Annotated in this window: 54 protein-coding genes and 2 tRNA genes (2 of these 56 only partly in view); 41 read left to right on the top strand and 15 right to left on the bottom strand. The window is 73.7% G+C overall.

Annotation, left to right across the window (positions count from 1 at the left end):
• The 8 genes from WFH32_RS17065 to WFH32_RS17030 all read left to right on the top strand — a co-directional run.
• On the top strand, positions 1-260 hold the 3' end of the coding sequence (locus WFH32_RS17065; RefSeq protein ID WP_336708506.1) for a nitrate reductase subunit alpha. 3,508 nt of this gene lie to the left of the window's left edge; 260 of the gene's 3,768 nt are visible here — the last part of the coding sequence; its start codon lies off the left edge, out of view; the stop codon is at positions 258-260.
• A 1-nt stretch (position 261) separates the two neighbouring features.
• Complete coding sequence (gene narH / locus WFH32_RS17060) at positions 262-1,788, top strand: nitrate reductase subunit beta (protein ID WP_191796044.1); 1,527 nt, start codon at positions 262-264, stop codon at positions 1,786-1,788.
• Positions 1,785-2,543 (top strand): nitrate reductase molybdenum cofactor assembly chaperone, encoded by a 759-nt coding sequence (gene narJ, locus WFH32_RS17055; protein ID WP_336708504.1) that lies wholly within the window; start codon positions 1,785-1,787, stop codon positions 2,541-2,543. Before narH ends, narJ begins: the two co-directional genes overlap by 4 nt.
• Before the next feature lie 3 nt (positions 2,544-2,546).
• Positions 2,547-3,254, top strand: a complete 708-nt coding sequence (narI, locus tag WFH32_RS17050) for a respiratory nitrate reductase subunit gamma (RefSeq protein ID WP_336708503.1) — start codon at positions 2,547-2,549, stop codon at positions 3,252-3,254.
• Complete coding sequence (locus tag WFH32_RS17045; protein WP_318244073.1) at positions 3,251-3,703, top strand: molybdenum cofactor biosynthesis protein MoaE; 453 nt, start codon at positions 3,251-3,253, stop codon at positions 3,701-3,703. Before narI ends, WFH32_RS17045 begins: the two co-directional genes overlap by 4 nt.
• A 119-nt stretch (positions 3,704-3,822) precedes the next feature.
• Positions 3,823-4,851, top strand: coding sequence for a GTP 3',8-cyclase MoaA (gene moaA / locus WFH32_RS17040; protein ID WP_336708551.1), 1,029 nt, complete (start codon positions 3,823-3,825; stop codon positions 4,849-4,851).
• Positions 4,852-4,897: 46 nt separating this feature from the next.
• Positions 4,898-5,152 carry a MoaD/ThiS family protein gene (locus tag WFH32_RS17035; RefSeq protein WP_336708501.1) on the top strand — a complete coding sequence of 85 codons (255 nt, stop codon included), beginning with the start codon at positions 4,898-4,900 and terminating at the stop codon, positions 5,150-5,152.
• Between the two features lie 5 nt (positions 5,153-5,157).
• Positions 5,158-5,595: a hypothetical protein gene (locus WFH32_RS17030; RefSeq protein ID WP_336708499.1), complete on the top strand. Its 438-nt coding sequence runs from the start codon at positions 5,158-5,160 to the stop codon at positions 5,593-5,595.
• A 62-nt stretch (positions 5,596-5,657) separates the two neighbouring features.
• Here the strand turns inward: WFH32_RS17030 and WFH32_RS17025 are convergent, their stop codons facing one another.
• Positions 5,658-6,581, bottom strand: a complete 924-nt coding sequence (locus WFH32_RS17025; RefSeq protein ID WP_336708497.1) for a ketopantoate reductase family protein — start codon at positions 6,579-6,581, stop codon at positions 5,658-5,660.
• Positions 6,582-6,827: 246 nt separating this feature from the next.
• Between WFH32_RS17025 and WFH32_RS17020 the strand changes: the two genes are divergently transcribed.
• Positions 6,828-7,379 (top strand): hypothetical protein, encoded by a 552-nt coding sequence (locus WFH32_RS17020; RefSeq protein ID WP_191796038.1) that lies wholly within the window; start codon positions 6,828-6,830, stop codon positions 7,377-7,379.
• Positions 7,380-7,593: 214 nt separating this feature from the next.
• Here the strand turns inward: WFH32_RS17020 and WFH32_RS17015 are convergent, their stop codons facing one another.
• On the bottom strand, positions 7,594-7,848 hold the full coding sequence (locus WFH32_RS17015) for a hypothetical protein (RefSeq protein WP_336708496.1): 255 nt from the start codon (positions 7,846-7,848) through the stop codon (positions 7,594-7,596).
• Between the two features lie 25 nt (positions 7,849-7,873).
• Here WFH32_RS17015 and WFH32_RS17010 point away from each other — a divergent pair, with 25 nt between their 5' ends.
• Positions 7,874-8,758 carry a glycosyltransferase family 2 protein gene (locus WFH32_RS17010; protein WP_336708495.1) on the top strand — a complete coding sequence of 295 codons (885 nt, stop codon included), beginning with the start codon at positions 7,874-7,876 and terminating at the stop codon, positions 8,756-8,758.
• 1 nt (position 8,759) lies between these two features.
• On the opposite strand, the gene WFH32_RS17005 is transcribed toward WFH32_RS17010, so the two are convergent.
• A complete protein-coding gene (locus WFH32_RS17005; RefSeq protein WP_336708494.1) occupies positions 8,760-10,379 on the bottom strand; it encodes an ABC-F family ATP-binding cassette domain-containing protein in 1,620 nt (539 codons plus the stop codon).
• Positions 10,380-10,604: 225 nt separating this feature from the next.
• Between WFH32_RS17005 and WFH32_RS17000 the strand changes: the two genes are divergently transcribed.
• The 14 genes from WFH32_RS17000 to WFH32_RS16935 all read left to right on the top strand — a co-directional run bounded on the left by WFH32_RS17000 (position 10,605) and on the right by WFH32_RS16935 (position 28,578).
• Positions 10,605-12,890, top strand: a complete 2,286-nt coding sequence (locus tag WFH32_RS17000; protein WP_336708493.1) for a carbon starvation CstA family protein — start codon at positions 10,605-10,607, stop codon at positions 12,888-12,890.
• Positions 12,891-12,900: 10 nt separating this feature from the next.
• Positions 12,901-13,098 (top strand): YbdD/YjiX family protein, encoded by a 198-nt coding sequence (locus WFH32_RS16995; protein ID WP_369800645.1) that lies wholly within the window; start codon positions 12,901-12,903, stop codon positions 13,096-13,098.
• Positions 13,099-13,235: 137 nt separating this feature from the next.
• Positions 13,236-14,426 carry a sensor histidine kinase gene (locus tag WFH32_RS16990; RefSeq protein ID WP_191796033.1) on the top strand — a complete coding sequence of 397 codons (1,191 nt, stop codon included), beginning with the start codon at positions 13,236-13,238 and terminating at the stop codon, positions 14,424-14,426.
• Positions 14,427-14,515: 89 nt separating this feature from the next.
• The gene (locus WFH32_RS16985; protein ID WP_336708548.1) at positions 14,516-15,304 is read left to right on the top strand and encodes a LytR/AlgR family response regulator transcription factor; all 789 of its coding nucleotides are present in this window, start codon (positions 14,516-14,518) and stop codon (positions 15,302-15,304) included.
• Positions 15,301-15,738: a heavy metal transporter gene (locus WFH32_RS16980; protein ID WP_336708490.1), complete on the top strand. Its 438-nt coding sequence runs from the start codon at positions 15,301-15,303 to the stop codon at positions 15,736-15,738. Before WFH32_RS16985 ends, WFH32_RS16980 begins: the two co-directional genes overlap by 4 nt.
• Entirely contained in the window at positions 15,735-17,204 is a 1,470-nt protein-coding gene (locus WFH32_RS16975; protein ID WP_336708488.1) for a sodium/solute symporter, read from the top strand. The genes WFH32_RS16980 and WFH32_RS16975 overlap by 4 nt, the downstream gene beginning before the upstream one ends.
• 279 nt (positions 17,205-17,483) lie before the next feature.
• Positions 17,484-18,797 (top strand): aspartate--tRNA(Asn) ligase, encoded by a 1,314-nt coding sequence (gene aspS / locus WFH32_RS16970; protein WP_191796029.1) that lies wholly within the window; start codon positions 17,484-17,486, stop codon positions 18,795-18,797.
• 121 nt (positions 18,798-18,918) lie between these two features.
• Positions 18,919-19,707 carry an ABC transporter ATP-binding protein gene (locus tag WFH32_RS16965; protein ID WP_336708487.1) on the top strand — a complete coding sequence of 263 codons (789 nt, stop codon included), beginning with the start codon at positions 18,919-18,921 and terminating at the stop codon, positions 19,705-19,707.
• Positions 19,704-22,310, top strand: a complete 2,607-nt coding sequence (locus tag WFH32_RS16960; RefSeq protein WP_336708486.1) for an FtsX-like permease family protein — start codon at positions 19,704-19,706, stop codon at positions 22,308-22,310. Before WFH32_RS16965 ends, WFH32_RS16960 begins: the two co-directional genes overlap by 4 nt.
• A gap of 106 nt (positions 22,311-22,416) precedes the next feature.
• Entirely contained in the window at positions 22,417-23,286 is an 870-nt protein-coding gene (locus tag WFH32_RS16955; RefSeq protein WP_336708485.1) for a universal stress protein, read from the top strand.
• A gap of 100 nt (positions 23,287-23,386) precedes the next feature.
• Positions 23,387-24,253: an ABC transporter ATP-binding protein gene (locus tag WFH32_RS16950; protein ID WP_442946348.1), complete on the top strand. Its 867-nt coding sequence runs from the start codon at positions 23,387-23,389 to the stop codon at positions 24,251-24,253.
• Positions 24,254-24,354: 101 nt separating this feature from the next.
• On the top strand, positions 24,355-25,344 hold the full coding sequence (locus WFH32_RS16945; protein ID WP_191796025.1) for an ABC transporter substrate-binding protein: 990 nt from the start codon (positions 24,355-24,357) through the stop codon (positions 25,342-25,344).
• A complete protein-coding gene (locus WFH32_RS16940) occupies positions 25,341-27,503 on the top strand; it encodes an iron ABC transporter permease (protein ID WP_336708482.1) in 2,163 nt (720 codons plus the stop codon). The genes WFH32_RS16945 and WFH32_RS16940 overlap by 4 nt, the downstream gene beginning before the upstream one ends.
• A gap of 124 nt (positions 27,504-27,627) precedes the next feature.
• A complete protein-coding gene (locus tag WFH32_RS16935) occupies positions 27,628-28,578 on the top strand; it encodes a siderophore-interacting protein (RefSeq protein WP_191796059.1) in 951 nt (316 codons plus the stop codon).
• A gap of 71 nt (positions 28,579-28,649) precedes the next feature.
• Here WFH32_RS16935 and WFH32_RS16930 read toward each other — a convergent pair whose 3' ends face one another.
• Together WFH32_RS16930 and WFH32_RS16925 are read right to left on the bottom strand one after the other, a co-directional pair.
• Complete coding sequence (locus tag WFH32_RS16930) at positions 28,650-29,243, bottom strand: YbaK/EbsC family protein (protein ID WP_336708481.1); 594 nt, start codon at positions 29,241-29,243, stop codon at positions 28,650-28,652.
• The gene (locus WFH32_RS16925) at positions 29,240-29,785 is read right to left on the bottom strand and encodes a YbhB/YbcL family Raf kinase inhibitor-like protein (protein WP_336708479.1); all 546 of its coding nucleotides are present in this window, start codon (positions 29,783-29,785) and stop codon (positions 29,240-29,242) included. The genes WFH32_RS16930 and WFH32_RS16925 overlap by 4 nt, the downstream gene beginning before the upstream one ends.
• Positions 29,786-30,213: 428 nt before the next feature.
• Between WFH32_RS16925 and WFH32_RS16920 the strand changes: the two genes are divergently transcribed.
• From WFH32_RS16920 to WFH32_RS16905, 4 genes are read left to right on the top strand one after another with little or no spacing between them, the layout of a single operon-like run.
• On the top strand, positions 30,214-31,023 hold the full coding sequence (locus WFH32_RS16920) for a hypothetical protein (protein WP_336708477.1): 810 nt from the start codon (positions 30,214-30,216) through the stop codon (positions 31,021-31,023).
• The gene (locus WFH32_RS16915; RefSeq protein WP_336708475.1) at positions 31,020-32,702 is read left to right on the top strand and encodes a DNA polymerase Y family protein; all 1,683 of its coding nucleotides are present in this window, start codon (positions 31,020-31,022) and stop codon (positions 32,700-32,702) included. Before WFH32_RS16920 ends, WFH32_RS16915 begins: the two co-directional genes overlap by 4 nt.
• On the top strand, positions 32,695-36,315 hold the full coding sequence (locus tag WFH32_RS16910) for an error-prone DNA polymerase (RefSeq protein WP_336708474.1): 3,621 nt from the start codon (positions 32,695-32,697) through the stop codon (positions 36,313-36,315). Before WFH32_RS16915 ends, WFH32_RS16910 begins: the two co-directional genes overlap by 8 nt.
• 24 nt (positions 36,316-36,339) lie before the next feature.
• Entirely contained in the window at positions 36,340-36,813 is a 474-nt protein-coding gene (locus WFH32_RS16905; protein ID WP_336708473.1) for a hypothetical protein, read from the top strand.
• A gap of 150 nt (positions 36,814-36,963) precedes the next feature.
• Here WFH32_RS16905 and WFH32_RS16900 read toward each other — a convergent pair whose 3' ends face one another.
• The 3 genes from WFH32_RS16900 to WFH32_RS16890 form a co-directional block, all read right to left on the bottom strand.
• On the bottom strand, positions 36,964-37,434 hold the full coding sequence (locus WFH32_RS16900) for a hypothetical protein (RefSeq protein ID WP_191796017.1): 471 nt from the start codon (positions 37,432-37,434) through the stop codon (positions 36,964-36,966).
• An 88-nt stretch (positions 37,435-37,522) separates the two neighbouring features.
• Positions 37,523-37,987 carry a GNAT family N-acetyltransferase gene (locus tag WFH32_RS16895; protein ID WP_191796016.1) on the bottom strand — a complete coding sequence of 155 codons (465 nt, stop codon included), beginning with the start codon at positions 37,985-37,987 and terminating at the stop codon, positions 37,523-37,525.
• A 10-nt stretch (positions 37,988-37,997) separates the two neighbouring features.
• The gene (locus tag WFH32_RS16890) at positions 37,998-38,738 is read right to left on the bottom strand and encodes a TetR/AcrR family transcriptional regulator (RefSeq protein ID WP_336708472.1); all 741 of its coding nucleotides are present in this window, start codon (positions 38,736-38,738) and stop codon (positions 37,998-38,000) included.
• Positions 38,739-38,788: 50 nt separating this feature from the next.
• On the opposite strand from WFH32_RS16890, the gene WFH32_RS16885 reads away from it, so the two are divergent.
• Entirely contained in the window at positions 38,789-39,184 is a 396-nt protein-coding gene (locus tag WFH32_RS16885; RefSeq protein WP_191796014.1) for a DUF952 domain-containing protein, read from the top strand.
• 17 nt (positions 39,185-39,201) lie between these two features.
• Here WFH32_RS16885 and leuS read toward each other — a convergent pair whose 3' ends face one another.
• The 5 genes from leuS to WFH32_RS16860 form a co-directional block, all read right to left on the bottom strand.
• Positions 39,202-41,766, bottom strand: coding sequence for a leucine--tRNA ligase (leuS, locus tag WFH32_RS16880; RefSeq protein WP_191796013.1), 2,565 nt, complete (start codon positions 41,764-41,766; stop codon positions 39,202-39,204).
• A gap of 150 nt (positions 41,767-41,916) precedes the next feature.
• Positions 41,917-42,333 carry a hypothetical protein gene (locus WFH32_RS16875; protein WP_191796012.1) on the bottom strand — a complete coding sequence of 139 codons (417 nt, stop codon included), beginning with the start codon at positions 42,331-42,333 and terminating at the stop codon, positions 41,917-41,919.
• Positions 42,334-42,342: 9 nt separating this feature from the next.
• On the bottom strand, positions 42,343-43,257 hold the full coding sequence (locus WFH32_RS16870; RefSeq protein WP_191796011.1) for a Gfo/Idh/MocA family protein: 915 nt from the start codon (positions 43,255-43,257) through the stop codon (positions 42,343-42,345).
• Between the two features lie 27 nt (positions 43,258-43,284).
• Positions 43,285-44,196, bottom strand: coding sequence for a serine protein kinase RIO (locus tag WFH32_RS16865; protein ID WP_318244070.1), 912 nt, complete (start codon positions 44,194-44,196; stop codon positions 43,285-43,287).
• Between the two features lie 247 nt (positions 44,197-44,443).
• Positions 44,444-45,253: a metal-dependent hydrolase gene (locus WFH32_RS16860; RefSeq protein WP_191796010.1), complete on the bottom strand. Its 810-nt coding sequence runs from the start codon at positions 45,251-45,253 to the stop codon at positions 44,444-44,446.
• Between the two features lie 135 nt (positions 45,254-45,388).
• Here WFH32_RS16860 and WFH32_RS16855 point away from each other — a divergent pair, with 135 nt between their 5' ends.
• From WFH32_RS16855 to WFH32_RS16825, 7 genes are all read left to right on the top strand, one after another.
• Entirely contained in the window at positions 45,389-45,994 is a 606-nt protein-coding gene (locus tag WFH32_RS16855; protein WP_336708470.1) for a methylated-DNA--[protein]-cysteine S-methyltransferase, read from the top strand.
• A gap of 64 nt (positions 45,995-46,058) precedes the next feature.
• Positions 46,059-46,601, top strand: a complete 543-nt coding sequence (locus tag WFH32_RS16850) for an RNA polymerase sigma factor (RefSeq protein ID WP_191796008.1) — start codon at positions 46,059-46,061, stop codon at positions 46,599-46,601.
• A complete protein-coding gene (locus WFH32_RS16845; protein WP_336708468.1) occupies positions 46,598-47,224 on the top strand; it encodes a methylated-DNA--[protein]-cysteine S-methyltransferase in 627 nt (208 codons plus the stop codon). The genes WFH32_RS16850 and WFH32_RS16845 overlap by 4 nt, the downstream gene beginning before the upstream one ends.
• Positions 47,221-48,159, top strand: a complete 939-nt coding sequence (locus WFH32_RS16840; protein ID WP_336708467.1) for a DNA-3-methyladenine glycosylase family protein — start codon at positions 47,221-47,223, stop codon at positions 48,157-48,159. Before WFH32_RS16845 ends, WFH32_RS16840 begins: the two co-directional genes overlap by 4 nt.
• A gap of 58 nt (positions 48,160-48,217) precedes the next feature.
• Positions 48,218-48,439 (top strand): hypothetical protein, encoded by a 222-nt coding sequence (locus tag WFH32_RS16835; RefSeq protein ID WP_336708465.1) that lies wholly within the window; start codon positions 48,218-48,220, stop codon positions 48,437-48,439.
• A gap of 90 nt (positions 48,440-48,529) precedes the next feature.
• The gene (locus tag WFH32_RS16830) at positions 48,530-50,005 is read left to right on the top strand and encodes an LssY C-terminal domain-containing protein (protein ID WP_336708464.1); all 1,476 of its coding nucleotides are present in this window, start codon (positions 48,530-48,532) and stop codon (positions 50,003-50,005) included.
• 139 nt (positions 50,006-50,144) lie between these two features.
• The gene (locus WFH32_RS16825) at positions 50,145-50,705 is read left to right on the top strand and encodes a M15 family metallopeptidase (protein ID WP_191796005.1); all 561 of its coding nucleotides are present in this window, start codon (positions 50,145-50,147) and stop codon (positions 50,703-50,705) included.
• 104 nt (positions 50,706-50,809) lie between these two features.
• Here the strand turns inward: WFH32_RS16825 and WFH32_RS16820 are convergent.
• Positions 50,810-50,894: transfer RNA gene (locus tag WFH32_RS16820), tRNA-Leu, on the bottom strand.
• Between the two features lie 88 nt (positions 50,895-50,982).
• Positions 50,983-51,067 (bottom strand) — tRNA-Leu (locus WFH32_RS16815).
• A 277-nt stretch (positions 51,068-51,344) separates the two neighbouring features.
• Between WFH32_RS16815 and WFH32_RS16810 the strand changes: the two genes are divergently transcribed.
• The 5 genes from WFH32_RS16810 to WFH32_RS16790 form a co-directional block, all read left to right on the top strand.
• On the top strand, positions 51,345-52,556 hold the full coding sequence (locus WFH32_RS16810; RefSeq protein WP_225228014.1) for an AI-2E family transporter: 1,212 nt from the start codon (positions 51,345-51,347) through the stop codon (positions 52,554-52,556).
• Between the two features lie 169 nt (positions 52,557-52,725).
• A complete protein-coding gene (locus tag WFH32_RS16805; RefSeq protein ID WP_336708463.1) occupies positions 52,726-53,931 on the top strand; it encodes an RtcB family protein in 1,206 nt (401 codons plus the stop codon).
• 174 nt (positions 53,932-54,105) lie between these two features.
• Positions 54,106-55,221, top strand: a complete 1,116-nt coding sequence (gene ald, locus WFH32_RS16800; protein ID WP_336708462.1) for an alanine dehydrogenase — start codon at positions 54,106-54,108, stop codon at positions 55,219-55,221.
• Positions 55,222-55,280: 59 nt separating this feature from the next.
• Positions 55,281-55,904, top strand: a complete 624-nt coding sequence (locus WFH32_RS16795) for a GNAT family N-acetyltransferase (protein ID WP_336708460.1) — start codon at positions 55,281-55,283, stop codon at positions 55,902-55,904.
• A 54-nt stretch (positions 55,905-55,958) separates the two neighbouring features.
• Positions 55,959-56,557, top strand: partial view of a M3 family metallopeptidase gene (locus tag WFH32_RS16790; RefSeq protein WP_336708458.1) — the 5' end (the start) only. 1,489 nt of this gene lie beyond the right edge of the window; 599 of the gene's 2,088 nt are visible here — the first part of the coding sequence; the start codon lies at positions 55,959-55,961; the stop codon falls past the right edge of the window.

Here is a 56,557-nt window from a genome sequence, read left to right as displayed (position 1 = left end):
CCGTGGTCTCGCACCGCATGCCCACGGGCACGGTCTACATGTACCACTCGAAGGACCGCAACATCGACGTGCCCAAGGCCGAGGCGTCGGGCAAGCGAGGGGGCATCCACAACGCGCTGACGATGATCATGATGAAGCCCACGCACCTCCTGGGCGGGTACGGCCAGCTCACCTACGCCTTCAACTACTACGGGCCGACCGGCAACCAGCGCGACGAGTACACGGTCATCCGTCGGCGCAACCAGGAAGTGGAGTACTGAGATGCGGGTCATGTCGCAGGTGGCGATGGTCATGAACCTCGACAAGTGCATCGGGTGCCACACGTGCTCGGTGACGTGCAAGCAGACGTGGACGAACCGCGACGGCGTCGAGTACGTGTGGTTCAACAACGTCGAGACCAAGCCCGGGACGGGGTACCCGCGCGGGTACGAGGACCAGGACCGCTGGCACGGCGGCTGGGAGCTCGACCGCAAGGGACGGCTCCGGCTCCGCTCGGGCGGGCGGCTGCGCCGCCTCGCGTCGATCTTCGCGAACCCTGACCTCCCGGGGCTCGACGACTACTACGAGCCCGCGACGTACGACTTCGACCAGCTGATCTCCGCGCCGGCGAACTCGCCGCAGATCCCGGTCGCACGCCCCAAGAGCGCGATCACGGGCAAGGACATGAAGATCACGTGGGGTCCCAACTGGGACGACGACCTGGGCGGCTCGCCGCAGATCGCGTCGAAGGACCCCAACCTCGCGTCGATGGTCGACAAGGTCCAGCTCTCGTTCGAGCAGACGTTCATGTTCCACCTGCCCCGGATCTGCGAGCACTGCCTGAACCCCGCGTGCGTCTCGGCCTGCCCGTCGTCGGCCATGTACAAGCGCGTCGAGGACGGGATCGTGCTCGTCGACCAGGACGCGTGCCGCGGGTGGCGCATGTGCGTCTCGGCCTGCCCGTACAAGAAGGTCTACGTCAACCACCAGACGGGCAAGGCCGAGAAGTGCACGTTCTGCTTCCCGCGCATCGAGGCGGGGCAGCCGACCGTGTGCGCCGAGACGTGCGTGGGCCGCCTGCGGTACATCGGCCTCGTGCTCTACGACGCCGACGCGGTCGAGGCCGCGGCGTCCGTCCAGGACCCGAAGGACCTGCTCGACGCCCAGCGCTCGGTCTTCCTCGACCCCACCGACCCCGAGGTCGTCGCGGCGGCCCGGGCAGCCGGGATCGCCGAGGACTGGATCGGCGCGGCCCAGCGATCGCCGATCTGGCAGCTCGTCCAGAAGTTCAAGGTCGCCCTGCCGCTGCACCCCGAGTACCGGACCATGCCCATGGTCTGGTACGTGCCACCGCTCTCGCCCGTCCTGGACGTCACGACCGAGCTCGGCAAGGACGACGCCGACGCCGACGACGTGTTCCACACCATCGCCTCGCTGCGCATCCCGCTCGAGTACCTCGCGAGCCTCTTCTCGGCCGGGGACGTCGACGTCGTCGCGGGGGTCCTCATGAAGCTCGCGGCCATGCGCAGCCACATGCGGCGGCGCACGCTGACCGGGGAGGTCGACCAGGACCTGCTCGACCAGGTCGGGTACTCGGCCGAGGACGTCGAGGAGCTCTACCGGCTCCTGGCCATCGCCAAGATGGAGGACCGCTACGTCATCCCCGCGGCGCACAAGGAGGACGCGGCCGAGATGGCGTCGTGGGCCTCGGGCTGCTCGCTCGACAACCCGGGCGGGCCCGGCATGAGCGCGGCCTCCACGCGCGGTGGGCCGGTCTCCGTCCCCCTGCAGGTCCGGAGGCCGTCATGACGACCCAGGCTCCGCCGTCGGGCAGGCGCGCGTTCGTCCCGCTCCTGCGGCGCTCGCGGCGCAGGGACCTCGTCGAGGTCCCCGCCCGGGCCGACGTGCTGGCCCTGGCCAGCATCCTGCTCGCCTACCCCGACGACGCCTGGTATGCCGACGCCGACGAGCTCGGCGCGGCCGTCGCGGCCCTGCCCGAGTCGGCCCCGGCTGCGCACCTGCGCGCGTTCTGGGACCAGCACGCGCGGACGGAGCCGCGCGCCGCGCGGGCCCACTACGTCGAGACGTTCGACCTGCGCCGCAAGTCGTCGCTGTTCCTCAGCTACTACCTGCACGGCGACACGCGCCAGCGCGGCATGGCGCTCCTCGCGCTCAAGCAGCGCTACCGCGCGTGCGGGTTCGCGCCCGACGACGCCGAGCTGCCCGACTACCTGCCCATGGTGCTCGAGTTCGCCTCGCGCGCCGGGACCGGGGCGGGCGAGGCACCGCTGCGGACCCACCGGGGCGGGATCGAGCTCATCCGCCGCTCGCTCGCCGACCGCGGCTCGCACTACCGCGAGATCCTCGAGGCCGTGAGCGACCTCCTGGGGCCCGTGTCCGAGCGCCAGCGCGGCGAGGTCGACCAGCTCGCGCTCACCGGACCGCCCACCGACGACGCGGGGCTCGAGATCGCCTCGATGCCCTACGGGGGAGCGAGCTGGACGGACACGCCCGGCGCGCCCTTCGGCCCCCCGGAATTCACCTGCGCCCCGGAAGGACGCTGACACATGTGGGACACCCTCCTCTTCGTGGTGCTGCCGTACGTCTGCCTCGCGATCTTCGTCGTCGGGCACGTCTGGAGGTACCGCAGCGACCAGTTCGGCTGGACGACCCGCACGAGCCAGGTGCTCGAGAAGCGGTGGCTCGCGTGGGGCTCGCCCCTGTTCCACTTCGGGGCGCTGTTCGCGATCCTCGGCCACGCCGCGGGGCTCCTGATCCCGACGTCGTGGACGCAGGCCCTCGGGATCTCCGACCACACGTACCACGTGGTCGCGGTCGCAGCCGGGACGGTCGCGGGCGTGCTGCTGTGCGCGGGCCTCGTGATCCTGCTGCTGCGCCGGTTCTACGTCTCCGACCGCATCCGCGTCGTCACGACCCCCATGGACCGGGTCCTGTACCTCCTGCTCACGGTCGAGATCGGGGTCGGCATGTGGCAGACCGTGGCGATCAACGTGTTCGGCTCGGGCTACGAGTACCGGGGGACCGTCTCGGTCTGGTTCCGCCAGCTCTTCGTCCTGCAGCCCGACCCGTCGCTCATCTCCTCGGCGCCCGCGGTCTACGGCTGGCACGCGGTGCTCGCGTGCCTGCTCCTCGCGATCTGGCCCTTCACGCGGCTCGTGCACGTCTGGTCGGTGCCCGTGGCGTACCTGGCCCGACCGTACGTGGTCTACCGGCAGCGCTCCGCGACGGCCGGGCGGGGCAAGGTGAGGGCATGAGCGCGGACCGAGCCGACGTCGCCATGCTCGCACGCGTCGTCCTCACAGGCGTGGGGGAGTCCGTCCTCGACGTGGCCGCGCACGAGCGCGCGGTGGCCTCGGCCCACGCCGGTGCCGTCGTGACCTTTGCGGGCGTCGTGCGCGACCACGACGGCGGCCGGTCCGTCGCCGCGCTCACGTACGAGGCGCACCCCGACGCGGACCGCGTCCTGGGCGAGATCGCGGCACGGGTCGCCGCCCGCTCGGGCGCCGTCCGGGTCGCGGTGTCCCACCGCGTGGGCGACCTGGCGATCGGCGACGTCGCGCTCGTCGCTGCCGTGTCCTCGGCGCACCGCGCCCAGGCCTTCGCGGCGTGCGGCGACCTGGTCGAGGAGGTCAAGGCGGCACTGCCCGTGTGGAAGCGCCAGGTCTTCGCCGACGGCACGCACGAGTGGGTCGGGGCGCTGTGAGCATCGCGCCCACGGTCGAGCGCACGGTCGGGGATCTCCTGCCCGACGGCGCCGCCCCCGCCGAGCACGTCGCGTCCGGTCGCGCGGACCCGGGGCGGGCGACGCCGTCGGGAGATCAGGTGCCTCGGCGCGCGACGCCGTCGGGCACGGACCGACGGGACGCCCCCGGCCTCGTCGACCGGTTCGGACGGCGCCACCGCGACCTGCGCATCTCCCTGACCGACCGCTGCTCCCTGCGGTGCACCTACTGCATGCCGGCCGAGGGGATGCCCTGGCTGCCCTCCGACGAGCTGCTCACGGTCGCCGAGACGACCCGCGTCGCGGCCGTCGCGGTCCGGCACGGCATCGAGGAGATCCGCCTCACGGGCGGCGAACCGCTGCTGCGCCCCGACATCGTCGAGATCGTGGCGGGCCTGGCCGCGCTCCCCGGCGCCCCCGAGGTGTCGATGACCACCAACGGGCTGCGGCTGCCGGCGCTCGCAGGCCCGCTGCGCGCCGCGGGGCTGAGCCGGCTCAACATGTCGCTCGACACCCTGCGGCGCGACCGGTACGCGCAGCTGACGCGGCGCGACCGCCTGGACCAGGCGCTCGACGGGCTCGCGGCCGCCGACCGGGCAGGGTTCACCGGAACCAAGCTCAACGCCGTCCTCGTGCGGGGCGTCAACGACGACGAGACGGTCGACCTGCTGCGGTTCGCGCTCGACCGCGGCTACGAGCTGCGGTTCATCGAGCAGATGCCGCTCGACGCGGGCCGGAGCTGGACCCGCGAGGGCATGGTCACGGCCGACGAGGTGCTCGCGTCGCTCGACCGGTCGTTCGAGCTGGTCCCCGTGCCGGCGCGCGGCGCGGCCCCGGCCGAGCGGTGGACGGTCGACGGCACCGACGCGGTCGTCGGGATCGTGGCGTCCGTGACGCGCCCCTTCTGCGGCGCGTGCGACCGGATCCGCCTCACGTCCGACGGCCAGCTCCGCAGCTGCCTGTTCGCGCGCGAGGAGACCGACCTACGGACGCTCCTGCGTGCAGGAGCCGACGACGACCGGATCGCGGCAGCGCTCGGCCTCGCGGTCCGCACCAAGGCCGCCGGGCACGCCATCGGCAGCGCCGGCTTCCGCCAGCCCGAGCGCGGCATGTCCGCGATCGGGGGATAGCTCCCACCCGAGACCGCACCGACCCCGTACGACAAGGAGTGACGAGATGCCCGCCATCACCCTGCGCTACTACGCCGCGGCCCGCGCCGCGGCGAACGGCCTCGACGAGGAGGTGATCGAGACCGAGAGCCCGGCCGCCGCGCTCCGCGTCAGCGCGCGTCGGCACGGCGAGCCGATGCGACGCGTGCAGGTCGTCTGCTCGTACCTCCAGGACGGCCGCGCGCTGCGCCCCGAGGCGGCGGCCGCCGCCGTCGCCGGTCCGGTGACGATCGACGTCCTCCCACCCTTCGCCGGCGGGTGAGCGACATGGCGAGGTCCTCGGCGAGCGCGGTCGACGTGCCAGAGATCTACCCGCCCCTGGACGCGCACGAGTCGACCCTCGTCCCGTGCCGGCACCGGGCCGGACTGCACGGGCCACTGACCAGCGGGTGGCTGCTCGCCGCGAGCGTGAGCCAGCTCGGCGCCGTCATCGTCGTCCTGTGGTGCGGGCTGCAGGCACACCCGGTCGTCTCGCTGCCCGTGGCCGCGCTGCTGCTCGCGGCCATGCTCGCGGCCCACTGGCTGGTCTCGATCACCGTGTTCGCACTCGGTCGAGCGCGGTTCCGTAGCCTCGAACGGCGGTACGTCGCCTGGCTCGACGGTCTGACCGCCGAGCAGCGTGCACAGCACTGCCACCGTGCCCAGCGCAGGCTCCTGGAGCACGAGAGAGCACCCCGGCACTGGGTCGTGCCCGCCGACTGGTAGCGCGTGCGGCGCGGGCGCCGTCCTGCGCGTCAGCGTGCGGGACCGCGCCGTCCGGGACCGTGTCAGGAGAGCTCGGCGACGAGCCGGACCGTGCGCGGCGCCGCGACGCCGTGGCGAGCGGCGGCACGTGCGACGGCGCCACCGATCGCGTCGACCTCGAGCGGTCGGCCCGCCTCGGCGTCGCGCTCCATCGAGGAACGGGCGCCGGCGGGGAACCGGTCGTAGAGGGCCAACGACGCGGCGGGGTCCGACGGGGCGCCCGACGCCGTCGCGACCGCCGCGACCTCGGCGACCAGAGCCTCGAGCTCGTCCCGGTGGGCCGTGCGCACCTCGCCGATCGTCGCGCGGTGGCGTGTCGTGAGCAGGGCCAGCGGCGCCAGGAAAGACAGCTTGGCCCACACGAGCGCGGCCTCGTCGGGCCGCACCCGTACCGTGACCCCGGCGCGCGCGAGGAGGTCGCGCACGGTGTCGACCGCGTCCGCCGGTGCGTCGCCCGGGGCGAGATCGATCTCCACGAACGGGCTGCCGTGCACGATCTCTCCCGGCGCGACGCGCGTCGCCTCGACCCGGATCACCGCAGGGACGACCCGCTCGGAGCCGTACCGGCTGCGCAGCACGTCCAGGTGCTCGACGCCGTTGAGCAGCGGCACGACGACCGCGCCCGCGAGCGCCTCGGGGGCGACGCGGTCGAGGGCGTCCGTCAGTCCGGTCGCCTTGACCGCGACGAGCAGCACGTCGACCGGTTCGGTGAGCTGCGCCGTCGCCCGGGCGGCGACCTCGACGTCACCGAGCTGCCCGCTGCGGACGTGCAGTCCGTGTTCGCGCAGGGAGGCCGCCGTCTCGTCACGCGCCACGAACGTCACCGCCGCGTCACCGGCGCGGGCGAGCAGCGCCCCGACGAGGCCGCCGACCCCGCCGGCGCCGAGCACGGCGACCTCCCGCATGCTGCCGTGCACCGTCGTGGTCTTCGTCGTCCAGTCGCTCATCGCCCCAGGAGACCACACGTGAGGCCGGTGTCGGACACGGACGTGCGTCCCGCGACCGTGAGGGTGGTCACGGGGCCTTGGGGGCCGGCGCGTGGTGCGCCTCGGGCGGTGGGCAGAGGGTGGAACGAACCGGACAGGTGCCTCGTTGGTGATTCACGACAGCCCGTGAGCACGGCACCGGCGAAGCAGGCCGGTGGATGTCCGGGACGAACGAGCGTGCGCACGACGCACAGCAGGGACGAAGCGATGCCGGTGCAGCAGACCGAGACCACCCGCCCATGGACGTTCGACGCACGCGCCGGTGCGGTCTACGGGCTCATGACGGCGGCCTGGTACACCGTGCCCGACCTCGTCGAACGGCGCGGGACCCGGGCGCTCCTCAAGACGGCCTGCGGGGTCGCCGGCGCTGTGGTGCTCCTCCGGACCGGCGAGGGCCGTCAGGCGATCGACGGCGTCCGCAAGGTCCGCGACGCCCTGCGGGACACCGAGGGCACCGACGCCGCCGCAGGCACGACGGCGCTCTGGGAGCAGGCGTCCGACGACGCCCCGGACAACACGCTGCACTCCCTCACGCCGGTCGAGATCACCCCGGGCGGGAAGGTCGCGATCGTCGTCGGGGCCGCCGCCGTCCTCGGGGCCACGACGGCGTTCGCCGTCGTCGGCGAGAAGGGGGCGTACCGCTGGGGCGAGCGCATGCGCGCCCGCGGGGTGCGTGCCCCGCACCTGCGTGTGGGACTCGTCCTGGGCGCCGCCGCGGCGGCCCTCGGAGGCCTGGTCCCGGCGTCCGAGGACGACTGACGAGGTCTCGCGGGGACGAGCCCGGACCTGCGGGGGTGGTCGAAGCACGGTTGGCTGCCGGATCACCGCTCCCGCGAGATCGGGCTGGTTGTCGCTTCCGGAGCGGCTGAGGCGACAACGAGCCCGATCTCGAACGGAACCGGTCTCGCCAGGGCGGCCAGGTCTCGTGCATGGCACCGCCGACCGGACGGCGGCGGTGCCGGGGGAGCGCTGGTCAGGAGAAGAGCGCCGCGAGCCGGGGGAGCCGACGGCGGTTCTCGTCCTCGTCGTCGAAGTCCCAGCTCTCACCGGCCGGGCGGGTCGAGGCACCGACCGGCGTCCCACCGCCGTCGGTGTCCGGTTCCGCGGCGGGTGGCGCGGCGGTCTCCCGCGCCTCGTAGTAGTCCTCGTCGTCACGCCCCGTGGCTCGGGTCCAGGCGTCGCCCACGAGCCGACAGTGCACCGTCACGTGCGTGCCGGGACGTCGCATCCCGCGAGGTCGCTAGCATCTTTGCGTGCGAGCAACCGTGGGCGTGGTCGTGACCGGGTTCGACCAGGGAGACCTGGTGCGTGAGGCCGTCGAGTCGGTGCTGCGGCAGACGCGCGCACCCGACGAGGTCGTCGTGGTCGACGACGGGTCGACGGACGCCCGGTCCCTCGCGGTCCTCGACGCGCTCGCCGGTCACGAGGCGGTGCGCGTCCTGCGCCAGGAGAACGCGGGCGTGAGCGCGGCGCGCAACGCCGGGTTGTCGCGGCTGACGACCGAGCTCGCGGTCGTCCTGGACGGCGACGACCGCCTCGCCGAGACTTTCGTGGCGCGGACCGCGGCGCTCCTCGAGGAGGACCCCGACGTCGTCGGGTCCTCGTCCTGGCTGCGCATGCACGGCGTCGCCCACGCGGTCGCCCGCCCGGCCGGGGGAGCGGCCGTCGACTTCCTCCACCGCAACGCCTCGCCGGCCACCGTGATGCTGCGCCGCGACCGCTGGCTCGCGGCCGGAGGCTACGACGAGCGCATGCGCGCCGGGTTCGAGGACTGGGACTTCTTCCTCTCGCTGCTCTCGGCGGGTGGGCGGATCGAGATCGTGCCCGAACCGCTGATCGAGTACCGCACGTCGCCGACCTCGGCCAACGTGCGGAGCATGGACAAGCGGCTCGAGCTCTACGGTCACCTGGTCGACCGGCACCGCCCGCTGTTCGAGGAGCACCTGCGCGCGGTGCTCCTGGCTAAGGAGGCGGCGTCGACCGCGCGGCTCGACACCTGGGAGCGACTGGTCCTCGACCACCCGGAGGTCCCGGTCGAGGACGCCACCTACGGCGACGGCGGCATGGCCGCGGTCGTACGGATCGCGACCGCCCGGGCGGAGAGGGCTCGGGCGGTCGGGCCGGTCCTGCAGCCCTGAGTCAGAGCGCGCCGCTCGCGGCCGTCTCGACGACGCCGCCCGCGCCGTCGAACGTCAGCAGACGGTCGGCGACCTTGTCGATGAAGTAGCGGTCGTGGCTCACGACGACCACGGCACCCGGGAAGTGCGCGAGCGCGCGCTCCATGACCTGCGCGCTCGTGAGGTCGAGGTGGTTCGTCGGCTCGTCGAGCACGATCACCGAGGCACCCGACAGCAGGCACTGCGCGATCGCGACGCGGGCACGCTGCCCGCCCGAGAGCGTGCCGATCTTCTGCTTGAGCTCCATCTCGGAGAACTGGAGCATCGTCAGGAAGCGGTTGACGTTCTTCTTGGTCGCCGAGTACGCGAGGGTCCCGGGGGCGGCGCTCACCGCGTGCGCGACCGTGTCGTCCAGGTCGAGGTCGGCCACGACCTGGTTGTACGAGACGAACGTCGAGTTCTTCTTCCAGATGATCTGCCCGGCGTCGGGCGGCGTGACCTCCGTGAGCACGTCGAGGAGCGTCGACTTGCCGGACCCGTTCGCGCCGACGACGGCCACGCGGTCACCGCGGTGGAGCGAGAACGTGAGGTCGCTGAACAGCGGGTCGCCGCCGAAGCCCTTCGTGAGCCCCTCGACCTCGACCAGGCGCTCGCTCACGTGCAGGTCCGCGTAGATCGTCGTGATGATCTGGTCGACCGGGCGTGGCGCCTGACGCTTCTTGATGTCGGCGAGCTTGCGCTTGAGGCCACGGCTCTTGTCCTTCGCGGCCTGCTTGCGGGCGTCGCTGGCCTCGACCTCGTACGCGAGCAGCTCCTCCTCGTGCGCGAACTGGCGCTCGATCGTCTTGAGGCGCGACTGCTTGGCGTGCACGTAGTCGGAGTAGCCGCCCTCGTACTCGTGCAGGCGACGGTTCTCGATCTCGACGATCCGGTTGACCGCACCGTCGAGGAACTGGCGGTCGTGCGAGACCACGAGCACCGCGCCCGGGTAGGTCTGGAGCCAGTTCTCGATCCAGCGCACCCCGTCGAGGTCGAGGAAGTTCGTGGGCTCGTCGAGCAGCAGCACGTCGGGGCGCTGCACCAGGATCCGGGCGAGCGCCGCACGGTTGCGCCAGCCGCCCGAGAGCTGGTCGACCGGGAGCGCGCGACGTTCGGCGTCGAACCCCAGGCGCGTGAGGACCGTGTCGATCGTGTTCTCGTACGACCATCCGTCGAGCGCGTCCATGCGCTCGAACAGGTCGGCCTGCTCGGTGAGAAGCCTGGTCATCTCGTCATCGCCGTCGACAGCACCGCCGTCGTCCATGAGGTCCGGCTCGGCGAGTCGCTCGCCGATCGCGTCGAGGCGCGCCTGCGTCGAGTGGACGTCGGCGAACAGCTCGCTGAGCTCCTCGGCCGCGCTGCGGTGCCCCGCGAGCTCGGAGAACTGCGAGAAGTACCCGATGCTCACGCCGAGGTTGACGTCGACCGTCCCCGACGTGGGCTCCTTGCGGCCCAGGATGAGCTCGAGGAACGTCGTCTTGCCCGTGCCGTTGCGGCCCACGAGCCCGACGCGCTCACCCTCGCGGAGCTTGAGGAAGGCGTCGCGCAGCACGACCTTGTCGTCGAACTGCATGCTCACGGCGTTCAGGCGGATCAGGCTCACAGGGGTCCTCTCGGGCACCGTGCCGGACGTCGGCACGACCCCGAACACTACGCGGGCCGCCCGTCCGGACCGTTGCCGACCGCCGTTCGACGACCGTTCGTCGCACGTCGCCTACCGCTCGTCGCACACCTCGACCGTCCGTCGACGTGACCTGGATCACGGCCCGTCGTCGTCCCTAGCCTTTCCCGGTCGGACGCAACGACGCGACCTTGGGAGAGAGAACCGATGACGACAGACACCCGATCGACGGCGGAGACCGCCTCGGACGACGGGCGCTCGCCCGATCCGACGCTCCCGCCCACCGCGGTCCCGGAGGCCGCCCTCGCACCCCGCTGGACCTGGCAGAAGGTCGTGCTCTGGACGGGCATCGCCCTGCTCGGCGGCGTGGCCTGGGTCATGCTCGCGCTGGTGCGCGGCGAGACCGTCAACGCGATCTGGTTCGTGTTCGCCGCGGTCTGCAGCTACCTCATCGGATACCGCTTCTACTCCAAGGTCATCGAGCGATACATCACGCGCCCTGACGACCGCCGCGCGACCCCCGCCGAGGTGCGCTCGGACGGCAAGGACTACGTCCCGACCGACCGCCGCGTGCTGTTCGGGCACCACTTCGCCGCGATCGCGGGCGCCGGCCCGCTCGTCGGACCGGTCCTGGCCGCCCAGATGGGCTACCTGCCCGGCACGGTCTGGATCATCGTCGGCGTCATCTTCGCGGGTGCCGTGCAGGACTACGTCGTCCTGTTCTTCTCGATGCGTCGCGGCGGCCGCACGATCGGGCAGATGGCCCGCCAGGAGCTCGGCCGCATCGGCGGTACGGCCGCGATCGTCGCGTCCCTGCTCATCATGCTGATCATCGTCGCGATCCTCGCGCTCGTCGTCGTGAACTCCCTGGGCGAGAGCCCCTGGGGCGTCTTCAGCGTCGCGATGACCATCCCGATCGCCCTCTTCATGGGCGTCTACCTGCGCTACCTGCGTCCCGGGCGCATCACCGAGGTCTCGATCATCGGCTTCGTGCTGCTCATGGCCGCGATCGTCGGCGGCGGCTGGGTCGCGAACACCCCGTGGGGCGCGGACCTGTTCCACCTCGACCGCACGACCATTGCCATCGGCATCATCATCTACGGCTTCGTCGCGGCCGTCCTGCCCGTGTGGCTGCTCCTCGCCCCGCGCGACTACCTGTCGACGTTCATGAAGGTCGGCGTCATCGTGATGCTCGCGGGCGCGATCGTGATCGTGCGCCCCGAGATCTCGGTGCCCGCGGTCAGCGAGTTCGCGAGCGGCGAGACCGGGCCGGTGTTCTCCGGCTCGCTCTTCCCGTTCCTGTTCGTCACGATCGCGTGCGGCGCACTGTCCGGCTTCCACGCCCTCATCGCGTCGGGCACCACGCCCAAGCTGCTCGAGAAGGAGCGCCAGACGCGCTTCATCGGGTACGGCGGCATGCTCATGGAGTCGTTCGTCGCGATCATGGCGCTCGTCGCCGCGATCTCGCTCGACCGCGGCATCTACTTCGCGATGAACGCCTCGGCCGCCGCGACCGGCGGGACCATCGAGGGTGCGGTCGCGTTCGTCAACTCGCTCGGCCTGGCCGGCGTGAACCTCACGCCCGACATGCTGTCCTCGACCGCAGCGGCTGTCGGCGAGGAGTCGATCGTCTCGCGCACCGGTGGTGCGCCGACCCTGGCCCTGGGCCTCGCGCACATCATGCAGCAGCTCTTCGGCGGCGCCGCGATGATGGGCTTCTGGTACCACTTCGCGATCATGTTCGAGGCGCTGTTCATCCTCACGGCCGTCGACGCCGGGACGCGCGTCGCGCGCTTCATGCTCCAGGACTCGCTCGGCAACGTCGCGCCCAGGTTCCGGGACGTGACCTGGCGGCCCGGGGTGTGGTTCTGCACCCTGGTCATGGTCGCCGGGTGGGGGAGCATCCTCTATCTCGGCGTCACCGACCCCCTCGGCGGGATCAACACGTTCTTCCCGCTGTTCGGCATCGCCAACCAGCTCCTCGCGGCCATCGCGCTCGCGGTCGTGCTCGCGATCGTCGCCAAGCGTGGACGCTCCTTCTTCCGCTGGCTGTGGATCGTGGCCCTGCCGCTGGCCTTCACCGCGGTCGTGACGATCACGGCGTCGTTCGAGAAGATCTTCTCGCCCGTCCCCGCCGTCGGCTACTGGGCCAACCACAACGCGTTCAAGGAGGCGCTGGCCGCGGGGGAGACCTCGTTCGGCACCGCGACCTCGGTCGAGGCCATGGAGGCGGTCGTGCGCAACACGTTCGTCCAGGGCATGCTGTCGATCATCTTCGTGGTCCTCGCGATCGTCGTGATGGTCGCGGCCCTCGTGACGACCGTGAAGGCGCTGCGTGCGGGCGGGGGGGAGAACCACGAGGACGAGCCCGTGGCCTCGCGCCGGTTCGCGCCTGCGGGCCTCCTCACCACAGCGACCGAGAAGGAGATCGAGGCCGAGTGGGCCCAGCTCCCGCCCGAGAAGCAGCCCGTCTCCTCGGGCTCGGGGCACTGACGTGGGGCCCGTGCGCGACGCGCTCGCCCGCGCGGCAAGAGGTGCGGCCTGGTACGTCCGTCAGCTCATGGGCGACGACGCGTACCGGGTGTACGTGGAGCACCGCCGCGCAGCGCACGGGCCCGACGTCCCCGTCCTGACCGAGCGCCAGTTCTGGCGCCAGCGCATGGACGACCAGGACCGCAACCCGGGCGCCCGCTGCTGCTGACCCCGCCGAGGGTGACGCCTCCGCCCGCCGAGGGTGACACCGTCGGCGGCATCCCGTCACCCTCGGCACGCCAGCGCGTCACCCTCGGCGTCAGGTACGTCACCCTCGGCGTCATCTCTCCGGAATAGGATCGCGACATGTCCGGACCCGTGTTCACCGGGGCCGTCGTCGGCCTGGTCGTCGGCGTCCTGCTCACCGCCGCGCTGGTCCTCGCGTGGCGGCTGGCACGTGGCACGCGCGAGCTCGGCAGCGACTCCGAGCGCGCGACGTTCAGCACGCTCCACCTCGCCTCGCGCGCCGCCAAGCACCTGCGGGACGGTCTCGAGGGCGACGACGTCGGACGCGCGGCCCGCCACCTGCGCACCCTGCTCGGCTGCGAGGCGCTCGCGGTCGTGACGGCCGACGGCGTCGTGGCTCTCGACGGCCCGACCGCCCTCCGGGCCGAGGCGCAGCGCGTCGGCGCCCGGACGATCGAGACCGGGAGGCGACAGGTCTACGCGGGCGCCGAGCCGTCGTCGGGCGTCCCGGAGGCCGTGGGGGCGCCCGTGCTCGCGGGCGGTGTCGTGGCCGGGGCCGTCGTCGCGTTCGCGACGCGGGTGCGCCCGCCGCTCGTGCGGGCCACGGGCGAGGTCGCGCAGTGGTGCTCGGCGCAGCTCGAGCTGGGCGAGCTCGAGGCCTCGCGCACCGCGCTCGCGCAGGCCGAGCTGCGTGCCCTGCGCGCCCAGATCAGCCCGCACTTCATCTACAACTCGCTCGGTGCGATCGCGTCCTTCATCAGCACCGACCCCGAGCGGGCGCGCGACCTCGTGCTCGACTTCGCGGACTTCACGCGCTACTCCTTCCGGGGCCGTGGCGACTTCACGACGCTCGCCGACGAGCTGGGCAGCATCCACTCGTACGTCGAGCTCGAGCGCGCGCGGTTCGGCGACCGGCTGACCGTAACGCTCCAGATCGCGCCCGAGTCCCTGTCGACCGTCATCCCGTTCCTCAGCGTCCAGCCGCTCGTCGAGAACGCCGTCCGGCACGGCCTCGAGCCGCGCGAGGGGGGTGGGCGGATCGTCATCAGCGCGCGCGACGAGGGCACCCAGACCGAGATCACGGTCGAGGACGACGGCGTCGGGATGTCTCCCGAGACGCTGCGGACCCTGCTCGCGACGGGGTCGCGCGCGACGAACGTCGGGCTGCGCAACGTCGACACGCGCGTGCGCCAGCTCTACGGCGACCAGCACGCGCTCGAGATCGAGACGAACGAGGGCGCGGGTACCCTCGTGCGGATGCGCGTCCCGAAGTCCCAGCCCCAGCACGAGACCGAGGTGAGCAGGCCGTGACCGACCACCTCCCCCACCCCGCAGCGACCGCCGGCCCCGCCGCCTCCCCAGGGAGGGCGGTCGACCCGCGTCCCGGCGTCGACGTCCTCGTGGCCGACGACGAGCGCCCGGCCCTCGACGAGCTGACCGCGCTCCTGCGCCGCGACCCGCACGTGCGCTCGGTCCACGGCGTCGCCTCGGGCGCCGAGGCCCTGCGCTGGCTGTCCGAGCACCCTGTCCACGTCGCGTTCCTCGACATCCACATGCCGGGGCTCACGGGGCTCGACCTCGCCCGCGCGCTGTCGCGGTTCTCGGTCCGTCCCGCAGTGGTGTTCGTGACGGCCGACGAGGCCCGGGCCACCGAGGCGTTCGACGTCGAGGCCGTCGACTACGTGCTCAAGCCCGTGCGGCGCGAGCGGCTGGCCCGCGCGGTCGAGCGAGCCGTCGCGGTCCAGGCAGCCGCGTCCCGCGCGGTGGAGGGCGCGCCGTCCCGTGACACGGGAGGCGCCGTCGCCCACGACGCGGAGCGGCCCGCCCCGACGGCGCAGGTCCCCCCGGCCGACGAGACCATCGCAGTCACGGTCGGCACGACGACGCGCGTCGTGCTGCGCTCGGCCGTGCGGTGGGTCCAGGCGCAGGGAGACTACTCACGCCTGGTCACGGACACGGACGGCTACCTGGTGCGCGAGCCCATCTCCGACCTCGAGGAACGCTGGACCGCCGCGGGCTTCCTGCGCGTGCACCGCTCGTACCTCGTCGACCGTGCCGCCGTGACCGCGGTCCGCCTCGGCGGTGCGCACCCGGTCGTGGTCGTCGCCGGGCAGGAGGTCCCCGTGAGCCGGCGTATGGCCCCGGCCGTGCGCGACGCGCTCCTGGGCCGTCCCGGGAGCCGTCCGTGACCTCGCAGGAGCCGCCGCCGCGGGTCGTCGTCCGCTCGACCGACGTCCCGTCGCCCGCCCCGGCCGCCGCACGGGGCGCCGCGCCGGACGCGGGGGAGGAGGCGCCGTCGGGCGTGGTGCGCGAGGGACCCGGGGAGGCGCCCGGGCCCGACGGCGGGAGCGAACCCGCGGCCGTCTACGCCCGCAGCCTCGCGCGGACCCAGCTGCGGCTCGCGCTCGCGTGCGTCGTGTCGTTCCTGGCCGTGGTCACGCTGCTCACGGTCACGATGAGCGCGGTGCCGACGCTGGGCGACGTGCACGTGCTCGGCGTGCCGCTGCCGTGGCTGCTGCACGCGTACGGCTTCTACCCGGTCATCGGGGCGTTCGCGCTCGTCTTCGCCCTGGCCGCCGCCCGCAACGAGCGACGCTTCCGCGCGCTGGTGGACGACGAGTGAGCTCGGCCCTGCCGCTCGTCGCGGTCGGCCTGCTACTGCTCGCGACCGGGCTCATCGGCTTCTACGGGCTGCGGATCTCGCGGACCACGAGCGACTTCTTCGTCGCGTCCCGGACGGTGCAGCCCGTGTGGAACGCGTCGGCGATCAGCGGCGAGTACCTGTCGGCCGGGACGTTCCTGGGGCTGTCCGGGCTCGTGCTGCTCTCGGGGGCCGAGGCGTTCTGGTTCCCCGTCGGGTACGCCGCGGGCTACCTGCTCGTGCTGCTGTTCGTCGCCGGGCCGCTGCGCCGCAGCGGGGCCTACACGATCCCCGACTTCGTCCAGGCACGGCTCGACTCGCTCGCCGCCCGGCGCGTCACGAGCGTCCTGGTGCTCGTCATCGGGTGGCTGTACGTCGTGCCGCAGCTCCACGGCGCCGCGCTCGTCATCACGACCGTGGCCCCCGTGCCGCCGTGGGTCGGGTCGGTCGGGGTGGCCGCGGTCGTGAGCGCCGTGGTCGCCGCGGGCGGCATGCGCTCGGTCACGTTCGTCCAGGCGTTCCAGTTCTGGGTCAAGCTCACGGCGCTCGCGGTCCCCGTGGTCGTCCTGCTCGTCGTGCTCGGCGGGCAGGACCTGACGCTCGACCCGGCGCAGGTCTTCCCGCCCGAGGCCGGGCCGCGCTCGTACGACACCTACACGACCGCCTCGTTGCTGCTCGCGCTGCTGCTCGGCACGATCGGCCTGCCGCACGTCCTCGTGCGCTTCTACACGAGCCCCGACGGCGTCTCGGCCCGATGGACGACCGTGGTCGTGATCGGCATGATCAGCGTCTTCTACATGGTCTCGAGCACCATGGGACTGGTCGCCCGCGTCGTCGCCCCCGACCTCGCCGAGCCCGGCGTCGCGGACACCGTGGCGCTCGTGCTGCCGTCCCGGCTCGTGCCCGGTGTGGGCGGCGAGCTGCTCTCGGCGCTCGTGATCGCAGGGGCGTTCGCGGCGTTCCTCGGGACGTCCTCAGGACTCGTGGTCTCGCTCGCGGGCGTCGTGAGCCAGGACCTGTTCGGCGGCACGGTCCGCTCGTTCCGCTGGTCCGCGGTCGCGTGCACGATCGTGCCCCTCGCGTTCGCGCTCGTGACCATCCCGCAGGGGCTCGTGACGAGCGTCGGGACCGTGTTCGTGTTCGCGGCCTCGGCGCTGTCCCCGACGATCCTGCTGGGCGTGTGGTGGCGGCGGCTCACCGCGCGCGGGGCGATCGCGGGCATGGTCCTCGGCAGCGCGCTGTGCGCCGCGGCGCTCCTCGTGACCTCGGCGCTCGGACCCGGCGACGGGCTCGCGCGCAGCCTCCTGGCCCAGCCCGCGGCCTGGACGATCCCGCTCGCGACCGCCGCGACCGTCGTCGTGTCCCTGCGTGACCGGCGCGGGCCGCACCCCCGCACCGACCGCTTCCTGCGGCGGCTGCACGTGCCGGAACGCGCTCCCGAACGCTGAGCGGGTGATCGCGCCGCGACACGCCCGGCGAGTCGCAGCCGAACCACGCACTCGGCGAGAGGCCCCGGAAAATGTCCGCGACGTCCGCGGCGTGCGTGGGTATCGTCGGAGCCGGTGGACGTGAGGCGTGACGACCCTCGGCCCGGGCCTCGTGCCGGGCGCACGGCCCCCGCGCGTCCGGCGGACCGACGAGAGGCCGGGACCTCCCGGCGAAGGAGTGGTGGCACCGCGACCTAGCCCCCGCCCGCTCCTCCAGGGCCTTCGCCTGCTGGAGGAACCATGAGACCGCCGACCCCACCCACCGCCTCGACCGCACCCCGGACCCTCGCTGCGGACCTGCCCGCCCTCCCACCCGGCACGCCCGTCACGCTCCGTGGCTGGGTGCACCGGCGTCGCGCCCTCGCGACCGTCACCTTCCTCGTGCTGCGCGACCGGTCGGGCCTGGCCCAGGTCGTCGTGCGGGCGGGCGACGGGCAGGTCGTGCCGCCCGAGGAGACCGTGGTCGAGGTCACGGGCCTGACGACGGCGAACGCGCAGGCTCCGGGCGGGGTCGAGGTGACCTCGCCGACCGTCGTGCTCCTCACGGACCCGGCCTCGACCCCGCCCGTCGAGCTGTGGCGCCCCTCGCTCGACGTGGGGCTCTCCACGATGCTCGACCACGCCGCGGTCGCCTGGCGGCACCCCGCGCAGCGCGCACGCTGGGAGGTGGCGGCCGCGTCCCTGCGCGGGTTCCGTGAGGCCCTCGACGCGCGGGGCTTCACCGAGGTGCAGTCGCCCAAGATCGTCGGGTCGGCGACCGAGTCGGGTGCCGACGTGTTCACGCTCGACTACTTCGGCCGGCCCGCCTTCCTGGCGCAGAGCCCGCAGTTCTTCAAGCAGCAGCTCGTCGGGGTCTTCGAGCGCGTGTACGAGGTGGGACCGGTCTTCCGGGCCGAGCCGCACGACACCGTGCGCCACCTCGCCGAGTACGTCTCGCTCGACGTCGAGCTCGGTTTCGTCCGTGACCACCGCGACGTGCTGGCCGTCCTGCGTGACGTCCTGGCCGGCATGGTCGCCGCGGTCCACGAGCACGCCGGGTCCGCGGTCGCGGCCCACGGCTTCGCGGTGCCGGTCGTGCCCGACGAGATCCCCGTGATCCACTTCGCCGAGGCGCTGGCTCTCGTCGGGGCTCCCGCGGACGAGCCCGACCTGGCCCCCGAGCACGAGCGGGCGCTGGGGCGGTGGGCGCTCGCCGAGCACGGCAGCGACCTCCTCGCGGTCGAGGGCTACCCGATGGCCAGGCGTCCCTTCTACACGCACCCGCAGCCGGGGGACGCGCGGTGGAGCAACAGCTTCGACCTGCTCTTCCGAGGCGTCGAGCTCGTCACTGGCGGTCAGCGCCTGCACCGGTACGCGGACTACGTCGCGGCGATCACGGCCCGAGGCGAGGACCCGGCCGCGTACGCGACGTACCTCGAGGCGTTCGAGCACGGGATGCCCCCGCACGGCGGCTTCGCGATCGGCCTCGAACGGTGGACCGCGCGCCTGACGGGCGCGCCGAACGTCCGCGAGGTCACGCTCTTCCCGCGCGACCTGCACCGCCTCGCGCCCTAGCACCGGGGAACCTGGCCGCCCGGCACGGGGGACAACCCCACCCCGTTCGGGGGACGTCCCGGATGGTCCGGTTCGTCCCCCGCTCGCTACGTTCGAGACTCACGCCACGACAGGGGTTTCGATGAAGACGACCACGACCAGGCGGACCGCCGGGGCATCCACCAGGGATGCCCCGGCGGTCTCGCCGTACGCCCTGCAGGTCGCAGGGATCACCAAGACGTACTCCGCGGGCAAGCGGTCGGTGCACGCCCTGCGGGGCGTGTCCCTGGCGCTGCCGAGGGGCAGCTTCACGGCCGTGATGGGGCCGTCGGGCTCGGGCAAGAGCACGTTGCTGCACTGCGCCGCTGGCCTCGACCGACCGACGGGCGGCTCGGTCCACCTGGGCGGCGTGGACCTGTCCACGCTGACCGAGGACGAGCTCACGGCCCTGCGCCGGGGGCGCATCGGGTTCGTGTTCCAGGCCTACAACCTCATGGGGTCCTTGACGGTCGCGGAGAACGTCGGGCTGCCGCTGCGTCTCGCGGGCGAGCGGGCGGACCCGGCCTGGCTGCGCGAGATCGCGGCCCGGGTCGGGATCGAGGACCGTCTCGACCACCGCCCGAGCGAGCTCTCGGGCGGCCAGCAGCAGCGCGTGGCGATCGCGCGGGCCCTCGTGACGCGCCCCGACGTCGTCGTGGCGGACGAACCGACCGGGGCCCTCGACACGCGCACGAGCAAGCAGGTGCTCGAGCTGCTGCGGTTCCTGGTCGACGCGCTCGGCCAGAGCGTCTTCATGGTCACACACGACCCGGTCGCGGCCTCGTTCGCGGACCGCGTCGTGTTCCTGGCCGACGGGCAGGTCGCGGGCGAGCTCGTCCGACCGACCCCCGAGCAGGTCGCCGACCGCATGACGCACCTCGGGGAGTGGTGAGGGTGCTGGGTCTCGCGCTGAGCACGCTGCGCGCGCGCCGCAAGAGCTTCGTCGGCCCGTTCGTCGCGCTGTTCCTGAGCGCGATGCTCGTCGCGGCGTGCGGGCTGCTCATGGAGTCGGGCATCCGTCAGGGCATCGGCCCTGAGCGCTACGCGGGCGCCGACCTGGTCGTGACCGCGCAGCAGTCGCTCGCGGTCGACGTGGACTACGACGAGCCCTTCGGTGGCCGCGTCCGCCTGCCCGTGTCCGCGGTCGACGAGCTCGCCGCGATCCCCGGGGTCGAGAGCGCGGTCGGCGACGTCGAGGTGCGACTGGGTGCCGTCGGGCCGTCGGGCGACCTGGCCGGGGCGATCGACGGGCGCCCGCCGGTGGGCCACGGGTGGTCCTCGGCGACGCTCGGTCCGTTCGTCCTCGCACAGGGCGACGGCCCGACGGCGCCGGGCCAGGTCGTGCTCGACGGCGCACTGGCCGCGCGGCTCGCCGTGGGGGTGGGCGACGACGTCACCCTGGCCGTGGGCTCGACGCCGGGGGAGTACCGGGTGACCGGGACCGTCTCACCGCCCGAGGGAGCCGGGGCACTGCGGCAGGGCGTGGTGTTCTTCACCGACGAGCAGGTCGCGGACCTCGCGGCAGCAGGCCCGGGCACGAGCGGTCGACCCGGCGCGGCAGACGCCCGAGGCGAGGTCGACGCCGTCGGGATCCTGGCCGCCGACGGGACGGACGTGCGGGCGCTCGCCGCGGACGTGCGCGAGCGGACCGGGCTGACCGTGCGCACGGGCGACGCCCGTGGAGCGGTCGAGTTCGCCGACGCCTCGGGCTCGGCGACCACGCTGGTCGCGATCGCCGGCAGCTTCGGCGGGATCATGCTCGTCGTCGTCGTGTTCGTCGTCGCGAGCGCCCTGGGGCTCGTGGTGCAGCAGCGGCGCCGCGAGCTCGCGCTGCTCCGAGCGGTCGGTGCGACCCCGCGCCAGGTCCGCCGGATGATCTCCGCCGAGATGCTCGTGCTGTCCACGACGGCCGCGGTCCCCGGGGCGCTCCTGGGCATCCCCGCGGTCGGCGTGCTGCACGGCCTGTTCGTCCGGGCGGGGGTCGTCTCGGCGGACTACCCGGTCGCGGTGGGGCCGTTGCCGGTCGTGATCGCGGTGCTGCTCACGGTGGGAGTCGCGTGGATCGCGGGGCGGATGTCCGCTCGACGCGCCATCACGGTGAAGCCGGTCGAGGCGCTGGGCGAGGCCGCGGTCGAGACCCCGCGGCTGGGCGTCACGCGCACGGTGATCGGCGTGGTCATGGTCGTCGGCGGGGTGTTCCTGTCGCTGCTGCCCGCGTTCGTCGCGGGCGAGGACGCGCTCGCGGGGGCCGCGCTCTCCGGCGTGGTGCTCGTGATCGCGGTCGCGCTCCTGGGGCCGCGGATCGTGCACGCCCTCGTGCTGCTGGTCGAGCCGTTCCTGCGGCGCAGCCCGCACGCGAGCACCTACCTCGCGGGCCGCAGCACCCGTGCGAGCTCGCGACGGCTCGCGGGGGCTGTCGTGCCGCTCGTACTCGCGATCACCGTGACGGTCGTGCAGGTCTCGCTCGGGGCCGCGCAGGTGGCCGAGACCGAGCGTCAGGTGGCCGACGGGCTGCGCGCCGACCTCGTGCTCGCGAGCAGCGGCACGGGCCTCTCGCCCGACCTCGCGGGGCAGGTCGCGGGAGTCCCGGGCGTCGCCTCGGTGACCCCGACCGTGCGGAGCCAGGCCCTCGTGCGCTTCGCCGAGCCGGACGGCACGCTCACGGCGGAGGCCCTGAGCGTCCAGGGCGTCGACCCGACCGACCTCGGCGCCGCGATCGACCTGGACGTGCGCGAGGGCTCGACCGACGACCTGCACGGCGAGTCGGTCGCCCTCAGCGTCGCGGGAGCGAGCAAGGCGCGAGCCGGGCTCGGGGACACCGTCGAGCTCTACCTCGCGGACGGCACGCGGGTCGACGCCGTCGTCGTCGCGCTCTACGGGCGCGGCATGGGCTTCGGCGACGCCCTGCTCCCGCGCGACCTGGTCCTGCCGGCATCGGCGGACGGGCTGGACGGCTCGCTGCTCGTGGTGGCCCAGGAGGAGACCGACGTCGAGGCGCTCGCGGAGGACCTCGGCCGGACGACGACCCCGTACCCGGGCGTCGTGCTCGCCGACCGGGCATCCCTGGTCGCCGCCGAGAAGGCGGCGCTCGAGGCGAACACGTGGACCTCGATGATCCTGCTCGTGGTGCTGTTCGGGTACGTCGCGCTGAACGTGGCGAACGCCCTGGTCATGTCGACGGTCGACCGGCGGCGCGAGCTCGCGCTGCTGCGCCTGGTCGGGACGCGGGACCGTCAGGTACTGCGGATGATGCGGGTCGAGGCGGGCGTCGTGGTCGGCATCGCCGTGGTCGTCGCGACGGTGATCCTGCTGCCGCCGTTGACCGGCGTGAGCCTCGGGCTGAGCGAGGGGCAGCGGGCGGTGCCCGCGCTCTCCCCGGTCGCCTACCTCGCGACGGTCGCGGGCGCGGGCGCCGTCGGGTACCTCTCGATGCTCCTGCCGACCCGTGCCGCCCTGCGAGGCCGACCGGTCGAGAGCATCGGGCTGCGGGAGTGACGTGCGGGCGCGGCCCGGCCGCGAGACGCCATGGTTCGCGGCCGGACCACGCGCCCGGCGTGGCCCTGCCCTCGCGCCGGACCGCCCACGGGGTGACCATGGACGTATGTCCACCGTCGGACCGGTCGTCGTCGGCTACGACGGGTCGCCCTCCGCGACCTCCGCCGTGCGCTGGGCCGCGCGCGAGGCCCGACGGCGTGGCGCTCGTCTGGAGGTCGTCTTCGCCCGCGACGCGCACGACACCCACCTCGAACCCTCGCTGCCCGGTGGCGGCGAGAACGCGCAGGCCGGAGCGCGGGCGCTCGCCGACCGCGGCCGGGTCCAGGCCCTCGAGGTCGAGCCCGACGTCGAGGTCGAGGCGACCGTGGAGTACACGACCCCGGCCGCGACGCTCGTCGGCACGTCGCTCGACGCCGCGATGGTGGTCGTCGGGTCGGGGGACCACGGGCGGGTCCGCGGCGAGCTCGGCGGGTCGGTGGCGCTCGCGGTCGCCGCGCACGCGCACTGCCCGGTCGTCGTGGTCCACGGCGACGTCGAGGCGCTGCGCGACGTGAACCTGCCTGTGGTCGTGGGGGTCGACGGCTCGACGCACGCGACCGGCGCGCTCAGCCACGCGGCCGAGGTCGCGGCCTCGCGCGGTGCGTCGCTGCGGGTCGTGGTCGCGTGGTGGACGCGCGCCTCGGCGCACCTCGAGAGCTACATGGCCGCGGAGTTCCCGCGCGAGCGTGCCGAGAACGGGGCCGAGCGACTGCTCGCGGCCGCGCTCGCGCAGGTGCACGAGGAGTACCCGGACCTGGAGGTCGAGGGCTCGACCGTGGAGGCGCAGCCGGCTCCCGCGCTGGTCAGGGCCTCGGAGGGGGCCGAGCGGCTCGTGGTCGGGTCGCGCGGGCGGGGCGGTTTCGCGGCGCTCGTCCTGGGTTCGGTGAGCCACTCGCTCGTGCGTGAGGCGCACTGCCCCGTGACGATCGTGCGCTGAGCCTCGTTCCCGGTCGGAGACGTGATCCCGACCACATCTTCGGCCCTGCTGCGGGTCCTGGGCTTTCACCCGGTAGGGATGTTTGGTTAGGCTCACCTCTGTGAGCCACACCTTATCCGGCGACGACGACGCTCCCACCGCCCAGGACTCCTCCCGCCCGGCCCTCGCCGGGACCGGGCTGAGCCTCGGGTACGACGGGACCACCGTCGTGCACGACGCCTCCCTGCGCCTGCTCCCCGGACAGGTCACCGCGCTCATCGGCCCCAACGGGAGCGGCAAGTCGACGCTCCTGCGCTCGCTCGCCCGGCTCCACAAGCCCGTCCAGGGGACCGTGAGCCTGCCCGACGTCCCCGACGCGCTCGCGCTGCACCCCAAGGACTTCGCGCGGCGCGTCACCCTGCTCTCGCAGAGCCGGCCCACGCCCAACGGCGTGAGCGTGCGCGACGTCGTCGGGTACGGTCGCCACCCGCACCGGGCGCGCTTCCGCTCCACGGACCCCGACGGCGCACGCGCCATCACCTGGGCCATGGACGTCACCGGTGTCGCGGCGATGGCCGGCCGCGGCGTCGACGAGCTGTCCGGCGGCGAGCTCCAGCGCGTGTGGCTCGCGACCTGCCTCGCGCAGGACACGGGCGTGCTGCTGCTCGACGAGCCCACGACCTACCTGGACCTGCGCTACCAGGTCGAGATCCTCGACCTCATGCGCGACCTCGCCGACGACCACGGCGTGGCCGTGGGCGTCGTGCTGCACGACCTCAACCAGGCGGCCGCGGTCGCGGACCACGTGGTCCTGCTCCAGCGCGGCGTCGTCCGTGCCGCGGGCGAGGCCGCCGACGTCCTGACCGCCGACGCGCTCAGCGAGACCTACGGCATCCGGATCGAGGTCACGCACGACCCGCTGACCGGCACGGTGCAGACCGCACCTGTCGGGCGGCACACGACCCGCAGGCTCGTCGCCGTCCCCTGACGCCGCGATCCTCCCCACCGTGCTGCCGCGCACCCCGGCGCGGCAGCCCACCGAGCCCCGCCCACCGGCGCGGGCAGCACCCTCAAGGACACAGGACCCCCATGCGAACGACCTTCCGGACCGGCCTGCCCGCCGTCCTGCTCGTGACAGCGCTCACCCTCACCGCGTGCGGCACCACGGAGGAGGCCGACGCCGGCAGCGCGTCGAAGGCCCCCGCCTCCGACGCGGGCCCCGTCACCTTCACCGACGAGCGCGGAGAGCAGACGCTCGACGCCCCCGCGACCGAGGTCGTCTCGCTCGAGTGGGGCCTGACCGAGAACCTGCTGGCGCTCGGTGTGGACGTCGTGGGCCAGGCCGACGTCGAGGGCTACAACACGTGGGACACCTCGGTAGCGCTCGACGCGTCGACGCCCGACGTCGGGATGCGCGGAGAGCCCAGCCTCGACGCCATCTCCGCGCTCGAGCCCCAGCTCATCGCCGTCACCACGGACACGCCCGACAACGTGATCGACCAGCTCGCGGACATCGCGCCCGTCGTGACCCTGCGCGGCTCCGACGGCACCGACCCGATCGGGTACATGCGCCAGACCGTCGAGACCCTCGCGACCGCCACGGGCACCGAGGACAAGGGCACCGAGCTGCTCGAGGGCTTCGACGCCAAGGTCGTCGAGGGCAAGAAGGCCCTCGAGGAGGCCGGCGTCGCGGGCGCCTCGTTCGTCATGGCCGACGGCTGGGTCAACAACGGCACCGTCTCGGTGCGCATGTACACGCCCGGCTCGTTCTTCGGCGCGATCGGCGCCGAGCTGGGCCTGGCGAACGCGTGGACCGGCGAGGGCGACCCCGACTACGGGCTCGCGCAGACCGACGTCGAGGGCCTGACCGCGCTGAGCGACGTCCAGTTCGTCTACGCCGCGAGCGACTCCGAGGCAGACCCGTTCGCCGAGGGCCTGGCCGGCAACGCGATCTGGGAGCAGCTCCCGTTCGTCGTGGCCGGTGACGTGCACCGCATCCCCGACGGCATCTGGATGTTCGGCGGGCCCGCGTCCGCGAACGCGTACGTCGACGCGCTCGTCGCGGCCCTGACCCAGTGAGCACGAGCGCCCCGGGGGGACTCTCGACGGCCCGGCACGAGGTCCCGGACGACACCACCGGACTCCTCGCCCCGCCGGTCACGGCCGTCCCCCCGGGGCGCTCGCGCCTCCGGTTCCGTCTGACGGTCGCCTCGGCGTTCGTCGTCGGGATCCTCGCCGTCCTGGTGCTGGCCGCCGTCCACCTCACGCAGGGGACGGCCGACGTCGGGCTCGGCGACCTGCTGCGCCTCGTGACCGGCGGCGACGCCGACGCCGACCGGACCGCCGCGGCCGTCCTGGTCGCCTCGCGCGTCCCGCGTCTGCTCGCAGGCCTCCTCGTGGGTGTCTCGCTCGGCGCGGCGGGTGCCGCGCTGCAGTCCGTGGCGCGCAACCCGCTCGCCTCGCCCGACACGCTCGCGGTCAACGCGGGCGCCTACGTCGCGGTCGTGGGCGCGGCCGTGATCGGCGTGACCCTGCCGTTCTACCTCTCCGGGACGCTCGCGCTCGTCGGTGGGCTCGCGGCCTCGGGTCTCGTGCTCGTCCTGGCCCGTGGCGGCGCAGCCGGGCCGACCCGGCTCATCCTCGCGGGCTCGGCGATCACGCTCGCGCTGCACTCCCTGACGACCGTGCTGCTCGTGCTGTTCCAGCAGGAGACCATGGGGCTGTTCGCGTGGGGGAGCGGCTCGATCGTCCAGTCCGGCACGTCGCAGGTCGCGCTCGCGGCCCCGCTCGTGGTCGTCGGCCTCGGTGGCCTGATCCTCGTGGCCCACCGCCTGGACCTCCTGGCGCTCGGCGACGACACCGCGACGGTCCTCGGGATCGACGTGCGCGCGACGCGCGTCGTGACCATCCTGCTCGCGGTGCTGCTCTCGGCCACGGCCGTCACGGTCGCGGGCCCGGTCGGCTTCGTCGGCCTGTGCGCCCCCGTGGTCGTGCGCCTCGTGGCCCGCAAGGTCCCCGGGCTCAACCGTCATCGCGTGCTCATCCCGCTGGCGGGGATCGCGGGCGTGATCGTGGTCCTCGGCGCCGACGTCCTGCTGCGCCTCGTCCTGCCCGGCACGTACGGCGTGGCCGTCCCGACGGGCGTCATCACGACGGTGTTCGGGGCCGTGGTGCTCGTGTGGCTCGCGCGCCGGCTCAAGGACTCCGGTCCAGCCGCGGGGGCCCGCGCCGCGCACGTCCGGCCGCGCGGTGCCCGCCGTGCCCTGGTCGTGGTGACCGTCCTCATCGCGCTCCTCGTCGCGGCCACGGTCGCCGCGCTCCTGCTGGGCGACAGGCTGCTGCTCACGGGCGACGTCCTCAACTGGGCCGCCGACCGGGCGGGCAAGCAGGTGAGCTTCGTGCTCGACCAGCGCGTCCCGCGCGTGCTCGCCGCGATCCTCGCGGGGGCTGCGCTGGGCCTGGCCGGGACGGTCGTGCAGGCCGTGTGCCGCAACCCGCTGGCCGAGCCCGGCCTGCTCGGTGTGACGGCGGGCGCGGGGCTGGGCGCCGTCGGGGTCGTGCTGCTGGTTCCTGGCGTCGGCATCATGGGCATGTCCCTCGCCGCCGTCGTCGGTGCGCTCGGCACGTTCGCGATCGTGTACCGCCTCGCGTACCGGGGCGGCCTGAGCTCGGACCGGCTCGTGCTCATCGGCATCGGCATGAGCACGGGCGCCACGGCCCTGACGACGCTCGTGATCGTGGTCGTCGCGCCCTGGAACCTCAACGTCGCGCTCACCTGGCTGTCCGGGTCGACGTACGGGCGGACCTTCGACCACCTGGTCCCCGTCGTCCTCGCGCTGCTCGTGGTCGTGCCCGTCGCGGTGCTCCACCGGCGCGAGATGGACGTCCTGGCGCTCGACGAGGACACCCCGCGTGTCCTGGGCCTGCGCCTGGACCGCACGCGCCTGCTGCTCCTGGGGGCCAGCGCGTGCCTGACGGCTGCGGCGGTGTGCGCGGTCGGGGTCGTGGGCTTCGTGGGGCTCGTCGCCCCGCACGCGGCCCGCGCCCTCGTCGGTTCGCGCAACGGCCGGGTGATCCCGGTCGCGATGCTGCTCGGGGCCGTCCTGGTGAGCGTCGCCGACACCGTGGGGCGGACGGTCATCGCGCCCGCCCAGATCCCGGCGGGCCTGACGACCGCGCTCATCGGCGCGCCCTACTTCGTGTGGCTCCTGTGGCGCAGCCGCGGCCGCGAGGCGTGAGCCGTCGGAGTGATCCCGACCACACGTTCGGCTTCGGGGGTTCACCCGGCCCCAATGTTTGGTTAGGCTCGCCTACGTGACTCAGACCAGTGTCGTGACCGAGCAGGAGATCTCCCCGTTCCGCATGTTCGACGTGCAGGTACGACGGGTCGAGAAGCTCTCGCCGAGCTTTCTGCGCGTGACCTTCACGGGCCACGACCTCCACGAGTTCGCCGACAACGGCCTCGACCAGCGCATCAAGCTCGTCTTCCCCGCGCCCGACGGCGGCTACGAGCACCTCGTCCGCACGGGTGAGTGGTACTCCGCGTGGCGCGCGCAGCCCGAGGAGCGTCGCAACCCGCTGCGCACCTACACCGTGCGGGCCGTGCGTCCCGAGGCCTTCGAGGTCGACATCGACCTCGTCCTGCACGGCGACGCGGGTCCCGCGTCCCGGTGGGCGCTCGCCGCGCGCCCCGGCAGCGAGATCGTGCTGCTCGGCCCCAACGGCCTGTGGACGGGGGCGCACGGCGGCGTCGAGTTCTCCCGTCCCGTCCGCAGCCATGCGCTGCTCCTCGCGGGCGACGAGACCGCGGTCCCCGCGATCGCCTCGATCCTGGGCTCCCTGCCCGCCGACGAGGTCGGCGAGGTCTTCCTCGAGGTCCCGCACGAGGGCGACGTCCTGCCGGTCACGGCTCCGGCGGGCGTCAACGTCACGTGGCTCGCCCGCGAGGGCCGTGCGCACGGCGACCTGCTGGTCCCCGCGGTCCGCGAGGCCGCCGACCGCCTGCTCGAGCGCAACGTCTGCGGCGCGACGCACTCGCTCACGTGCGCGGCCCGCGGGCTCGTCCAGCGCCAGGGCGGGCTCGCCGAGGCGGCCGAGCTCGAGGACGTCGACATCGACACGGACATCCTCTGGGAGGTCCCCGTGGACGACGACGGCACGCCGCTCGTCGCGTGCGCCGAGCTCTACGCGTGGCTCGCGGGGGAGGCGTCGGTCATCAAGACCCTGCGCCGCTACCTCGTGTCGGAGCGCGGCGTCGACCGCCGCTCGGTCGCGTTCATGGGCTACTGGCGCGAGGGCCGCGCCGAGGGCTGACGGCCGCGAGGGCCGCGCCGAGGGCTGACGGCCGCGAGGGCCGCGCCGAGAGGGCCGACGGTCCCTCGCTCTCACCCCACCGGCACGCCCAGCCCCTCGATCGGCTCGATCCCGGGCAGCCGCGCGAGCAGCGCGCCCGGCAGCAGCAGCTTCGACCGGCGCAGCCCGCTCCCGATGAGCGCGGGCTCGCCGTCGGTCGCCACGCGCGCGTCGAGCAGCACGCGCCACCCTTCCGGGAGCCCGACCGGGGTGATCCCGCCGTACTCCATGCCGGACTCGGCGACCGCCCGGTCCGTGGGCAGGAACGAGGCCTTGCGCACGTCGAGCAGCGACCGCACGCGCGAGTTCACGTCGGCGCGGGTCGTGGCGCGCACGACGGCCGCCGCGATCCGTTCGTCGCCCCCGCGCCGTCCGGCGACCAGGACGCAGTTCGCCGAGGCGACCGGCGGCAGGTCGTGCGCCGCGTTGAGGGTCGCGGTGTCCGCGAGGTCGGGGTCGATCTCGACGACGGCGACCTGCTCGGCCACCCGCGGGTCCTGCGCGGCCCAGCGGGCGAGGGCCTGCGCGACGGGCGGCGCGAGCAGGTCGAGCCTGTCCGCGGCCGGGACCCAGGCGAGGTCGCCCAGGGTCGGGAGCGTCGCCGGCCCGTTCGTGCCCTGACTCATGCGGTGACCAGGATCTGGTAGGTCGGTGTGATGGTCGCGCGCGCGATCGTGTGGAACAGCGCGGCGATCGCGACGGCCGTCGGTGGCGTCGAGGGGGTCACGTCGAGCCTCTCGACGTCGAGCGCGTGCACCGCGAAGACGTACCGGTGCGGCCGGTCCCCGGGCGGAGGTGCGGCGCCCAGGTAGCCGGGGCCTCCGCCGTCGTGCCGGGTCTGGAACGCGCCCTGCGGGAGGTAGCCGCCGCCGGGGGATCCCGCCCCCTGCGCGAGGGTCACCGTGGCGACCGGGAGGTTGACCACGGTCCAGTGCCAGTACCCCGCGGGGGTCGGCGCGTCGGGGTCGAAGCAGTTGACCAGGAACGAGCGCGTGGCCGCGGGGAAGTGGTTCCAGGCGAGCTCGGGCGAGCGGTTGTCGCCCTCGGCCGCGTGGGTGCGCGACATGGGCTCACCCTGCACGACGTCGTCGCTCGTCACCGTGAAGAGCGGCACCGGGGGCAGCAGCGAGTAGGGGTCGGGGGCGATCGGACGGTCGGCGAGGTTCATCGGTCCATCGTGCCCGGTGGGTCCTGGAGGGGCCAGAGGAGACGGGTTCACATGCATGGAGCAAGGAGGGGGGGTGCAGGGGTGAGGCGAGGGTGTGGGGGTCCGGGCATGTGGGGCGCTCTCGAGCGATCGGCACGTGTTCTCGTGGCCTTCGTCGCCGGGTCGAGGGTTCGCACGCTGCCCCCGGCGACGGGTTCGAGGTCCAGAATCGTTGATATCTCGCCCTTTCTGGCTCGAGCCTGAGGTGTCGCCTGAGGCTTCCGGAATGCCTGCATCCGAGGTTGATGGTTGCGTGGTGGTGAAAGTCTCAAGCGGGGATCGACTCTTGGCGGCGACCGGGTGAGACGAGTTGACACCCCCTCGGGGAGCGCGTGTACTGGAAGTGTTCGAACATCTGTTCGAATGTCTTCGAGCGTGCAGGAGGTGTCATGACCCTGGTCGACGACGCCCTCCGGGAGGCCCTGGACGGCCCCGTGACCGCCGTCACCACCACCGCCGCGCGGGCGGCGATCGATCTCGCCGACCCGCTCGCGCCCGCCGAGCCCACGCACGCCCAGCGGGCGCTCCTGGCCCGGTCGGTGCTGCGCCGCGCGGAGCTCTCGGCCCGGCGCGCACCGGGGAGCACGGGGGAGGAGAAGCTCCTCCCCGTCCCCGACGAGCTGGCCGACCTGCTCCCGTTCGGCGGGCTCCAGCGCGGCACCGCCGTGGTGGTCGACGGCTCGACCTCGCTCCTGCTCGCTCTGCTGTCCGAGGCATCGCGCACGGGGGCCTGGACGGCGATGGTCGGCTTCCCGCGGCTCGGGGTCCTCGCGGCCGCCGAGGCCGGGATCGACCTCGCCCGTGTCGCCCTCGTCCCGTCCCCGGGCCCCGACGCCGCCGCGGCCGTCGCGGCCCTGCTCGACGGCATCGACGTCGTCGTGGTCGGGCCGCAGGCCGCGCTGACCGACGCCGACCGCCGACGCCTGACCTCCCGGGCCCGCGAGCGCGGGAACCTCCTCGTCGCGGCGCAGCCCTGGGCCGGGGCGCACGTGGTCCTCACGGTCCGCGAGGGCACGTGGTCCGGCACGGACCACGGCGCCGGGTACCTGCGCAGGCGCCGGCTCACGGTCCAGCGCAGCGGGCGGGCCGGCGCCTCGCGAGGCATCGAGCGCCAGGTCGAGCTGCCGCTGCGCGGGGGCGCCGTGAAGAACCCGCGGCAGGTCGAGAAGACCCCGCCCGGCCTCCGGCTCGTCGGATGAGCGCCGAGACCACCGCCACCCGCACGGCGGTCCTGTGGGTGCCGGACTGGCCGGTCGTCGCCGCGATGGGCACGGCCCAGGTCCCCGCGCACGTGCCCGCGGCCACGCACGACGGGCGCCGCGTCCTCGCGGTCTCGGCCACCGCGCGGGCGCAGGGCGTGCGCCGGGGGATGCGACGCCGTCGGGCGCAGGAGTGCTGCCCCGATCTCGCGCTGCTCGACGCCGACGACGCGCGCGACGCGCGCGAGTTCGAGCCCGTCGCGCTCGCCGCCGAGACCGTGGTCGCGGGCATCGAGGTCGCGCGCCCGGGCCTGCTGCTCCTGCCCTCGGGCGGCCCCGCGCGCTACCACGGCACCGAGGAGCGCCTCGCGCAGGTGCTCGTCGAACGGGTCGCGGCGGACACCGGCCACGAGAGCCAGGTCGGCGTCGCCGACGGGATCCTGGCCGCGGTGCTGGGCGCGCGGGCCTCGCTCGTCGTGCCCGCAGGGACCTCCCGGGCCTACCTGGCCCCGCGCCCGCTGGGCGAGCTCGCGCACGTCGTGGTGGGCGACGCCCAGCCCGTCGCGCAGCTCGTCGACCTCCTGGGCCGCCTCGGCGTGCGGACCTTCGCGGACCTCGCGGCGCTGCCCGCCGCGAGCGTCCTGTCCCGCTTCGGCGACCTGGGGGCCTGGGCGCAGCGCCTCGCGCAGGGCGAGGACCTGCGCCCGCCCGCGAGGCGCCGTATCGAGGCGGACGTCGCCGTCGAGTGCGAGCTCGACCCGCCCGCCGAGCGCGTCGACGTCGCGACCTTCGCGGCCCGTCGCCTCGCCGAGGACCTGCACGCCCAGCTCGTCGAGCGGTCCTCGTCGTGCGGGCGGCTGCGCATCACGGCCCGCACCGAGGACGGGCGCGAGCTCGAACGGACCTGGCGCTGCGACGACGGCGCCATGGGCGGGCTCACCGCGGCCCGCATCACCGACCGCGTGCGCTGGCAGCTCGAGGGGTGGCTCACGGCGTCGCGCGTCGCGCTGGGGCAGCGGCAGCGGCAGGGTCGGGGGACGCGCCGGGACCACCATGCACAGACCAGCCACGACGACCTGCCGGACCGGCCCGAGGACCGGCCCTCGCCGCTCGTGCGGCTCGCGATCACGGCGGAGGAGGTCGTGGCCGCGGGCGTCGAGCAGCCGCGGCTGTGGGGCGCGTCGAGCGGCGAGGACGCCCGCGCCCAGCGCGCCCTGGGGCGTGTCCAGGGCCTCCTGGGCGGAGACGGCGTCCTGAGCGTCGTCACGCAGGGCGGGCGCGACGTCCACGACCAGGTCCACCTCGCGCCCTGGGGGGACGCGGCCCCCGCGCCGCGGCGCGCGGACCTGCCGTGGCCGGGGCGCCTGCCCGAGCCCGCGCCCGCCCTCGTCCTGGACGTCCCGGAGGACGTCACCGTCCTGGACGACGCCGGAGCGCCCGTCCGCGTCGACGTGCGCCTCGCGATGAGCGCACCGCCCGTGACCGTGCGATGGCTCGCGCCACGCGCCGGGGCGAGCAGGCGGGTGCTCGGCTGGGCCGGGCCGTGGCCGCTCGCCGAACGCTGGTGGAGCGAGACGCCGAGCCGTCGGGCATACCTCCAGGTGCTGCTCGACGACGGGCGCGGCGTGCTGCTCGCGAGCGCCCAGGGACGGTGGACCGTGGAGGCCGTCTATGACTAGGGCCGCCCCGCCGGGAGCCGGGGCGCGCCCGACGCCACGCTACGCCGAGCTGCACGCGCACTCGGCCTTCAGCTTCCTCGACGGCGCGAGCCACCCCGAGGAGCTCGCGGCCGAGGCCGCACACCTGGGGCTGTCCGCGCTCGCGGTGACGGACCACGACGGCCTGTACGGGGTCGTGCGCTTCGCGACCGCCGCGCGCGCGGTGTCCCTGCCGACCGTGTTCGGCGCCGAGCTGCACCTGCCCGTCGCGCCCGCCCCCGGCGCCGCCCCCGTCCTGGACGCGCCCACGGGCGTGCCCGACCCGCGTGCGTCCCACCTGCTCGTCCTGGCCCGCGGCCCGGACGGGTACCGCAACCTGTCGAGCGCGATCGCGACCGCGCACCTCGCGACGGGCACCAAGGGTGCGGCCGACTATCGGCTCGAACGGCTCGGCGATCAGTCGGACGGCCAGTGGCTCGTCCTCACGGGCTGCCGCAAGGGTGCCGTGCGCTCCGCGCTTCTCACCGAGGGGCCGCGGGCCGCCCGGCGCGAGCTCGACCGGCTCGTGCAGGTCTTCGGTGCCGACAACGTGGCCGTGGAGATCACCGACGCGGGCGACCCCCGCGACAGCGACCTGTGCGACGCGCTCGCCGAGCTCGCCGCGGGCGCGCACCTGCCGCTCGTCGCGACCGGCAACGTGCACTACGCGCGCCCTCGCGACGCCGCCCTCGCGGGGGCGCTCGCGGCCGTGCGCGCCCGGTCGTCGCTCGACGACATGGACGGTTGGCTGCCCGGTGCCCCCACCGCGCACCTGCGCTCGGCGGCCGAGATGCTCGACCGGCACCGCCGCCACCCGCAGGCCGTGGCGACCGCGGCGGAGCTGGGCGCCGAGTGCCAGTTCGACCTGCGCCTCGTGGCCCCCGAGCTGCCGCCGTACCCGGTGCCCGCGGGGCACGACGAGAGGTCGTGGCTGCGCGTGCTCGTGGAGCGAGGGGGCACCGACCGCTACGGTCCCCGAGGGGCCGAGCACGAGCCCGGGGCGTGGCGGCAGATCGACCACGAGCTCGCGATCATCGAGCAGCTCGGCTTCCCGGGGTACTTCCTCATCGTGTACGACCTCGTCGAGTTCTGCCGCGCCCGCGGCATCCTCGCGCAGGGGCGCGGCTCGGCCGCGAACTCGGCCGTCTGCTACGCGCTGGGCATCACGGCCGTGGACGCCGTCAAGCACGGTCTGCTGTTCGAGCGCTTCCTCGCGCCCGAGCGCGACGGCCCCCCGGACATCGACGTCGACATCGAGTCGGTGCGCCGCGAGGAGGTCATCCAGTACGTGTACGAGCGGTTCGGGCGCACGCACGCGGCGCAGGTCGCCAACGTCATCTCCTACCGGCCGAAGTCCGCGGTGCGCGACGCCGCGCGGGCCCTCGGGCACGACGTCGGGCAGCAGGACGCGTGGAGCAAGTCGATCGAGCGCTGGGGGTCGCTGCGCGGGCCCGACCCGTCGAGCCCCGCGGCGGACCGGGCGGTCCGCGACCAGGCGATCGCGCGGCGCGGGGCGCACGGGTCGGCCCCTGGGGTCGCCGCCGCGCCCGCCGTCGTGACCCGCACCGCGGCGAAGGACGCCCGCACGGCCGAGGTCTGGGGGACCGGCGAACCCCGGCAGCGTGCGCAGCGGCGCCGCCCCGACCGCCCGCACGCAGGTCACGCCGACTGGACCCCCGACCTGTCGGGTCGCGTCGTCGACCCGCTCGCCCACGACGACAACGACAGGCGGGACGACCCCACGCTGCGCTCCGACGACCCGCACGACGTCGTGCCCGCGCGCCGTCCGCCGTCGGCAGCCGAGGAGGGCGAGATCCCGGGCCCGGTGCTGAGCCTCGCGGAGCGCCTCCTGAGACTCCCGAGGCACCTCGGGATCCACTCGGGCGGCATGGTCATGTGCGACCGCCCGGTGATCGAGGTGTGCCCGGTCGAGTGGGCGCGCATGGAAGGGCGCACGGTCCTGCAGTGGGACAAGGAGGACTGCGCGGACGCGGGGCTCGTGAAGTTCGACCTGCTGGGCCTGGGGATGCTCACGGCGATCCGGGTCGCGTTCGAGCTGATCGCCGAGCACGAGGGGCTCGCCCTCGAGCTGCACTCGCTGCCCGACGACGACCCCGCGGTGTACGACCTGCTGTGCGCGGCGGACACGGTCGGGGTGTTCCAGGTCGAGTCGCGCGCCCAGATGGCGACGCTGCCGCGCCTGCAGCCGCGCACGTTCTACGACATCGTGATCGAGGTCGCGCTCATCCGTCCCGGCCCCATCCAGGGCGGCTCGGTGCACCCGTACATCAACCGTGCGCGCGGCCGGGAGAAGGTCACGTTCCTGCACCCGCTGCTCGAGAAGTCGCTCGCGAAGACGCTGGGCGTGCCGCTCTTCCAGGAGCAGCTCATGCAGATGGCGATCGACGTCGCGGGCTTCAGCGCGGCCGAGGCGGACCAGCTGCGCCGCGCGATGGGCTCCAAGCGGTCGGTCGAGCGCATGGAGGCGCTGCACGGGCGGCTCCTGGACGGCATGGCGAGGAACGGGGTCGCCCCGGACGTCGCCGAGCAGATCTTCGACAAGCTCAAGGCGTTCGCGGACTTCGGGTTCCCCGAGTCGCACGCCTACTCGTTCGCGTACCTCGTGTACGCGAGCGCGTGGCTCAAGGTGCACCACCCGGCCGCGTTCTACGCGGGCCTGCTCGCGGCGCAGCCCATGGGGTTCTACTCGCCGCAGTCGCTCGTCGCGGACGCGCGCCGTCACGGGGTCACGGCGTTGCGCCCGGACGTCAACGCGTCGGGCGTCAAGGCGGGGGTCGAGCGGCTGCCCCGCGCGTCGGCGAGCCGGGCGGCGAAGGAGGGGTCGCCGTCGGGCAGGGACGTGCGGCCCGACGGCGCCGCGCACCCCGACCTGTCCCTCGCGGTGCGCATGGGGCTGGGCAGCGTGCGCGGGGTGGGGGACCCGGTTGCGGAGGCGGTCGTCGCGGCGCGGGCGGCCGGGCCGTTCACGGACCTGCGCGACCTGGTGCGGCGTGTCGACCTGACCACGACCCAGCTCGAGGCCCTCGCGACGGGCGGCGCGCTCGAGTCCTTGGGCGTGGCCCGGCGCGAGGCGCTGTGGGCCGCGGGGGCGCTCGCCCAGGAGGGGCCGGACACGCTGCCCGGGGTCTCGGTCGGGGTCGAGGCGCCCACGCTGCCGGGCATGAGCGAGGTCGAGACCGCCGTCGCGGACGTGTGGGCCACGGGCGTCTCGACCGACTCGTACCCGACCCGGTACGTGCGCCCCGGGCTGCGACGGGCCGGGGTCATCACGGTCGCGGAGGCCGTCGTGCACGAGGCCGGTCGGCGGGTCGCGGTCGGAGGAGTCGTGACCCACCGCCAGCGCCCCGGGACGGCGGGCGGCGTGACGTTCCTGTCGATCGAGGACGAGACGGGGCTGCTCAACGTCATCTGCACGCCCGGCCTGTGGCAACGGTTCCGGCGGGTCGCGCGGTCGTCGCCCGCGCTCGTGGTGCGGGGCCGTCTCGAACGGGCCGACGGCGCCACGAACCTCCTCGCGGAGCACCTCGCGCCGCTGTCGCTGCAGGTCGCGTCGCGGTCGCGGGACTTCCAGTAGGGCTCCGCTGGCATACTCGGGCCCATGACCGGACCTGCACGCGCCAGCCGTCGATCGATGCCCGCTCTCCTTGCCGGGGGTGCCGCTGCCGCCTTCGTCCTGCTGACCGGGTGCGGGGTGGACCCGGTCACGCCCGACGATCTCCTGGAGGCGCAGAGCGAGCTGACGTCGGGCGTCGCGTTCGTGTCCTCGAGCGGGCGCTCGGCGATCGATCTGACAGTCGAGCCCGGTGCGCTCCAGGTCGCGGACCGAGCGGACGCACCGAGCGCTGCGCCGCTCACCGTGGCGGTCACGTGCGAGGGCGACGGCGACGCGCACGTGGGGTTCGACGGGGCGGACCTCGGGACGGTCTCGTGCGGGTTCCGCCCCGGGGACACGGGGTACGTCGCGCTGACGACCGCCGACGAGGTGGACCTGGGCCTCAGCCATGCCGTCACCGTCGAGGCGGGCACGGGGGCGGGCGTCGCGGTGTCGGTGCTGGTCGCGCAGGAAGGCTGACCGGGGGCTTCGCCGCACACCGCGGCCGCGTACGACGGGCAGCGCCGGGCTCACGGTGCTGTGACGCGGGAGCGGGCCCGTCGAGATGAGGCCAGCTGGGGTCGTTTCGCCGGAGGAACCCCAGTTGGCCGCATCTCGACCGGTCGGCGCCTACCCCTGCTTGGCCCCGATCTCCAGGGCCCGGCCGTGGACACCGCCCAGGACGTCTGCCCCGGCAAAGCCCTCCCAGACGGAGGCCGACACCTCGAGCGACGTCGCGAGGCCGAGCACGTAGTCCACACCCCAGCTCTCGTCGACCACCTCGAAGCGCCACGGGCGCGGGCGAGGGCCCGGCCACGGCGGAAGCTGGGGGCGCCGCGGAGGAGTGGGGCACCAGTCGTCGACGTCGACGTCGAACCCGACGTGCAGGTGGTGCGCCGTGAACGCGAGCTGGACGAGCGCGGCGCCCGCGTGGAACCCGGTGCGCATCCCGTCCGGAGGTCCGGGCGGCAGCGGCTGCGGGTTGAGGAAGACCTCGGCCCCTCGGGAACTGGTGAAGGGGCCGTACGGGTTGCCCAGCAGGTCGAAGATCGCTGGGTGCCGTCGGCCGATGAGTGTCAGCGCGCTGGTCGTGAGTGCCATGGTGCCCCCTCCTTCGGTGGGCGGGCGCGGATGCACCCGCTACCTGGAAGGAGACCGCCCGGACCGACGGTGATGCACCGCGTGGCGGTCAGGCGAGCGGCTTGCGCATGCTGAAGTTGGTCAGCGAGACACCTCGGAGCACGGGCTGACGCTCCTCGACCACGACGAATCCGTGCTTCTCGAAGAAGGGACGTGCGGTGAGGCTCGCGTACGTCGTGAGCTCGACGGCTCCGTGCTCGCGGGCTGCGCGCGTCACGTGCTCGAGCAGCGCGGACGCGACGCCGCGTCGGGTCACCGCGGGATCGACGAACATCATGTCGACGTACCCGCGCTCGTCGACGTCGCTGAAGCCGAGGACCTCGTCGCCCTCGACGGCGACGACCGTGCCGGTCTGCAGGCGCTTGACCGCCCAGACGTCGAGCGGGATGTCGTCCGACCCCCAGGCCGCGATCTGCTCGGGCGAGTAGTCCTTGCTCGCCGTGACCCGCACGGCTCGGAGGAACACGCGGAGCGTCGCTTCCGCGTCGGACTCGTCGTAGGCACGCAGGATCATGCGGTCGAGCCTAGTCCGAGGTGGATGCGGCCCTGCGACGCCGCGGGTGCCGGAGCTCGTCGCCCGGGAGGTCGGGCAGGGGACGGCGCGGCCCGCAGACGGTCGTGACCGCGCGGTGGGCGTGCTCGCGCGCCTGCGCCACGGTCGGAGCGGGAGCCAGGCCGAGCAGGCGTCGCCGGTGCGCCTCGCCGAGGAGGAGCGTGTACAGGGCCTCGGCGAGCGAGCGGGTGGCATCGTCGACCGGGGCGCTCGGGGCGCTCGGGGCGCTCAGGGCGCTCGGGGCGCTCGGGGCGGCGCCGAGGTGCACGGCGAGGTGGTGGGCGAGCGCCTCGGTCGAGCTCGCGGGCCCGTGGGTGTAGAACGCCGCGGCCAGGTCGGGGAACTGCAGCGCCTCCGCGATGACGAGCCGGTGCAGGGTGACCGCCTGGTCGCCGTGCAGGGTGTGGACGATCCGGGTGGCGAGCGACTCGAGGTCCTCCCCGGTGATCGTGTGCTCGTGCGCGTGCTGGCTCTCGACCGCGGCGACGAAGAGCCCGGCCTTGTCCGTGAAGTGCTGGTAGATGGTGCGCTTGGTCACGCCTGCCTCGCTCGCGACGGCCTCGATCGTGGTCGCGCCGTACCCGCGCGCGCCGAAGATCTGGATCGCGACGTCGAGCAGCCCGGCCCGACGAGCCGCCCGCTCTGCCGTGCGTGGCCGCCCGGGGCGTCGCGCCGTCGCCGGGCCCGTCGATCCGTCCGCTGTCGTCGTCATGCATTAATGATACGGTCGCGTTTCATTTTCTGCGAACGAGGAGATCACCGGTGGGTGGACACAGAGTGCTGCACGTGGCCTTCAGCGACGACTGGGAGGCCTGCGAGCGCTTCGGCGAGTACAACGTCGCCACGCGCAACACGTTGTACGAGGTCGAGGGGTTCGTCCATGCGACGACCCTGGCGGGGTTGCCGTCGGTGCTCGACGGCCGCTACGCCGACGCCTCGATCCCGCTCGTCCTCGCCGTGATCGACGAGGACTCCCTCGCGGACGAGGGCATCGAGGTCGCCTGGGAGCCGCAGGACGGAGCCCCCGGTGGCCTGGTCCCACGGATCCTGGGCGCGTTCCCCATGGACGGGCGGACGGTCGCGGCGGTCGTCGAGCTCGACCGCGTCGCCGGCCGGTGGGTGGTCCCGGACCTGTCGGGGCTCTCGGTCCGCCCCTGACCGTACCTCCGACCGCCTCACCCCCGGGTGACGACGTTGACCACCCGCGGTGCCCGCACGACGACTCGGACCACCGCGCGCCCGGCCACGGCGCGCCGGACGGCCTCGCGCCCCAGCGCAGTCTCCTGGAGCTCGTCCTCGCCGACCGCCGCGTCCACCATGACCCGGTCCCGCACGCGGCCGTCGACCTGCACCACGGCCTCGACCGTCGACTCGGCCAGCAGGGCGGGATCGACCGGTGGCCATCCGGCCACCGCGACCGAGGGGGCGTGCCCGAGGGCTGCCCACATCTCCTCGGCCGTGTACGGGGCGAACAGGCTCAGCAGGATCGCGAGGGACTCGGCTGCCTCCCGCACGGCGGGGTCGGCAGGCCCCGGTCCGGCGTCGATCGCCCGCCGTGCCGCGTTCGTGAGCTCCATGACGCGCGCCACGGCCACGTTGAACCGGGACGTGTCGAGCGACCCGGTGACGTCGTGGACCGTCCGGTGCGTGACCCGGCGCAATGCGGCATCGCCGCCTGTCGCCGCGGGGCTGGCCGTCGACCATGCGCGGGCGACGGCCGGGCTCGTCACGTCCTGGGCCACGCGCAGCACCCGGCCCAGGAACCGCTGCATGCTCCCGGGGGACAGGGCCGCCCAGTCGACGTCGTCCTCGGGCGGCCCGGCGAAGACCATCGTGAGCCGCACCGCGTCGACCCCGTACGCGTCGAGCTGGGCCCCGAGGTCCACGCCGTTGCCGAGCGACTTGCTCATGGCCCGGCCCTGGTTGATCACCTGCCCCTGGTTGAGCAGGGTGGCGAACGGTTCGACGACGTCGACCAGGCCCATGTCGTGCAGCACCTTGGTCACGAAGCGGCTGTAGAGCAGGTGCAGGACGGCGTGCTCGACGCCCCCGACGTACTGCGCCACGGGCATCCATCGACGCACCGCCTCGGGGTCGAACGGCCCTTCCGTGTGTCCCGGGGAGCAGTAGCGCAGGAAGTACCAGGACGAGTCGACGAACGTGTCGAGCGTGTCCGTGTCCCGTCGGGCCTCGCGCCCGCAGCGCGGGCAGGTGGTGCGTACCCAGTCCTCGGCACCGGCCAGGGGAGAGACCCCGCGGGGGGCGAGGGCCTCGCCCCGCAGGTCGGGCAGGCGGACGGGCAGCTCGTCGTCGGGCACGGGGACCTCCCCGCACGCGGCGCAGTGCACGATCGGGACGGGGGCTCCCCAGAAGCGCTGGCGCGAGACCAGCCAGTCGCGCAGGCGGTGCACGACCTGCGGCCCGCCGCGCCCCTGGGCGGACAGCCACGTCGTGGCGCGCGCGGCGGCCTCGGCGGGGGACAGGCCGTCGAGCGTCAGCCCACCTCCGTCCGAGTGCACGACGACGTCGCGCGCCTGCGAGGTCCCGTCGCCCGGCGCGGTGGTCAGGACCGGGCGCACGGCCAGCCCGTGGCGTGCGGCGAAGGCCCGGTCGCGCTCGTCGTGCGCGGGGACTCCCATGACGACCCCCGACGCGTACCCGGGCAGCACGTGGTCGGCGGCCCACACGGGCAGTCGTTCGCCCGTCGCCGGGTGCTCCACCCAGGTCCCCAGGAAGAGACCGGTCCTCTCGTGCGAGGTGGCCTGGCGGTCGATGTCGCTCAGGGCCAGGCTCGCGGCGCGGTACGTCTCGAGCGCCTCGGCGTGCTCGGGTGCGCACAGCTCGCGGGCGACGTCGGCGTCGGGGGCCACGGCCAGGAACGTCACGCCGAACAGCGTCTCGGGCCGGGTGGTGAACGCCGACACGGTGCGCCGGCCCGCGTGCGGCGTCCGGGCACCGCGTGCGTCCACCCCGTCGACGAGCGCGAAGTCGACCCGCGCCCCTGCGCTGCGTCCGATCCAGTGGCGTTGCATGGCCAGGACCTTCTCGGGCCAGTGCCCGACGAGCGCGTCCATGTCGTCGACGAGCCGGTCGGCGTAGTCGGTGATGCGCAGGAACCACTGGGTCAGGTCGCGCCGGACGACCCGTGTGCCGCACCGTTCGCAGGCTCCGTCCACGACCTGCTCGTGCGCGAGCACGGTCCCGTCCTGCGGGCACCAGTTGACGGGGGCTGTGGCGCGGTACGCCAGCCCACGCTCGACCAGGCGCACGAACAGCCACTGCGTCCACCGCATGAACGCCGGGTCGGAGGTCTGCAGACGGCGTGACCAGTCGAACGACACCCCGTAGCGCCGGATCGAGCGGGCCTGGGTCGCGATGTTGGTCTCGGTGAAGACCTCGGGGTGCTCGTCCCGGCGGATCGCGGCGTTCTCGGCGGGCAGCCCGAACGAGTCCCACCCGATGGGGTTCAGCACGTCGTGCCCGAGCTGGCGCCAGTAGCGCGCGACGACGTCCTCGAGCGCGAACACCTCGGCGTGGCCCATGTGCAGGTCACCGGACGGGTACGGGAACATGGTCAGCAGGTAGCGGCGCTCGCGGGCCCCGTCGTCGCGGGCGCGGAACACCCCGAGCGTCTCCCAGGCCTCCTGCCAGTGGTCCTCGACCTCGGCGTGCCGGGCCCGGCCCGTGGTGGTCGGCGGGATGGGCGCTGTCGTCGCGGTGGTGTCCTGGTCCTGCGTCATGGCTTCTCCTCAGCGGTGCTCCGTCCTGTGCGTGGGCACAAAAAAGCCCCTCGGGGTACGAGGGGCTGCCGCGCTGATCGTGCCTCGTCAGCGCGGCGGTGTAAGGAGGAGCGAGGAACGCATGGCGGGGAGCCTAGCAGCCGGCCCGTCTCACGCCAACGGGTCGACGGGCACGACGACGCAGATCTGGAACGTGTCGCGCCCGCGCCGCAGCAGGTAGCGAAAGCTCTCGGTGTCGGCCTCGGCCGCGTACTCGTCGCGGTAGCTCCATCGCACGTCGGCCCACACGAGGCCAGCGCTCGTGGTCCCGAGCGACCGGATCTGCGCGACCGCCCCGACGAGCCCGCGCTCGCGGTAGCTCTCGGCCGCGCCCCGGAAGGACTCGCGCACGGTGTCGGGTTCGCTGATGAGCACCGAGGCCTCGTCGGTCACGACGAGCGCGGGGAACGCGTACGTCTCGGCGATCGTGTCGAGGTCGCCGGCGGCGAGCGCCACGCCGTAGGAGTTGAGGAACCTCTGGACGTCGTCGTGGTCGTAGGCGGTCGCGTCGGACGTGGGGGTCGTCATCCGTTCACGCTAGGCCGGGTGCGCCGAGCCCGCACGAGATGGCGCCCGAGCCGCCGCCTGCACCGCGGCCAGGAGCGCGACCGGGCCCACGAGCTGGGCGCGCGTGTCGGGTGCGGTGGTCCCGGCGACCTGGGCGAGGAAGTGTGCGAGCACGGGCTCGAGGTAGTCCTGCCCGACGTCCAGGTCGCCCTCGACGGTCCCGCCCGTCGTGGTCACGGACGCGTGGAACGGCTGGGTGGGATGCGCGGCGGGGTCCACGCACCGCACACGCACGACGACGTCGCGTCCGCCCGTCGTCGCGGTCACGGTCGCGGTCACGGCGTCGTCCTCGTGCCCGACGGCGGGTTCCTCCCACGTGAGGTCGGCGTCGCCCCCGAGGAGCGAGCGGGCGGCCTCGACGAGGTGGATGCCGAGGAAGTGCAGGCCGTCATGGGGCGAGCCCGGGTCGGCGGGACCGGACACGGTCAGCGTCGTGATCTCGCCGTGCGCGAGGGCAGCGGCCCGCAGCCGTGCGACGTCGGGCACGAAGCGCAACGCCGAGCACGAGGACAGCACGGCCCCGCTCGCGCGGGCCGCGGTCACGAGGTCCACGGCGTCGGCGACCGATGCGGTGAACGGCTTGTCGACCAGCACCGGCAGCCCGGCCCGCACGAAGGGCAGGGCCGCCGCGTGGTGGAGCCGGCCCGCGCGGTGGGCGACGACGACCGCGTCGACCGACGTGACGTCGTCGGGCCCGCCCGCCCGGACCGGGACGCCCGCCGCCGCGCTCCGCTCGGCGAGCTCCGCGACGCGCAGCGGGTCACCGTCCGCGAGGACCGTGACCCGCGCGCCCGGGAAGCGCTGCTCGACGTTCAGCAGGCGCACGTGCTGGTCGGCGTGCGAGGAGTCGAGCCCGACGAGCGCGAGGCGGAGGGTCTGGGTCATCCGGTCATTCTTCCTGACCGGACCAGCTCACCACGCCTGCGCGATGAGCTCGGCGAACAGCTCGCCCTCGTCGACGTCGAGCCCTCGGGAGCGGAACCACGCGCACATGGTCCGGCAGTCGCGCATCAGGAGGTCGGTGCCGTGCGGGTTCGCGACGAGGTCCAGGACCTGCGGCAGGTCGATGATCACGATGCGCTCGCCCTGGGCCAGCACGTTGTAGGGAGACAGGTCGCCGTGCGCGTACCCGTGCGCTGCCAGGACGCCCATGGCGTGCCGGAGCTGGTCCCAGTACGCCTCGACCGTGCCGCCGTCGGGCCGGACGCGGGCCAGGCGAGGGGCCGCGACGCGGCTCGCGGGCGACCCGTCGATCTCGCCGCTGCTCGCGTGCTCCCCGACGAACTCCATGAGGATCTCGGTCCCGTCGATCTGGACCGGGTACGGGACGGGTGCGCCCGCGGACCACAGCATGGTCAGTGCCGCGAACTCGGCGTTGGCCCACTGCGCGGCTGCGGCCTCGCGCCCGTACGAGGACTTGCGCTCGATCGCGCGCCGGTCGCGCGAGCGCCGGACCTGGCGCCCCTCGACGTACGCGGAGTCGCGGTGGAAGGCGCGGTGCTCGGAGCTGCGGTAGCGCTTGGCGGCGAGCAGCGAGAACTGGCCGGGGTCGTCGGGCACCGCGCGCTCGAGCAGGAAGACGTCGGCCTCCTTGCCCGTCTTGAGGACGCCGAGGTCGGTGTCGATCGCGGCGTCGGCGGTCACGACCCAGCCGGGTCGGGGTTCGGGGCCGCGCATGCCCTTCTCGACGCTGGACCACGTGGACCAGCGCTGGTCGGGGTGGAGGTCCGGGTCGAGGTCGTACGGGTCGGTGCCGGAGGCGTCGAACGCCTCGGGTGCGCCGGTGTAGCGGGGGAGTGCGGGAAGGTCGATGTGCTCGTGCACGGGTGGGGCTCCTCGGGTGAGGTGAGGAGCCGGCGTCAGCGGCTGGGGCTCCTCGGGAAGGTGGAGGTGTGGGGAACGACGACGACGGTCATCACGACACCTCTCCTTCTCGCAGCCCCCGGCTGCGCGCTCGCGCCGGACCTTCTCCGGCGAACGTGCCCACCCTCGCACCCGGCGGCGGGGGCGGGCAACGGAATTAACGACCTTCGCGCGGAACCGCCCTCGACGAACCGTGAGGGAGCGGGCGTCAGACCCCGAACGAGGACACGAGCAGCGTGTACGTACCGCTCGTGTCGAGACCCATCTGGGTCAGCAGCGACCACACGACGCCCGCGACGGCGTACGCGGTGACGGGGATCAGGAACAGCCACTCGCGCACGGACCCGGCGTTGCCCAGGACGGGCAGCGCGAAGTTGCCGCCCGGGCGCCAGATGTCGTTGAGCACGTTGGTCCTGCGGACCCAGCGCGGCGCCTTGAACGTGATCGGCCACAGCAGAGGGCACCCGCCCGTGGTCATGACGTCGCCGATGATGTGGACGGTGACGCCGAGCCCGACCGCGACGGGGAGCCAGTTCCACTCCTCGGGGGCCAGGAGCGCGACGAGCACGGCGATCGTGATCGACCCGATCCACGGACCGAGCTTGCCGCCGCGCGTGAGCTTGAGGGCCTTGAGCGCGAACGCGACGAGCAGGATCGCGACGACGCCCGCCCCGACCGCGACGGTCCCGAACGTGTCCGACTCGTACGTCACGAGGCCCGCGAGCCACGCGAGCGCGGTGAAGACCGCGATCCCGAGGATCGAGTGCGTCCCGCGGCGGTGCCCGCCGGAGATGGTCTCCACGAGGTTCGCGACGCCCTCGGAGACGGGCGGCAGCGAGTGCGCGATGGTGCCCGAGTGATGGTCGGCGTCGGGCAGCAGGGCCGCCCCGGCGCACACGATCGCGCCCGTGATGACGCCCACGTCCGAGACGGGATAGATGCCGAGCGTGTACGGGGCGGTCGAGGTGACCGCCACCCATGCGGCCGCGCCGCAGGCGGCGTGGTGGCCACCCATCATGATGCGTTCGTCCCGTCGGTCGTGTTCGTCCAGCAAGCGTGGTTCGCGCGGTCTGTCCCGACGCGACAGCACACCCTACCCGCCAGGGACCGACACCCGACCTCACGTCTTGTCGGACCCCGGCGTCTACAGTGCATGGGACACCACGACGAGCAGGCGACGACCAGGACGGGAGGCACGGCCGTGTCGGATCTGCTGGACCGGCCCGAGGGCCCCGGCACCCCTGAGACACCGGCCGACAGGACGGTGCGGCACGCAGTCTTCGACTCGCCCGTGGGCGAGCTCACCGCGGTCGGCACGGCCGACGGGCTGCGCGCGCTGTACTTCGACGCCCACAGGCGACGCCCCACCGGCGAGACCTTCGGCGAGCGCGACGACGACGCGTTCGAGGAGGTCCGCGTCCAGGTCGGCGAGTACTTCGCGGGGACGCGGCGCGACTTCGACCTGGACCTGGCCCCGGTCGGGGACGGCTTCCAGAAGAAGGTCTGGGCGTTGCTCGCCCAGATCCCGTACGGCGAGACGCGGTCCTACGGCGACCTCGCGCTCGCGCTCGGCGACCGGAACCTGGCCCGCGCCGTCGGTGCGGCCAACGGCCAGAACCCGCTGAGCATCGTCGTGCCCTGCCACCGCGTCGTCGGGGCCGACGGCTCCCTGACGGGGTACGCGGGCGGGCTCGAGCGCAAGCGGTTCCTCCTGGCCCTCGAGGAGTCCGACGAGACGCGCGCGAGCAGGCTCTTCTGATGGTCGACGTCGTGCGGCGCCGTCGGGCACCTCACGTCCCGCGCACCCGGGCCGTCTACCCGACGTGAAGCCCTTCGAACGCGTCGTCGCCGAGCACGGCGCCACGGTCCTGCGGGTGTGCCGCGCGGTCCTCGGCCCCGTGGACGCCGAGGACGCGTGGTCCGAGACCTTCCTGTCGGCCCTCAAGGCGTACCCGCGCCTCGACGAGGGGGCCAACGTCGAGGCCTGGCTCGTGACGATCGCGCACCGCAAGGCGATCGACGTCACCCGCGTCCGTGCCCGCGCCCCGATCGCGGTGCCCGACGTCGCCGGGCTCACCCACGAGCCCAGCCGCGACGGCCTCCCCGAACGGGGCGTCGAGCAGCGCGACGACGACCTGTGGCGGGCGCTCGCGGCCCTGCCGCCCAAGCAGCGCCAGGCCGTGGCCTACCACCACGTCGCGGGGCTGCCCTACCAGGAGGTCGCCGCGATCCTCGGCGGCACCACCGAGGCCGCGCGCCGCGCCGCCTCGGACGGCATGGCGACGCTGCGGCGCACCTACCCGCCCGCCGGCCCCTCGGCCGCGCGTGCCCCCTCCGCTCGCGCCTCGAAAGGAAGTGCCTCATGAACGACACCTCGTTCGACGACGTCGCCTTCCTCGCGACCCTCGGTACCACCCCCGACTCCCAGGCCACGCTCTCGCGGCTGCACGACCGCCTCGCTGCGGGCGCTGCGTCGTCGGGCCTGCTCGACGTCGCCTACCGCACCCTCGACACCCCCGTGGGCACGCTGCTGCTCGCCGCGACCGACCAGGGCGTCGTGCGCATCGCGTTCGACGTCGAGGGCCACGACGCCGTGCTCGACCGCATCGCCCGCACAGTGAGCCCGCGCGTCCTGCGCGCCCCCGGACGCCTCGACCGGCTCGCGACCGAGATCGACGAGTACTTCGCGGGCGAGCGCCGCGCGTTCGACCTGACGCTCGACCTGACCATGGCCTCGGGACCCTTCCGGCGCGAGGTCCTGACCCACCTGCGCGACATCGGCTACGGCCGCACCGAGTCCTACGCGCAGGTCGCGGCGGCCGCGGGCAGCCCGCGCGCCGTGCGGGCCGTGGGCACCGCGTGCGCCAAGAACCCGCTGCCGCTCGTGGTGCCGTGCCACCGGGTCGTGCGCTCGGACGGCACGTCGGGCAGCTACGCGGGCGGCGCGGAGGCCAAGCGCCTGCTGCTCGCCCTGGAGCGAGCCGCATGACCGCCCTGCCCGACGGCGCCGCGACCGCCCCGGCGGCCCGTGCGCCCGAGGCGGGGGCCTGGTCGCGGCGCGTGCCCGTGGTGCTGCCCTTCGACGCGGCCTCGGCCCTCGCGACGCTCGTCGCGCACGCCGTGCCGGGCGTCGACCGTGTCGACCGCCTCGACGTCGACCGCGGGGAGGTGACGCGGCTCGTCGAGACGTGCTCGGGCACCGCGGCCGTGACGGTGCGGCTGACGCCCGAGGAGATCGAGGTGCGGGGGAGCGGCTCCGACCCGGAGGAGGTGTGCGCCCTGGTCGCCCGCTGGTTCGACACCGAGGCCGACCTCGCGACCGTGCACGCCGTCCTGGGCGCCGACCCGTTGCTCGCGCCGTTGCTCGCCCGGCGACCCGGGCTGCGTGTGATCGGGCACCCGTCCGGTTTCGAGGCCGCGGTGACGACGGTCCTGGGTCAGCAGGTCTCGCTCGCGGCGTGCCGGACGTTCGCGGGGCGGCTCACGGCGGCGTACGGGCGCGACGCGGACGTCGTGGGTTCGGAAGGCCTGCGGCTCTTCCCCGACCCGGACACGCTCGCGGGCGCGCAGGCCACGGACCTGCAGTCCGCCGTCGGGATCACGGGAGCCCGGACCCGCACGCTGCTCGCGCTCGCCGCGGCCTGCGTGGACGGGCTGACGCTCGGGCCGGGCACGGCGGGGGACCCGGCGGCGCTCGCGGACACCCGCTCCCGGCTGCTGGCCCTGCCGGGTGTCGGGCCCTGGACCGTGGACTACCTGTCGGTCAAGGTCCTCGGGGACCGCGACGGGTTCGTGCCCGGGGACCTCGTGCTGCGCAAGGCCCTCGGCGGGATCGACGCGCGCGCCGCGGCCGCGACGGCGCAGGCGTGGTCTCCCGTGCGGGCGTACGCCCTCTTCCACCTCTGGACGGACACGGCCTACTGACGCACCGTGCGGACGGCGCGATACTGGGAGCAGGACCACCGACGGGAAGGCGCGCCCCATGAGAACGGTGACGACAGCGATGAGCACCACGAGCCCGGTGAGCACGGCGAGCCCTGACCCCGACGACGTGCGCGACCAGATCGAGGCCGGCGTCCTGTTCGCCAACGGTCGCCTCGCGGGGCGCCGCTTCGCCTCGCTCGCCGAGGCCCAGGCGTGGGCGCACCCCGAGCTCGGCGACCAGGTCGTCGAGTTCAACCCGGTCTGCGACTGCTCGGTCTGAGACCAGGCGCCCTGGGCGCGTTCCGCCCGAGCGGCGGCCGGACGCGCCCCTCGTCCGGCCTGAACCCGCCGCGCGACCTAGGGTGGGAGCGTGACCCGCGAGAGCGCGCCCTACGCCGCCCGCAGCACCGCTGCGCGCATCGACGCGCCTGCGAACCGTCCGGCCGAGGCCAAGGCCGAGGCCGCCGACGGGCAGCCCGAGGCGACCGGTCCGCCCGGCCGGCGCGGCCTGCGCCGCCGGCTCGTCGAGCTGGGCGACGGGTTCTTCTTCGTCTTCGCGGGCCTCGCGGCGGTGTGGCTCGCGTGGCTCGTGCTGAGCGAGTCGATCCACCTCGGCTGGTTCGCGATCCTCTACGTCGTCGCGGTGTGGCTCGTCATCGCCTACCTGGCCCTGCCGCGACTGCACCGCATCCTCACGACGCTCTACGTCCCCGAGTACTTCATCGGCCGCACGCGCACGGCCAACGGGCTGCTGGGCGACCCCGTCAACCTCGCCCTGCTGGGCGAGGAGGGACAGGTCCGGGCCGCGATGCAGGCCGCAGGATGGACGCTCGCCGACGACGTCACGCTCGCCTCGAGCGGACGCATCGTCGCGGCCACGCTCAGCCGGCGCAGCTACGACCAGGCGCCCGTGAGCCCGCTGTTCCTCTTCGGGCGCCAGCAGGACTTCGCGTTCCAGCAGGAGGTCGAGGGGAACCCGTCGCGACGCCACCACATCCGGTTCTGGCGCTGCCCGCCGGGCTGGCCGCTGCCGGGCGGACGTCGCGTCGACTGGCTCGCGGCGGGCACGTACGACCGCTCGGTGGGCTTCTCCCTGTTCACGCTCCAGGTCACGCACAAGATCGAGGCGGACACCGACCAGGAGCGCGACCACGTCGTGGCCACGCTCCTCGGTGCCGACGTGGGTGTCGACGTCGAGGTCATCGAGGACTTCTCGACCGGGTACCACGCACGCAACGGCGGAGGCGACGCGATCCGCACCGACGGCGACCTCCCGGTCGCGGACGTCCGGGGCGTCGCAGCGCCCGTGGCCCACGCGGCGCCGGCGAGCCTCGCGGCCGGACCCGACGGCGCGGGCGACGCCACGAAGCGCGCCGCGCGCCGACCGGCGGCCACCACGGTCGGGGCGCTGCTCGTCGTGCTGGGCGTCGTGGCCGACCTGATCTGGCTCGCGAACCTCGCGCTGCACTGGGACCAGACGCTGCGCTCGCTCTTCCTGGGCGGCGACGTGACCCAGGCCGACATCGACCAGGCGTCCGGACCGCTGCTGGTCCTCGTCGTGGTGCTGCTCTCGCTCGTCGCCCTGTTCCAGCTCTTCCTGGCCTGGCGCGTCTACAAGGGCCGCAACTGGGCGCGGGACCTCGTCATGGTGCTCGCCACGATCAGCACGACGTCGTCGTTCGTCGGGTGGGCCGTGTCCGGGAACCAGATCACGTTCCGCACGACGCTGCTGACCGTGGCGCTCGACATCCTGATGCTGCTCACGCTCTCGAGCCGGGACGCGGCGGCGTACGCGAAGAGCCGCCGAGAGCTACGGCTCGAGCGCCGGGCCGTGCGCCGCGGGTGACGCACTCAGCCCCGAAGGTGACGGGCAACGCCCGAGGTCGCAGACGTCCCGGGACCGTGCATAGGAGCCCAGGGAGCGGCGCGCCGGAAGCTCACGGCACCATGCCCTCGACGCCGCACGGAGGAAGGGAAGGGCCTGCATGGATGCCATCACGTCGATCGCGCAGCGGGTGGCTGACATCGAAGCGACGTTCCGCACCGCGGAAGCCACCAGGACGCCGGTCGTCGCCGACTCCGGCGTGCGCTTCGACCAGGTCCTCAGCGCCGTGGTCGACGACTCGACCGCTGTCGGCCCTGCTCGCACGGTCGACGGCGTCCCCAGCGAGCTCGCGGCCTACGGCAACGGCAAGGTCCCGCGCACTGCTCTGCAGGAGGTCGGGACGACCGGCCATCGGCTCTGGGCGCCGGCCGGGCAGGCGCTCGAGTCCCTCATGGCCGCCGCGGCCCGTGACGGTGTCCAGATCGGCATCACGGACTCGTACCGGTCCTACGAGGCGCAGGTCGACGTCGCCCAGCGCAAGGGCCTCTACACCCAAGGGGGCCTTGCGGCCGAGCCGGGAACCAGCGCCCACGGGTGGGGCCTCGCGGTCGACCTGGGCCTGGACGCCAAGGCGCAGGCCTGGATGCGGACCAACGGCGAGCGCTTCGGTTTCGTCGAGGACACGCCCCGCGAACCGTGGCACTGGGTGTACCGCGCCTGAGCGCACGAGGGCCCCGCGATCGACACGTCGAGCGGCCGGTGTGCAGAAACGACGAAGCGGACCTGGTTTCCCTGGTCCGCTCTGCCGTTCGCTGTCTCAACGAGTGTCCGGAGGGGGACTTGAACCCCCACGCCCGATAAAGGGCACTAGCACCTCAAGCTAGCGCGTCTGCCATTCCGCCACCCGGACGGGTGTCTCCGATGCTGCCACCGGGGTCTCGCACGACGAAGCGGACCTGGTTTCCCTGGTCCGCTCTGCCGTTCGCTGTCTCAACGAGTGTCCGGAGGGGGACTTGAACCCCCACGCCCGATAAAGGGCACTAGCACCTCAAGCTAGCGCGTCTGCCATTCCGCCACCCGGACAGGTGTCAGGTCCCGGCGTTCCCGCCGGGGGCCTTGCGGGGAAAAACATAACACGTTTCGGGCACCGAGCGTGCATCCGGCCCGTGGGGCAGACTGGGGAGCGTCCCTGGACCCGTCGCACCGGTCGGTGCAGGTCAGGGGTGGTTTCACCGGCGGACCGACAGCGGATGGGGTGCTCGTGGCTGAGGACAAGGACGCAGGACCCGACGACGTCACGGCGTCGAGCCCGGGGAGCGGGGCGGACCGCCCGGCGGCGTCCGTCAAGCACCTGGCGGGCCTGAGCCCGGCGGCCAAGAAGGTCGCGGGCGCACGCCGCAACCCCTCGGTCGTGGGGGTCGACGACTCGGTGCCGACATGGCTGCGCACGAGCGCTGGCTGGTCGTGGCGGATCCTGCTGCTGGTCGCGGCGGTCGGCCTGGTCTTCTACGCGACGGCCCAGGTGCAGATCGTCTTCATCGCGGTCTTCCTGGCTCTGGTCATCAGCTCCGTCCTGAACCCCGTGACCGACTGGTACGCCAAGATCATGCCGCGAGGACTCGCGACAGGGCTCGCGCTCCTCTCGGCCTTCCTGGTGCTGGGCGGTCTGCTGACGTACGTCGTCACCTCGGTCGCGGGCCAGTGGGAGAGCCTCGCCGGGCAGTTCAACACCGGCATCGAGAAGATCTTCGACTTCCTGGAGCACGGCCCGCTCCCCGTCACGATCACGTCCGACGACGTCGACACCTGGATCGAGAACGGCCGCAAGTGGATCACCGAGCACGGGGGAGACATCGCGAGCCAGGCCGCTGCGAGCGCCGGCTCGGTCTTCGAGGCGTTCGCGGTCCTCGCCCTCGCGATCTTCTGCACGGTCTTCTTCCTGGCTCGTGGCAAGGACATGTGGACGTGGTTCCTCAACCAGCTCCCGGCGCGCTCGCGCGAGACCTGGACGCTGGCCGGGGGCGCCGGGTGGTACACGTTCTCCGGCTACGCCCGGGGCACGGTCATCATCGCCCTCGCCGACGGGATCCTCGCGGCGATCGTCCTGGTCGTCCTCGGGGTGCCCCTCGCGGCGCCGCTCGCGGTCCTCGTGTTCATCGGTGCGTTCATCCCGCTCATCGGCGCCCCGGCGGCGATGGTCATCGCGATGGTCGTCGCGCTGGCGGCGAACGGCATCGTCAACGCGGCGCTCGTCGGCATCTTCATCGCCCTCATCGGCCAGTTCGAGGGACACATCCTGCAGCCCCTGGTCATGGGCAAGCAGGTCTCGTTGCACCCGGTCGTGGTCGCGCTCGCGGTGACGTCCGGGACGTTCATCGCGGGAATCCTCGGCGCCGTCGTGTCCGTGCCGCTGGTCGCGGTCGCGTGGGCGGTGTTCAGCAAGCTGCGTCGCAAGGACCCGCCCATGGAGAAGGAGATCCCCACGGCCAAGGAGATCGCGCTCTCCGGCAAGGAACGCTCCTCGAACGGCGGCTCGACCGGCAAGGACAAGGAGGCGACGGCCGACGCCTGAGGCGGGCCCCGCCGTCGGGCATGTGCCCGACGGCGCCGCGCACCCCGCGCACGTGGTCTCGCCTACTTGAGGCGGCGTCCCTCGGTCGCCCCGCGCCCGCGCGACGGCATCCGGACGAGCGGCGCAAATCGCTCGCCGCCGCACCCGGCGACCTGCCACAGTTCTCGCCATGACCACGAACCCCCGGGCGTCGAAGAACGCGGCGACCCGCCTGACCAAGACCCTGTGGAGCTGGGCCTCGATCCTCGACGACGGTGCGCGTGAGCAGGCCGAGCGCACGTCGACCATGCCGTTCGTCCACCCGCACCTGGCCCTCATGCCCGACGCCCACCTGGGCCTGGGCGCGACCGTCGGCTCGGTGATCCCGACGCTGCGCTCGATCATCCCCGCCGCGGTCGGCGTGGACATCGGCTGCGGCATGGTCGCCGTCCGTACCCGGTACACGGCCGCCGACATCGCGGGGACCGCGCTGCGCGACCTGCGGCTCGCGATCGAGAAGGCCGTGCCGACGAGCGCCGGCTCCTACAACCAGCGCCTGACCGACACCGCGACGGCCCGCGTCGCCGAGCTCGAGGCGCTCGCGGGCAAGGCCGGGTTCGACCCCGCGCGATACGCCGGGAACTGGCGCCTGCAGCTTGGGTCGCTGGGGTCCGGGAACCACTTCATCGAGGTCAGCCTCGACGAGGAGGACCGGGTCTGGTTCTTCCTCCACTCGGGGTCGCGCGGCGTGGGCAACAAGATCGCGCAGCACCACATCGCGGTCGCGCGCGAGCTCATGACCCGGTACTGGATCGACCTGCCGGACAAGGACCTCGCGTACCTCGTCGAGGGCACGGACGAGTTCTGGGCGTACATCCGTGAGCTGCGGTGGGCCCAGCACTTCGCCCTGCTCAACCGCGAGGAGATGATGGACCGCGTCGCGGCCGCGTTCGACACCTGGTCGGGGCTCGCCCCGGTCGACGAGGCCGAGCGCATCAACTGCCACCACAACTTCACCGAGCAGGAGCACCACTTCAGTAAGGACGTGTGGGTCTCGCGCAAGGGCGCGATCCGTGCCCGCGAGGGTGACCCAGGGCTCATCCCGGGGTCCATGGGCACGGCGTCCTACGTCGTCGTGGGCAAGGGGAACCCGCTCGCGCTCGACTCCGCGCCGCACGGTGCGGGGCGCGAGTACTCGCGGAGCAAGGCGCGCAAGACGTTCACGCACGACCAGCTCCGTGAGGCCATGGCCGGGATCGAGTACCGCGACACCGACGCGTTCATCGACGAGATCCCGGCGGCCTACAAGTCGATCGACCGGGTCATGCAGGACGCGGCGGACCTCGTCGAGGTCCGCCACACGTTGCGCCAGATCGTCAACGTCAAGGGCGACTGACCGGCCGCCCTGGGGTGCCGAGAACGAGGTTGAGGTCGTCTCCCGGTCGGGAATGACCTCAACCCCGTTCTCGGCACCAGGACGGGGGCCGACGGCGGAGCGCACCCCTCGACGAGGGTGCGCTCCCGGGGCCCTCGGCGCGCGCGATCGGCGTGCACGCGACACGCTGGCGGCATGAGGATCGGGATACCTGCCGAGGTCAAGAACAACGAGTACCGCGTCGCGCTGACCCCTGCGGGCGCCCATCATCTGGTCGCCGCCGGCCACGAGGTCCTCGTCCAGGCCGGTGCAGGGACCGGCTCGGCCATCTCCGACGAGGACTTCGCGTTCGCGGGCGCGCACGTCCTGGACACGGCCGAGGAGGTCTGGGGCCGGGCCGAGCTCGTGTGCAAGGTCAAGGAGCCCGTGCCGAGCGAGTACCCGCTGCTGCGCGACGACCTGCTGCTGTTCGCCTACCTCCACCTGGCCGCCGACCCCCTCGGCACGGCCGCGCTGCTCGACGCAGGGACCACCGCGGTCGCGTACGAGACCGCCCAGGCACCCGACGGCTCCCTGCCGCTCCTCGCTCCCATGAGCGAGGTGGCCGGGCGCATGGCGACCCAGGTCGGTGCGTACCACCTCATGCGGCCGGCGGGCGGATCGGGCGTGCTGCTCGGCGGCGTCCCCGGCAGCAGGCCGGGACGCGTCGTGATCCTCGGTGGCGGGACCGCCGGGCGGCACGCGGCTGAGATCGCGGTCGGCATGCGTGCCGAGGTCACGATCCTCGATCTGTCGCTGCCCGTGCTGCGCGCGCTCGACCAGGAGTTCGCGGGCCACTTGCGGACCGTCGCGTCGAGCGCGTACGCGATCGAGCAGGAGGTGCTCGCGGCCGACCTGGTGATCGGTGCGGTCCTCGTCGCAGGGGCCCGCGCTCCGCGCCTGGTGACGAACGACCTCGTGTCCCGCATGAAGCCCGGGTCGGTCCTCGTCGACATCGCCGTCGACCAGGGCGGCTGCTTCGAGGACTCCCGCCCCACCACGCACGACGACCCCACGTTCAGCGTGCACGGCTCCACGTTCTACTGCGTCGCGAACATGCCGGGTGCGGTCCCCGTGACCAGCACGCACGCCCTGACGAGCGCGACCCTGCCGTACCTCGCGCTCCTCGCGGACGGCGGGACGAGCGCGCTGCGCAGCGTCCCGCTGCTGCGCACCGGGCTGACGACCGTGGCCGGGACGCTCGTCAACGAGCAGGTCGCCGTCGCGCTCGGGCTGCCGTGGGCGCGGGTCGTGGACGTCCTGGGGGAGTAGCGCCGGTCGCTTCCCGAAATGCCCTGTCGACCCTCGCCATGCGGTGGCATGCTGTCCGGATGGAACCTTTCGTCCTCGCCAACGAACGCGTCCACCTCGCGATGCCCACCGCGGCCGACGTCGACCGCATCACCGCGCTCTGCCAGGGAGCGGAGATCGCCGCGTGGACCACGGTGCCCAGCCCCTACACGCGTGCGGACGCGGCGACCTTCATCGAGGACATCGTGCCCGAGGCGTGGCGCACGGGCCGCGGGAGCACGTGGGCGATCCGCCGCCCGGACGCCCCGGACGGACCCGCCCTCGGCATGGTCGGGATCACGCTCGACTCCTCGCCCACGCACGAACGATCGGCCGAGATCGGGTACTGGCTCGCGCCCGAGGCGCGCGGCGAGGGGCTCATGACGGAGGCCGCCCGCCTCGTGGTCGACTGGGCGTTCGACCCCGAGGGGCTGGGGCTGTCCCGCATGGTCTGGACCGCGTTCACGGGCAACTGGGCCTCGCGCCGCGTCGCGTGGCGCCTCGGGTTCCGGGTCGAGGGCACCGTACGGGGCCACGGCATCCAGCGAGGCACGCGTCGGGACGCGTGGATCGGGACGCTGCTCGCCGCCGACCCGCGCGAACCGGTCGAGCCGTGGCCGTCCGCCGAGGCAGGGGACCACGCGGGCCAGACGCGGGCACGCTGACCTCGCCGGGAATGATGTCGTGAGCCGGGCGCCCGCCGGGTGAAGATAGGACGCATGACGAGCACCCTCGACCCGGCCAACCCGTTCGCCGCGGCGTCCACCCTCCCGTACCAGCTCCCCGACTTCACGACGATCCGCGAGGAGCACTACCTCCCCGCCCTCCGCGCCGGCATGGAGGCCGAGCGCGCGGAGGTCGAGGAGATCGTCACCAACCCCGAGGCGCCCACGGTCGCCAACACGCTCGAGGCCCTCGAGTCCGCGGGCCAGCTCCTGACCCGCGCGGTCACGGCCTTCTACAACGTCGCGAGCGCCGACTCGACGCCCGGCCTCGAGGACATCGAGGAGACCGTCGCGCCCGAGCTGTCGGCGCACCACGACGCGATCTACATGGACGCCCGCCTCTACGGGCGCGTCCGTGCCCTCCAGGACGCCGTCGACGCCGGCGAGCTCACGCTCGAGGCCGACACCGCCTGGCTCCTGCACACCCTGCTGGTCGACTTCCGCCGGTCGGGCATCGAGCTCGACGCCGCGGACCAGGACCGCCTGCGCGACCTCAACGGGAAGCTGACCTCCCTCGAGGCCGCGTTCGGACGCAAGCTCCTCGCGGGCGCGAACGCCGCGAGCGTCCTGGTCGACGACGCCGCCGAGCTCGA

It is taken from the genome of Oerskovia sp. USHLN155, assembly GCF_037145535.1.
In the GTDB taxonomy this organism is placed as follows: domain Bacteria; phylum Actinomycetota; class Actinomycetes; order Actinomycetales; family Cellulomonadaceae; genus Oerskovia; species Oerskovia rustica.
This window is presented reverse-complemented; position numbering and strand designations above follow the sequence as displayed.

Bases quoted from the DNA above. Each gene is read 5' to 3' on its own strand.
- narH (WP_191796044.1), top strand. From the start codon at position 262: ATGCGGGTCATGTCGCAGGTGGCGATGGTCATGAACCTCGACAAGTGC.
- narJ (WP_336708504.1), top strand. From the start codon at position 1,785: ATGACGACCCAGGCTCCGCCGTCGGGCAGGCGCGCGTTCGTCCCGCTC.
- narI (WP_336708503.1), top strand. From the start codon at position 2,547: ATGTGGGACACCCTCCTCTTCGTGGTGCTGCCGTACGTCTGCCTCGCG.
- WFH32_RS17045 (WP_318244073.1), top strand. From the start codon at position 3,251: ATGAGCGCGGACCGAGCCGACGTCGCCATGCTCGCACGCGTCGTCCTC.
- WFH32_RS17035 (WP_336708501.1), top strand. From the start codon at position 4,898: ATGCCCGCCATCACCCTGCGCTACTACGCCGCGGCCCGCGCCGCGGCG.
- WFH32_RS17030 (WP_336708499.1), top strand. From the start codon at position 5,158: ATGGCGAGGTCCTCGGCGAGCGCGGTCGACGTGCCAGAGATCTACCCG.
- WFH32_RS17025 (WP_336708497.1), bottom strand. From the start codon at position 6,581: ATGAGCGACTGGACGACGAAGACCACGACGGTGCACGGCAGCATGCGG.
- WFH32_RS17020 (WP_191796038.1), top strand. From the start codon at position 6,828: ATGCCGGTGCAGCAGACCGAGACCACCCGCCCATGGACGTTCGACGCA.
- WFH32_RS17015 (WP_336708496.1), bottom strand. From the start codon at position 7,848: ATGCGACGTCCCGGCACGCACGTGACGGTGCACTGTCGGCTCGTGGGC.
- WFH32_RS17000 (WP_336708493.1), top strand. From the start codon at position 10,605: ATGACGACAGACACCCGATCGACGGCGGAGACCGCCTCGGACGACGGG.
- WFH32_RS16990 (WP_191796033.1), top strand. From the start codon at position 13,236: ATGTCCGGACCCGTGTTCACCGGGGCCGTCGTCGGCCTGGTCGTCGGC.
- aspS (WP_191796029.1), top strand. From the start codon at position 17,484: ATGAGACCGCCGACCCCACCCACCGCCTCGACCGCACCCCGGACCCTC.
- WFH32_RS16965 (WP_336708487.1), top strand. From the start codon at position 18,919: ATGAAGACGACCACGACCAGGCGGACCGCCGGGGCATCCACCAGGGAT.
- WFH32_RS16955 (WP_336708485.1), top strand. From the start codon at position 22,417: ATGTCCACCGTCGGACCGGTCGTCGTCGGCTACGACGGGTCGCCCTCC.
- WFH32_RS16945 (WP_191796025.1), top strand. From the start codon at position 24,355: ATGCGAACGACCTTCCGGACCGGCCTGCCCGCCGTCCTGCTCGTGACA.
- WFH32_RS16935 (WP_191796059.1), top strand. From the start codon at position 27,628: ATGTTCGACGTGCAGGTACGACGGGTCGAGAAGCTCTCGCCGAGCTTT.
- WFH32_RS16930 (WP_336708481.1), bottom strand. From the start codon at position 29,243: ATGAGTCAGGGCACGAACGGGCCGGCGACGCTCCCGACCCTGGGCGAC.
- WFH32_RS16925 (WP_336708479.1), bottom strand. From the start codon at position 29,785: ATGAACCTCGCCGACCGTCCGATCGCCCCCGACCCCTACTCGCTGCTG.
- WFH32_RS16920 (WP_336708477.1), top strand. From the start codon at position 30,214: ATGACCCTGGTCGACGACGCCCTCCGGGAGGCCCTGGACGGCCCCGTG.
- WFH32_RS16915 (WP_336708475.1), top strand. From the start codon at position 31,020: ATGAGCGCCGAGACCACCGCCACCCGCACGGCGGTCCTGTGGGTGCCG.
- WFH32_RS16910 (WP_336708474.1), top strand. From the start codon at position 32,695: ATGACTAGGGCCGCCCCGCCGGGAGCCGGGGCGCGCCCGACGCCACGC.
- WFH32_RS16905 (WP_336708473.1), top strand. From the start codon at position 36,340: ATGACCGGACCTGCACGCGCCAGCCGTCGATCGATGCCCGCTCTCCTT.
- WFH32_RS16900 (WP_191796017.1), bottom strand. From the start codon at position 37,434: ATGGCACTCACGACCAGCGCGCTGACACTCATCGGCCGACGGCACCCA.
- WFH32_RS16895 (WP_191796016.1), bottom strand. From the start codon at position 37,987: ATGATCCTGCGTGCCTACGACGAGTCCGACGCGGAAGCGACGCTCCGC.
- WFH32_RS16890 (WP_336708472.1), bottom strand. From the start codon at position 38,738: ATGACGACGACAGCGGACGGATCGACGGGCCCGGCGACGGCGCGACGC.
- leuS (WP_191796013.1), bottom strand. From the start codon at position 41,766: ATGACGCAGGACCAGGACACCACCGCGACGACAGCGCCCATCCCGCCG.
- WFH32_RS16875 (WP_191796012.1), bottom strand. From the start codon at position 42,333: ATGACGACCCCCACGTCCGACGCGACCGCCTACGACCACGACGACGTC.
- WFH32_RS16870 (WP_191796011.1), bottom strand. From the start codon at position 43,257: ATGACCCAGACCCTCCGCCTCGCGCTCGTCGGGCTCGACTCCTCGCAC.
- WFH32_RS16860 (WP_191796010.1), bottom strand. From the start codon at position 45,253: ATGATGGGTGGCCACCACGCCGCCTGCGGCGCGGCCGCATGGGTGGCG.
- WFH32_RS16855 (WP_336708470.1), top strand. From the start codon at position 45,389: ATGGGACACCACGACGAGCAGGCGACGACCAGGACGGGAGGCACGGCC.
- WFH32_RS16845 (WP_336708468.1), top strand. From the start codon at position 46,598: ATGAACGACACCTCGTTCGACGACGTCGCCTTCCTCGCGACCCTCGGT.
- WFH32_RS16840 (WP_336708467.1), top strand. From the start codon at position 47,221: ATGACCGCCCTGCCCGACGGCGCCGCGACCGCCCCGGCGGCCCGTGCG.
- WFH32_RS16835 (WP_336708465.1), top strand. From the start codon at position 48,218: ATGAGAACGGTGACGACAGCGATGAGCACCACGAGCCCGGTGAGCACG.
- WFH32_RS16825 (WP_191796005.1), top strand. From the start codon at position 50,145: ATGGATGCCATCACGTCGATCGCGCAGCGGGTGGCTGACATCGAAGCG.
- WFH32_RS16805 (WP_336708463.1), top strand. From the start codon at position 52,726: ATGACCACGAACCCCCGGGCGTCGAAGAACGCGGCGACCCGCCTGACC.
- ald (WP_336708462.1), top strand. From the start codon at position 54,106: ATGAGGATCGGGATACCTGCCGAGGTCAAGAACAACGAGTACCGCGTC.
- WFH32_RS16795 (WP_336708460.1), top strand. From the start codon at position 55,281: ATGGAACCTTTCGTCCTCGCCAACGAACGCGTCCACCTCGCGATGCCC.